The 50,208-nt window shown below is 58.0% G+C and carries 38 protein-coding genes; 27 read left to right on the forward strand and 11 right to left on the reverse strand.

The annotated features are described in order from the left end of the window. The first annotated feature begins 174 nt into the window (after nucleotides 1–174). From QZ534_RS15155 to QZ534_RS15220, 14 genes are all read left to right on the forward strand, one after another. The gene (locus QZ534_RS15155) at nucleotides 175–1,746 is read left to right on the forward strand and encodes a sigma 54-interacting transcriptional regulator (protein ID WP_296935601.1); all 1,572 of its coding nucleotides are present in this window, start codon (nucleotides 175–177) and stop codon (nucleotides 1,744–1,746) included. Beyond that, entirely contained in the window at nucleotides 1,743–2,390 is a 648-nt protein-coding gene (gene vasI / locus QZ534_RS15160) for a type VI secretion system-associated protein VasI (RefSeq protein ID WP_296935532.1), read from the forward strand. Before QZ534_RS15155 ends, vasI begins: the two co-directional genes overlap by 4 nt. Before the next feature lie 34 nt (nucleotides 2,391–2,424). Then, nucleotides 2,425–3,864: a type VI secretion system protein TssA gene (gene tssA / locus QZ534_RS15165; protein ID WP_296935533.1), complete on the forward strand. Its 1,440-nt coding sequence runs from the start codon at nucleotides 2,425–2,427 to the stop codon at nucleotides 3,862–3,864. Between the two features lie 32 nt (nucleotides 3,865–3,896). Next, entirely contained in the window at nucleotides 3,897–7,490 is a 3,594-nt protein-coding gene (tssM, locus tag QZ534_RS15170; RefSeq protein ID WP_296935534.1) for a type VI secretion system membrane subunit TssM, read from the forward strand. Nucleotides 7,491–7,606: 116 nt separating this feature from the next. Further along, on the forward strand, nucleotides 7,607–9,685 hold the full coding sequence (tssI, locus tag QZ534_RS15175) for a type VI secretion system Vgr family protein (RefSeq protein WP_296935535.1): 2,079 nt from the start codon (nucleotides 7,607–7,609) through the stop codon (nucleotides 9,683–9,685). Further along, nucleotides 9,685–10,551: a DUF4123 domain-containing protein gene (locus tag QZ534_RS15180; protein ID WP_296935536.1), complete on the forward strand. Its 867-nt coding sequence runs from the start codon at nucleotides 9,685–9,687 to the stop codon at nucleotides 10,549–10,551. Before tssI ends, QZ534_RS15180 begins: the two co-directional genes overlap by 1 nt. Further along, nucleotides 10,544–13,411 (forward strand): toxin VasX, encoded by a 2,868-nt coding sequence (locus QZ534_RS15185; RefSeq protein ID WP_296935537.1) that lies wholly within the window; start codon nucleotides 10,544–10,546, stop codon nucleotides 13,409–13,411. Before QZ534_RS15180 ends, QZ534_RS15185 begins: the two co-directional genes overlap by 8 nt. Then, a complete protein-coding gene (locus QZ534_RS15190; protein WP_296935538.1) occupies nucleotides 13,386–14,258 on the forward strand; it encodes a DUF6708 domain-containing protein in 873 nt (290 codons plus the stop codon). The genes QZ534_RS15185 and QZ534_RS15190 overlap by 26 nt, the downstream gene beginning before the upstream one ends. 20 nt (nucleotides 14,259–14,278) lie before the next feature. Further along, the gene (locus tag QZ534_RS15195) at nucleotides 14,279–14,728 is read left to right on the forward strand and encodes a DUF4124 domain-containing protein (protein WP_296935540.1); all 450 of its coding nucleotides are present in this window, start codon (nucleotides 14,279–14,281) and stop codon (nucleotides 14,726–14,728) included. A 76-nt stretch (nucleotides 14,729–14,804) separates the two neighbouring features. After that, complete coding sequence (locus QZ534_RS15200) at nucleotides 14,805–15,659, forward strand: DNA ligase (RefSeq protein WP_296935542.1); 855 nt, start codon at nucleotides 14,805–14,807, stop codon at nucleotides 15,657–15,659. 115 nt (nucleotides 15,660–15,774) lie between these two features. Next, on the forward strand, nucleotides 15,775–16,032 hold the full coding sequence (locus tag QZ534_RS15205; RefSeq protein ID WP_296935544.1) for a YdcH family protein: 258 nt from the start codon (nucleotides 15,775–15,777) through the stop codon (nucleotides 16,030–16,032). Between the two features lie 100 nt (nucleotides 16,033–16,132). Then, nucleotides 16,133–17,416 carry a glycerophosphodiester phosphodiesterase family protein gene (locus tag QZ534_RS15210; RefSeq protein ID WP_296935546.1) on the forward strand — a complete coding sequence of 428 codons (1,284 nt, stop codon included), beginning with the start codon at nucleotides 16,133–16,135 and terminating at the stop codon, nucleotides 17,414–17,416. Nucleotides 17,417–17,553: 137 nt separating this feature from the next. Continuing rightward, entirely contained in the window at nucleotides 17,554–17,847 is a 294-nt protein-coding gene (locus QZ534_RS15215) for a hypothetical protein (RefSeq protein WP_296935548.1), read from the forward strand. Nucleotides 17,848–17,849: 2 nt separating this feature from the next. Continuing rightward, nucleotides 17,850–18,362, forward strand: a complete 513-nt coding sequence (locus QZ534_RS15220) for a hypothetical protein (protein ID WP_296935550.1) — start codon at nucleotides 17,850–17,852, stop codon at nucleotides 18,360–18,362. Nucleotides 18,363–18,367: 5 nt separating this feature from the next. Here the strand turns inward: QZ534_RS15220 and cysK are convergent, their stop codons facing one another. The 3 genes from cysK to QZ534_RS15235 form a co-directional block, all read right to left on the reverse strand. Further along, nucleotides 18,368–19,339 (reverse strand): cysteine synthase A, encoded by a 972-nt coding sequence (cysK, locus tag QZ534_RS15225; RefSeq protein ID WP_296935552.1) that lies wholly within the window; start codon nucleotides 19,337–19,339, stop codon nucleotides 18,368–18,370. A gap of 49 nt (nucleotides 19,340–19,388) precedes the next feature. Continuing rightward, nucleotides 19,389–22,298: a transporter substrate-binding domain-containing protein gene (locus QZ534_RS15230; RefSeq protein ID WP_296935553.1), complete on the reverse strand. Its 2,910-nt coding sequence runs from the start codon at nucleotides 22,296–22,298 to the stop codon at nucleotides 19,389–19,391. Between the two features lie 68 nt (nucleotides 22,299–22,366). Then, the gene (locus tag QZ534_RS15235) at nucleotides 22,367–22,810 is read right to left on the reverse strand and encodes a methylglyoxal synthase (RefSeq protein ID WP_296935554.1); all 444 of its coding nucleotides are present in this window, start codon (nucleotides 22,808–22,810) and stop codon (nucleotides 22,367–22,369) included. An 84-nt stretch (nucleotides 22,811–22,894) separates the two neighbouring features. Here QZ534_RS15235 and QZ534_RS15240 point away from each other — a divergent pair, with 84 nt between their 5' ends. Further along, the gene (locus QZ534_RS15240; RefSeq protein WP_296935556.1) at nucleotides 22,895–23,686 is read left to right on the forward strand and encodes an ATP-binding protein; all 792 of its coding nucleotides are present in this window, start codon (nucleotides 22,895–22,897) and stop codon (nucleotides 23,684–23,686) included. Here the strand turns inward: QZ534_RS15240 and QZ534_RS15245 are convergent, their stop codons facing one another. Genes QZ534_RS15245 through pdsR form a run of 3 tightly spaced genes read right to left on the reverse strand, consistent with a single transcriptional unit; the run spans nucleotide 23,687 to nucleotide 27,748 of the window. Then, on the reverse strand, nucleotides 23,687–24,994 hold the full coding sequence (locus tag QZ534_RS15245) for a DUF3422 family protein (RefSeq protein WP_296935558.1): 1,308 nt from the start codon (nucleotides 24,992–24,994) through the stop codon (nucleotides 23,687–23,689). Between the two features lie 18 nt (nucleotides 24,995–25,012). Next, on the reverse strand, nucleotides 25,013–27,043 hold the full coding sequence (locus tag QZ534_RS15250; RefSeq protein WP_296935560.1) for an ATP-binding protein: 2,031 nt from the start codon (nucleotides 27,041–27,043) through the stop codon (nucleotides 25,013–25,015). Nucleotides 27,044–27,046: 3 nt separating this feature from the next. Then, the gene (gene pdsR, locus QZ534_RS15255; protein WP_296935562.1) at nucleotides 27,047–27,748 is read right to left on the reverse strand and encodes a proteobacterial dedicated sortase system response regulator; all 702 of its coding nucleotides are present in this window, start codon (nucleotides 27,746–27,748) and stop codon (nucleotides 27,047–27,049) included. A 193-nt stretch (nucleotides 27,749–27,941) separates the two neighbouring features. Here pdsR and QZ534_RS15260 point away from each other — a divergent pair, with 193 nt between their 5' ends. The 5 genes from QZ534_RS15260 (at nucleotide 27,942) to QZ534_RS15280 (ending at nucleotide 32,132) form a co-directional block, all read left to right on the forward strand. Further along, nucleotides 27,942–30,056 (forward strand): marine proteobacterial sortase target protein, encoded by a 2,115-nt coding sequence (locus tag QZ534_RS15260; RefSeq protein ID WP_296935564.1) that lies wholly within the window; start codon nucleotides 27,942–27,944, stop codon nucleotides 30,054–30,056. Beyond that, nucleotides 30,053–30,643: a class GN sortase gene (locus QZ534_RS15265; protein WP_296935567.1), complete on the forward strand. Its 591-nt coding sequence runs from the start codon at nucleotides 30,053–30,055 to the stop codon at nucleotides 30,641–30,643. Before QZ534_RS15260 ends, QZ534_RS15265 begins: the two co-directional genes overlap by 4 nt. A gap of 48 nt (nucleotides 30,644–30,691) precedes the next feature. After that, on the forward strand, nucleotides 30,692–31,390 hold the full coding sequence (locus QZ534_RS15270) for a 1-acyl-sn-glycerol-3-phosphate acyltransferase (RefSeq protein ID WP_296935569.1): 699 nt from the start codon (nucleotides 30,692–30,694) through the stop codon (nucleotides 31,388–31,390). A 95-nt stretch (nucleotides 31,391–31,485) separates the two neighbouring features. Then, complete coding sequence (locus QZ534_RS15275; RefSeq protein WP_127334016.1) at nucleotides 31,486–31,728, forward strand: GlsB/YeaQ/YmgE family stress response membrane protein; 243 nt, start codon at nucleotides 31,486–31,488, stop codon at nucleotides 31,726–31,728. 2 nt (nucleotides 31,729–31,730) lie between these two features. Continuing rightward, nucleotides 31,731–32,132 carry an MAPEG family protein gene (locus QZ534_RS15280; RefSeq protein WP_296935573.1) on the forward strand — a complete coding sequence of 134 codons (402 nt, stop codon included), beginning with the start codon at nucleotides 31,731–31,733 and terminating at the stop codon, nucleotides 32,130–32,132. Nucleotides 32,133–32,200: 68 nt separating this feature from the next. On the opposite strand, the gene QZ534_RS15285 is transcribed toward QZ534_RS15280, so the two are convergent. Continuing rightward, the gene (locus tag QZ534_RS15285) at nucleotides 32,201–32,854 is read right to left on the reverse strand and encodes a DUF2202 domain-containing protein (protein ID WP_296935575.1); all 654 of its coding nucleotides are present in this window, start codon (nucleotides 32,852–32,854) and stop codon (nucleotides 32,201–32,203) included. Nucleotides 32,855–33,159: 305 nt separating this feature from the next. Continuing rightward, nucleotides 33,160–33,600 carry an OmpA family protein gene (locus QZ534_RS15290; protein WP_296935577.1) on the reverse strand — a complete coding sequence of 147 codons (441 nt, stop codon included), beginning with the start codon at nucleotides 33,598–33,600 and terminating at the stop codon, nucleotides 33,160–33,162. Between the two features lie 322 nt (nucleotides 33,601–33,922). Here QZ534_RS15290 and QZ534_RS15295 point away from each other — a divergent pair, with 322 nt between their 5' ends. Then, nucleotides 33,923–35,371 (forward strand): rhomboid family intramembrane serine protease, encoded by a 1,449-nt coding sequence (locus QZ534_RS15295; protein WP_296935579.1) that lies wholly within the window; start codon nucleotides 33,923–33,925, stop codon nucleotides 35,369–35,371. A gap of 123 nt (nucleotides 35,372–35,494) precedes the next feature. On the opposite strand, the gene QZ534_RS15300 is transcribed toward QZ534_RS15295, so the two are convergent. After that, nucleotides 35,495–36,949, reverse strand: coding sequence for a hypothetical protein (locus QZ534_RS15300; protein WP_296935581.1), 1,455 nt, complete (start codon nucleotides 36,947–36,949; stop codon nucleotides 35,495–35,497). Between the two features lie 144 nt (nucleotides 36,950–37,093). Here QZ534_RS15300 and QZ534_RS15305 point away from each other — a divergent pair, with 144 nt between their 5' ends. From QZ534_RS15305 to QZ534_RS15325, 5 genes are all read left to right on the forward strand, one after another. After that, a complete protein-coding gene (locus QZ534_RS15305) occupies nucleotides 37,094–38,920 on the forward strand; it encodes an ABC transporter ATP-binding protein (protein ID WP_296935583.1) in 1,827 nt (608 codons plus the stop codon). 275 nt (nucleotides 38,921–39,195) lie between these two features. Further along, a complete protein-coding gene (locus QZ534_RS15310) occupies nucleotides 39,196–39,678 on the forward strand; it encodes an SCO family protein (RefSeq protein WP_296935585.1) in 483 nt (160 codons plus the stop codon). Further along, entirely contained in the window at nucleotides 39,675–41,195 is a 1,521-nt protein-coding gene (locus QZ534_RS15315; RefSeq protein WP_296935588.1) for a methyl-accepting chemotaxis protein, read from the forward strand. The genes QZ534_RS15310 and QZ534_RS15315 overlap by 4 nt, the downstream gene beginning before the upstream one ends. A gap of 260 nt (nucleotides 41,196–41,455) precedes the next feature. Further along, entirely contained in the window at nucleotides 41,456–44,218 is a 2,763-nt protein-coding gene (acnA, locus tag QZ534_RS15320) for an aconitate hydratase AcnA (protein ID WP_296935590.1), read from the forward strand. Between the two features lie 122 nt (nucleotides 44,219–44,340). Beyond that, entirely contained in the window at nucleotides 44,341–44,880 is a 540-nt protein-coding gene (locus QZ534_RS15325; protein WP_104321193.1) for a ferritin-like domain-containing protein, read from the forward strand. Between the two features lie 45 nt (nucleotides 44,881–44,925). On the opposite strand, the gene QZ534_RS15330 is transcribed toward QZ534_RS15325, so the two are convergent. After that, the gene (locus tag QZ534_RS15330; RefSeq protein WP_296935595.1) at nucleotides 44,926–46,995 is read right to left on the reverse strand and encodes a GAF domain-containing protein; all 2,070 of its coding nucleotides are present in this window, start codon (nucleotides 46,993–46,995) and stop codon (nucleotides 44,926–44,928) included. Next, the gene (locus QZ534_RS15335; protein WP_296935597.1) at nucleotides 46,982–48,775 is read right to left on the reverse strand and encodes an ATP-binding protein; all 1,794 of its coding nucleotides are present in this window, start codon (nucleotides 48,773–48,775) and stop codon (nucleotides 46,982–46,984) included. Before QZ534_RS15335 ends, QZ534_RS15330 begins: the two co-directional genes overlap by 14 nt. A gap of 106 nt (nucleotides 48,776–48,881) precedes the next feature. Here QZ534_RS15335 and QZ534_RS15340 point away from each other — a divergent pair. Then, nucleotides 48,882–50,208 (forward strand): response regulator (locus QZ534_RS15340; RefSeq protein ID WP_296935599.1); only part of this gene is annotated, 1,327 nt, incomplete at its 3' end.

Here is a 50,208-nt window from a genome sequence, read left to right on the forward strand (position 1 = left end):
CTTCACGGGTTGGCCAGGGATGGCCAAGCCAGGACCCTCACTGCGACGCAGGAGCAGTAAGCAGTGAGGGGCGGAGCGGAGCGTACAAGGATGTATTCACAGCGTGTTTTGGAAAGCCGAACCACAGGGTGCGCGGTCGGCGAGAACTCAATAAAGGGAACAAGAATGGGACGGATGCAGATGGAACTGCACACCGGCATTGACCTGGCGGTAGCCCTGATCCAGCAGGACAACCTGCCGGACCTGCTGAAAACCGCCACAAGGCAGCTGGAAAACGCCTTCGGCCTGACCCGCTGCTGGGCACTCGAACTCGACCTCAGTGGCCGAACCCTGCACTGCAGCGACTTGGGCGAGGGGGGCGAATTCGACTGCGGCGACTTCAGCCACCCCTTTGCCCACGTGCTGCAGACCGGCAAAGCCCGGGAACTCACCCGTGCCGCCAGCTACCGCCTGGACCATGCCGGCTTCCAGGCCCTGTTCGAGGCCAGCGACCGGCCGCGCTCCCTGTGGCTCGAGCCTCTCACCGGTAATGATGGCCGAACCCTCGGCATGCTCGTACTCTGCCGGGACGAACCCGACTGGGACGGCATTACCGGCCAGCCTCTGTATTGTGGCCTGAAGCAACTGCTGGTTCATCAATGGATTACCCAGTTACAGAGCCGCGACCAGGTCTGGCAGCGCCGCCTGCTCAAGCGGTCACTGGATCATCTGCACGACGCCGAAAGCGTTCGCAACCGCTGCGAACAACTGGCCCGAACCCTGGTGGGCAACTCCCGGGCCATGACCAGTCTCCGGGCCCAGATCGTCCGGGCAGCCGGCAGCCAGCTCTCCGTTTTGGTGCAGGGGGAAACCGGCTGTGGCAAGGATGTCGTCGCGCGCGGTATCCATGAACTGTCCGACCGGGCCGAAGGCCCAATGGTGGTGGTCAACTGCGCTGCCATTCCCGATACCCTTCTGGAAAGCGAACTGTTCGGGCATGCCCGAGGCGCGTTTTCCGGTGCCGACCAGGACAAGCAGGGGCTTCTGGCGCAGGCCAACGGCGGCACCCTGTTCCTGGACGAAATCGGTGACATGCCCATGGCCCTGCAGTCCAAGCTGCTCCGGGTTCTGGAGAGCCGTCAGTTTCGCCCACTGGGGGCCCGCGAGGAACAGCATTCGGATTTTCGCCTGGTAGCGGCCACCCACCAGCCGCTGCAGGCCGGTATCGAAGACGGCAGCTTCCGGCGGGACCTGTTTTACCGCCTGAGCCAGTTTCCGCTGCGGGTGACGCCCTTGCGGGAGCGTCCCGACGACCTCGAAGCTCTCTGCCGTCACTTTATCCGGCTGTATACCGAACGAGAGGGTAGCGGACCCATGGGCATTTCCAGCCACGCCCTGCACCTGCTGGCTGGATACGACTTCCCGGGCAATGTCCGCGAGCTGCGCAACATCATTGAACTGGCCTGCCTGCAGACCCCGGGCGGCGACGATATCCAGCCGGAGGTTCTGAGGATTAATGACCTGTTCGAAGAGTCCGAGGGCTGGACCAGCACACCCTGGGATGCAAGAGAGAGACATCCGGTTGATCTGCCCGCTGTGGAAGAGATCCGGGATCTTAAAGCCGCGGCACAGGCCTTTGAGGCGGCAATTATTCGTGAGCGTTTGCGCCAGTATGGTGGCAACCGGGCCCAGGCGGCGGAAAGCCTCGGTCTGCCAAAGCGGACCCTTGCCCATAAGTGTCTGAAGTATCAGGTGGCAGAGTCATGAGTCACCGCAACCTGCGAATAACCGGTCGAGTTGTCGGGGCATGGGCTCTGGCTTTTCTGGTCTCCCATGCCTGCGCTGGCCAGCTTGAAGATGCCCGGGCCTGTACCAGTGAGCCCCAGCGACTTGAACGGTTGGCCTGCTTTGACGAGGTCTTTGGCACTCCCCTGGCGGCAGCCGTCGCGGAATTCAACGCTCCGGATGCCCGCCGATCCGCGCGATGGCGGCAGGCTTACGCCAGCCTTGATGGCAAAAATGCCGGTGCTGGCGTGCTTTACCGGGATACCGGAAAAGCCGCTGGCCAGTTGGTGACGGTTCCGGCTTTGGGGGTTCAACCTCCCAGACCTTTGCTGGCCCTTCAGTGCCACAACAACATCACCGAACTCACTCTGATGCTGCCCGAGGCAATGGACGAGGAGCGGGTTCAACTGGGGTTCGGCCGGGAACAGACCGTCTGGCGGGTGCGGGACAACGGTTTCGTGCTCAGTGGGGGTCGGGGACTGCCAGCCATTCGTACCGTGAAAGCCATGATCGACGGAACAGAGGCCCGCATTGACTCGCCTAACAGCCGCATTGATGGCCTTCTGTTTGATCTCTCGGAATACCGCCGGGCAATCGAACCGCTTCGCGAGACTTGTGGCTGGTAAATGCCGGGTGAATACAGTGATTCAGGACAGCAACATGCAGATCATTGAGGAACATCCCTACGTTGAACAGGTTGTCTCACCATTGCCCGGCGATTCCGGTGTCGGCGAGGCACTCGGAGACGATGCAACGCTCGAGTTTCTGGAAAACGAGATCATGAAGGTGGGCTCGCTGGCCCACACCGATATCGATTGGAGCAAGGTGGAAAGCGATGCCCTGACGATTCTCTCGGATCGCAGCAAAGACCTGAAAGTGCTCGGTTTTTTGCTGATCGCTCTGCAACGCGGCGGCGACGGAGAAAGGTTCGCCCTGTCCCTGTACCTGCTGCACCGGGTACTCGACGAGTGGTGGGAGCAGGCCTGGCCATATCCCGGGGACAAGGGCAAGCGGGCCCGCAAGATGATGTTTACCCAGATGCTCCAGCGCGCCGGCAAAGGCGTAGACGCCCTGGCGTTCGATGGCAGTGTTGGCGACGGTCGGGCGTTCTGCCTGGAACTGCTGTCCAGACTGATGGACCAGGCGGCTGACCGGGAATTGCCAGAAGAGTCACTGCAGGATCTCAAACGGGCGGTTGGAAAGCTGCCCATGGTCAATGATGCCACGGTAGCGCCCGAGTCCCGACCGTTGGCAGGGCAGCAGGTCAGCGAGGCTTCGGATACTGAAAGGCCTGAGCAGAAATCCGCACCGGCGAAACCTTCCCTGGGGGCAGTCACCCTGGACCCGGGCGATGAGCGAGCAACCCGACAGAGTCTTCTGAAAGTTGCGGACATGCTCACCGAAACCGGGCCGGACCAGCCTCTGGGGTACCAGATTCGCCGCTACGCCATCTGGCAGAACATCACCACGGTACCGCCGACGCGGGACGGAAAGCGCACCGATCTTGCCGCCGTCAGCGCCGATCGTGTCGCCGATTATCGGGAAGCCCTGGAAAAATCCGCGGACCTGGCATTGTGGCAGAAGATTGAGCAGAGCCTGTCGGTCAGTCCATTCTGGCTGGATGGCCATTGGCTAAGTGCCCGGGTAGCAACGGCCCTGGGCCACCACGCCTGCGCAGAGGCAATCCGCGTGTCTGCAAAGGAGTTTGTTGAGCGCCTTGCCCAGTTGCCGGAGCTCACCTTCAACGACGGCACCCCGTTCCTCACCCGGGACGCTGAAGAGTGGCTCTGGTCCGCGCCGGCTACCGGTGGTTCCGCCGGCAACGCCAACGCCTGGGAGCAGGCATACGATCAGGCCCGGGACCTGATTGCACAAAAGGGACTGGCTGCCGCGATGCAACTCCTGGAAGACGGACTGGCGGAAGCAAGGGAGCCCAGAGACCGCTTTTATTGGCGTCTTGCCAGCGCCCGATTAATGAAAGACGCGGGCCTGAAATCACTGGCCACGCAGCAGATTCAGGATCTGCAAACGCAGGTTCGCGGGCTGGCTCTCGAGGACTGGGAGCCCGCCCTGATCAGGCAGCTTGAAAAGCTGGGCTGATCCCCGGAACACACCAAGGAATCACAGCAGGAATGGACACCATGTGGAGAAAAGCTTTACTCATCGGTCGCTGGCTTCTGCCATACCTTAAAAACGCAGCCCCGGTCACCCTGACACTGGGCGTTATTGCCTTGCTGGTGGCCACCTGGTGGCTGGGGCCGCGCTGGGAGCTGAATGGTGAGTTTCCATTGGCGGCCTGGCAGATGCGGGCCCTGGTGACCCTGGGTATTGTCCTTGTGGTCGCGATGGTGTGGGGCATGGTGCTGGCGCGCCGCCTGCGCAAGGTGAATGGCCAGCAGGCCGAAGTGCAAAAGGAACAGGAAGATCCGATTCTGCCCATGGAGCGCAAGCAGCAGCGCCTGCTGGATCGTCAGCTGGCGGCCCTGAAAAGCAACCTCCCCGGCCGCAAAGGCATTTACCGGTTGCCCTGGTATCTGGTGATGGGCCTGGAGGATGCTGGCAAGACCAGCCTGATTCAACGCTCCGGGCAGACCTACACGCTCACCAACGTAACTCGCAACGATCGGGTGGATCGCAATGCCTTCGGTTTCGACTGGTGGATCGGCGATGAGGGTGTACTTATCGATCCGGATGGTGAACTGTTGAGCCAGAGTCAGGGTGAGGGAGCCGGTGCGGAGATCCAGCAACGTCTTTGGAATCATTTTATTGCCTGGCTTGAGCGAAATCGCCCGCAACGCCCCCTCAATGGTGTGGTGCTGGCCATTGACCTAGCCGGTCTCAGCGTGGCAGACCCCGGCCAGAGGCGGGACTGTGCCATCCTGTTGCGGACGCGCCTGCGGGAGCTGATGGAGCAGATTGGCTCCCGCCTGCCTGTTTATGTCACCTTCACCAAGATGGACCTGCTCTACGGTTTTGGCCCGCTCGTGCGGACCCTGAGCAAGCAGGAGAAGGAACAGGCCCTTGGCTTTACCTTCAGCCTCGAAGGCCAGATGGATAACGACGATTGGCTGCACCAGTTCGCGGACCGGTACACCGCCATGGTTGAGCGGCTTACCGGTCGCTTGCCGGATGTTCTGGCCAATACCCGGGACGCCGAGGAGCGGGCAGCGGCCTATTCTTTTACTCGCCAGCTTGCCGGCCTGAAGCCCGTTCTGGAGCATTTCCTGACCGACCTGCTGTCTGCGGATGTGTTCTCGACACCGGCGATGGTGCGTGGCACCTACTTCACCTCGGTGTTGCAGGAGGGCGTGCCGGAAGATGCCTTTGTCTCAGCAGCTGCCGCCAACTACCAGATTGCGGGGCCCATTCAGCCTGCTCAACGGGTTGGGCAGTCCGCTGACCTGTTTACCCGGGCGCTGTTCCCACAGATCATCTATCCGGAGGCCGGCCTTGCTGGTGATAACCGACGGGTGATTCAGTCCCGGCAACGCCGGCTGGCTGTGGCTGCCGTGGTTGCTGTTTGTGCCGGTGCGGGTATGACCGCCGGATGGCAGCATTTCTTTATCAAGAATGCAGAGGCTGCTGCCGCCGTGGAATCCCGTGTTCAGGGCTTTATTGATAATTGGCAGCCCGTAGGTTTTGAACCGGACAACACCGGCCGGAATCTGCTCGGTCCGCTGGATGAGCTTCGTGAGGCTACTCTGGCTTTTGGCGACCATCGCCGGGACTGGCCGTTGCTTAGTGATATGGGTCTATACCGCGGCGATGAGGTGGGTCCTAAAGTGGAGGAATCCTATCTGGACATGCTGGCATACCAGTATTTGCCAGCCCTGATGTTCGGCGTGATGGCTGAGATGGGCCGGGCGCCGGACAACAGCACTGAGCGCCTGGAACATCTGCGGGTGTTGCGCATGCTGTATGACGCCAGCGGTCGTCGGGACGATATTGTGACCCGCTACATGCAGAACTACTGGCAGCAGGCGTTTCCCGGCCAGAGTGGCCTGCAGGAGCGGCTCACGGGTCATCTGGACTATGCCATGGCACATACCGATCTGGCGCGCCTCACCCAAGAGGGAGATGCGGTTGCCGATATGACCCTGGCCCCGTTCCGCAGCAGTGTCCAATGGGCGCAGCATGAGCTTGGACGGGTTGCCACGCCAGACCGGGTCTATCGGGATTTGGAAATAGAAGCAGAACAGGAGTTCCGGGCACCGTTGGAACTGGCCCGGGCATCCGGGCCGGCATTCAGCACGGTGTTTGCCCGGGTAGATGGCTATGGTGAGCCGGCCGCATCTGACGTAGCAGGGGTTGAAGACCCATTGACCATCCCCGCGTTGCTGACTCGCGAGGGACTGGAAAACTGGTTCCTGCGTACATCCGGCTCGGTTACGGAGCTGGCCCTGGTGGACGCCTGGGTGCTGGGCCGCAGGGACAACGTCGATTTCAGCAAGGCGGATGAAGCCAGGCTGCTGGCCAGTTTGGAGACCCTCTATGCCGAGCACTATGCCGAGGCCTGGCGTACTGCCTTGAGCCGCATCGATATTCAGCGGTTTGAGGACTTGAACCACGGCGTACGTATTCTGGAGAGCCTGACCAGCGGTCACGAGCCCCTGGCAAGCCTGCTCGGGCAGGTTCGCCATAACACGCGTCTTGTGCCTTCCGCCGAAGGGGAGAGTGCCGCAGCCCGGGAGCTTCTAGAGCAGTCACCCCATTTCCGTATGCTGCAGGATATTGAACGCCAGTTTGCGGAGCTCAACCAGTTGACCCGGAAAAATGACGATCAGCCAACCGGGCTTGAACAGATCATGCTGGTAGTCGGAGAGCTTCACGAGTACATGCGCAACATCCAGGAAGCACCAGACAAGGGCAAGGCAGCGCTTGCTGCTGCCCGGGCCCGTATGGGCCTGCAGGGTGCCGATCCGATCTTTACCCTGCAGCGCATGGCCGATAATCAGCCTGAGCCTCTAAACCGGCTGCTGACCCGGTTGGCCACGGAAAGCTGGCGAGTAGTTCTGGACCAGGCAGTGGCGCAGCTGGAGCGTGAGTGGTACCGCGAGGTGTACCAACCCTTCCAGCAGAATCTGGCCCGCCATTATCCGTTTAATCCGGACTCCGGGCGGGATGTTGCACTGCAGGACTTTGAACGGTTCTTTGCCCCGGGCGGCGTATTGGACGCCTTCTATCAGGACAACCTGAAACTGTTCCTCGAGGATCACCCGGAACAGGTGGGCGATGCCCGACGTGCCGGCCTGGTGCGTGGTGCGGTCCTGACTTCCCTCGAGAATGCCGACCGAATCCGCAGGGCCTACTTTACCCGGGGTGGTTCCCTGGATGTGGAGTTCGCGCTGGAACCGCTCAATCTCTCAGCCAACAAGCGTCGTAGTGTGGTGAATGTCGACGGACAGCTGGTGGAATTCAGCCATGGCCCGCGCCAGAGTATTCCGCTGGTCTGGCCCAATACCCTGAGGGACTCGGTTGAGAGCCGTATTACTCTGGTGCCGGTCCAGGTGAATCGTTCGCCACGCAGCCTCTCGGAAAGCGGCCCCTGGGCGCTGTTCCGACTGCTCGATAGCGCCGACATTACCGGTGTGAGCAGCAGCGCGGTGGATGTGCGGTTCCGGGTCGACGACGGGGAGATGCGTTATCGCCTCCATGCGGCCAGCAATACCAACCCGTTCACACAGCAACTACTGGCGGGGTACCGCATACCCCGTAGCTTGTATTAAACTCTCGCATTAAATCAGGACCGCCCTGATGAGAGCAGGACGTTTTCATCAGGGCTGGGCCTTCGCACAGGATGGTGCGAAAGCCTGGACTTTTTTCTTCTTCAGGGACCGAAGACATGCCCCAGGCACGCGGACTGCAATTCACCGCCACCATTGGCGAATTCCCCTCTGATCACTTTTCCGTTGTTGGCTTTGCCCTGACAGAACGGCTGTCCGAGCTGTTCCAGGGACGTGTTGACCTGGCCAGTACTGATCCGTCTGTTGGCGCCTCGAATGTGCTGGAGCAACCGGTGGACCTGGTGGTCTGGCAGGATGGTGTACCACTGCGTCGTTTTACCGGTGTGGTCAGCGAATTCGCCCGTGGAGATTCCGGCCAAAGGCGTACCCGCTACGAGCTGGTTTTCCGGCCACCGCCGTGGCGCCTGGCGCTGATGCACAACAGCCGTATTTTCCAGAACAGGGGCACGGATGAGATTGTGCGTACCCTGCTGGAAGAGCGAGGGATTGTCGATACCGTCTTCGACCTTGAACGCCGGCCCGAGGAGCGGGAATACTGCGTCCAGCACCGGGAAAGCGATCTGGCCTTTGTCGAGCGTCTGGCTGCCGAGGAGGGCTGGCACTACCGCTACCAGCATGGAAGCCTCGATGGTCAGGCGCCACCGGCCCTGATTTTTGCCGATCATCATCGCGATTCGCCACGGCTTGAGGCCGTCCCATACAACGGCAAAGCAGGGGGTAGTACCCGAACGCCCTGTGTGTTCCGGTTTGCGTACCGGGAGCGGGTGCGTCCCGCTTCGGTCGCCATGAAGGATTACACCTTCAAAAACCCGGCTTACGCCCTGATGCATGAAAAGACTGGCGATCAGCTCCTCCACCGGGAGGATTACCAGCACTACGACTACCCCGGCCGATTCAAACAGGACGCCAGTGGTCAGCCGTTCACTGAAACCAGGCTTGCGGCACTGCGCAGCGACGCCAGCACAGCCTTTGGCGAGAGCAATCGCCCGGATTTCGCACCTGGTGCCCGGGTGGCGTTGACTGACCACGACAATGAAACCCTGAACCGAGACTGGCTGCTTACGGCGCTCACACACACCGGCTCTCAACCCCAGGCCCTGGAAGAAGAGGGTGGCAGCGAACCGACACGCTATGGCAACCATTTTACTGCCATCCCGGCAGACCGGAGCTGGCGACCCCTGTGTGAGCACAAACCCCTGATGGACGGGCCGCAGATGGCTGTAGTTACCGGCCCGGAAGGTGAGGAAATTCATTGCGACCAATACGGCCGCGTGAAAGTGCGATTTCCCTGGGATCGATATGCGGCAAATGATGAACACAGCAGTGCCTGGCTTCGGGTCAGCCAGGGTTGGGCCGGCGGCCAGTATGGTTTCACCGCACTGCCGAGGATTGGCCATGAAGTGATCATATCCTTCCTGGACGGCGACCCGGACCAGCCCATCGTCACTGGCCGGACCTGGCACGCCACCAACACGCCGCCGTACGCGCTGCCGGAGCATAAAACCCGCACCACCCTGAAAACCAAAACCCACAAGGGCGAAGGCAGCAACGAGCTGCGGTTTGAAGACGAAGCCGGCGAAGAACAGATCTACGTTCACGCCCAGAAAGACCTGGCCCTGCTCACGGAAAACAACCGCACTGAAGTCATCAGGAACGATAGCCACCTGACCGTGGCAAACGATCAAAGGGCCCACATCAAAGGCAATGGTCACGCCACGGTGAACGGTGAAAAACGGGAAAAAACCGGCAAAGACCGTAGTTTCATCGTTACTGGTACCTTGCACCTGAAAGCCGGAACCGCCTGGCTTACCGACTCTGGTACCGAACTGCACATCAAGGCCGGGCAGAAAGCCGTTATCGAAGCGGGTGCAGAAATCACCCTCAAGGCCGGTGGCAGCTTTGTGAAGATCGACCCCAGCGGTGTGGTTATGGGCGGCGCGGCGATCAAGCTGAATGCTGGAGGGGCTCCGGGCAAGGGTAGTGGGCAGAAGGTGCAGGTGCCGGAGATGCCGGGGTTGGTGGAGAAGAATGGGGGGGCTGTGGCGCCGATGGCCCTGCCGGAGACACCCCAAAGACCGATGGCCAAGCCCGACCAGATACGCGCCATCAAGAATGCCGCGAATCAGGGTAAGGGGATTTGCCAGGTCTGCTCACCAGAATCACAAGGTGCGATCTGATGGGGCATCTGGCTGGACTTCCCGGTAAGGGGAAGACGTTCATTCTTATCGATGGCGCCAAAGTAAATAATCTGCCCCAAGTTATTTATCGTGAGATCGAAACACCTCATTGTGATGCGCTCTACAGGCAAACGGAGCTTGCCGACCTATTGGAAATTTCACCGTGGCTGGTTGAAACGGGAATAGATAGCTCCCTGGCACTTAAATGCTTCGACGATTGGAAACATCAGGGTGTCGCCATCGTATTGCGGGCTGACTGCCACTTCGAAGAGGTCATGCACCACTTGCGTGGATTGCTTATGGCGAGGTTGGCCACGGGAGATGAGGTTGTTTTCCGGTTTTATGATCCTGAAATCGCGCGGCACCTGTTGAAGCTGGATTCATCAGGTGAAAGTGTGAGGCGATTGATGGGGCCTTGTAGCCTGTTCGCCATTCAGGATCGCCGCACTGGTGGGTGGGACTATTTTCATAATGATCAGCCCAGTAGTGAGCGGCAGGCTGAGAGGTTAAGCATTCGTGAGGAACACCAGGTTGCCATGGAAAGAGCGGCGGAACGGACGGCCCTCAGGAAACTCGAACTTCACGTTGCAAAGTACTTTCCCCATTTGCTTCAGAAAACGGATACAGATGGGAAGGATTGGGGGATGGTCACTGCTTTAGTCGATGCGGCGAAAGCGCGGGGACTCTGTAGTACCCGAGATATTGCGCTGTTTATCAATACGATTGGCTGGCTTGGACACCAGGCATTCGACGACAGTGAAGTACAGCTTCTGTGGAAAGAGAATTCCGCAGCGCCAGGCAAAGCCATAGCGCGAATTGCAGAATTCGCCGAGAAAAAGTCAACGGAGGGACTGGTTCATGGGTAGCGCTAACAGCTCAGCGTTTTTGCAGGGTGCTGATGACATAGACTCAGCGGCACAGATGTGCCCGCTCCAGTTCAAAACCGTTGCGTTGTATCCGGTACGCTGGGCGATCAGTCAGGAAGAGGTTGCTTTACCCTCCAACTTCCGTCCACCTTCCGTGGCGCTTGGAACTACTCATTACTGTGTTCGAAAACTGACACCTGGTTGGGTCTACATGTTCTCCGAAGTTTTCGGAGCGCTGCATGAATACCGGGTCAATGAGCAGGGCCTGATAACCGAAGTACAGCCCGGTGTGAACTCGGTACTGCTTCCAGGTGCCGACGCACAAAGGGCTTTGCCCGCCATACACCACCCTGCAGAAGGCAAGGTGCTTCTGAAATTCGTGCAGCATCGGTGGACTGTGCGTTTGCAGGAACTAGTACGAACGGACGCACAAGTTCGTGAAGAGCACATGCAGTCGTTCGACCTGAGCGGGCTTCCGGAAAATCGTGAAGACATAAATATCAGTGAAACCGAAGCCATAAACGAAGTGGTTGAAGATTTTCGGCCAGAGCCAGTGGATTTCGAGTGGAGCTTGACGGATTTTGCACAAGGAATCAGTGAGTCGGATTTGCAGGGTCAGTGTAGAAAAGAAACTGAATTATCTTACTGCGTCGCCCTTGCCGATGAAATAGGTATCGCCTCTGAGCTGGGCCAACTCCATGCCCTTCATGTAAACCTGATTACGAATTACGCGGAGGAGAACGCCTACGCCTACACCACCTCCCAGATGGTGGATGCGCTCATCGCCCGTGAGGCCAGCAAGAAGGAAGCGGAAGACGACCGGCAAGCAGTGACCGAGGAACTGAAAGAACGAATTCGTTCAGGGGAAAAAGACGCGTTCGTTGAAAGCTACCACACACAGATTGAAGAGTATGACCAGGCCCGTGCACTGGTGTTCGATGACTGGAAGCGGTGGATCGACTCCGACCAGTTGGCCGGGAAGCTGGAGTTCAACGACTGTTATTGCGCGGAAGGGTTCGAGGCGGTTGAGCAGGAACTGGCGGATATACTGGACGGATATGTCGGTGCGGAAAAGGGCAAGGAAGACGCCGAGCGGTGGTTGGAAGCAGACGAAGGCGAAGCCGGCACTGTCGGTAACATGCTCAACACCGTGTTGTTCCTGGCATCTGCCACCAACGGTATTGCCCAGAAACTGAAAGACCTCCCCGGTTTTGATTATGGTCGCCTGAAGATTGTGAACAATATCTTCGACATGCCAGCGTATGTGCGCGTGAGCACCGCCACCGACGTCTTGATGCTGGAATTTGCCGCCCCCGCCGCAAAGATGGGAACCTGGGCGAAAGACCCTCAAACCTGGCCGCAGTGGAAAAAGTGGACCAAGGCCGTCCAGAAGCGCTATGGCATAGATGTTCATCGGCAGGGAATAACTCTGAATACCGCGACGGACCTGCTCACGGCGGTCCACCGCAACTCACTGGAAGCCGCTGGCCATAACCTGTCTGAGCTGACAATGACGCCGCTGGCTGCCGGCATGGCGGATGCCAGGATCAGGAATTACCTGCGAGGCACCATGATCGACGTTTTCCACCTGACTCCGGACTTCAAGGACAATCCCTTTGGCTGGCTTCATACCCGGTTGGACCCGGTGGTTGAAAGCATTAAACAGAACCGGGGCAAGTTCATTGGGGCTGTGACCTTCTTTCAGGCGATCAATTTGGCAAGCCTCTTCTCCGGCCTGGACAAGACCCAGCAGGATGTAATGCTGGGCGATCGATCCGTCATCGACCGGTGGGGGTATTTTGTATCTGGCCTGTGGAGCATCGGCGAAGGTGTGGTTAACCTCAGCGGGTTGCTGGTCAAGGAGGAGTACGCGAAAGCTCTCGGGGCAAATCTGTCGGCAGCTGGGGCGAGGGTGTCGGTGGCTCTACGTATCTTAAAGGATGTGAAGATTTTGTCTGTTGCTGCAAAGAGCTTCGTGACAATCACCACAAAGACCCTTCCCTACGTGGGTGTTTTACTGTCGATAGGTCTGGAAGGAAGGCGGGGCCTCAAGGCCTTGGACACAGGCCATCACGCTATGGTGGCCCTGTCCGGGGGCCAGATAGGGCTGAGCATCGGTATCACCTACCTGGCTACTCTGGCGGTGGCGGGTGCGGTTACAACCGGGGTAGGCGTGGCCGTTGTGCTCGTGGTAGGCGCGGTTCTGATTGCCATCTCCTTCGTTATCAGCATGGTACAGCTATACATCGCCCGGTCCCGGATCGAGGATTTCCTTTCTATGTCATTCTGGGGCAATGCGCCCACGTTGCGTTACTGGGATGAGCAGTCTAGGCCATCGAGCGCGGAACTGCTGGAGGAAAGCCGAACCGTTATTTCTCAGGATGAAGGCGTCGATGTCAGGCGTTATTTTGAAGCGGAATTGGATGCGTTTTATTACATGCTGTTTTCTCCCATTGTTCGGATAACCGAGCATATCGGTCGACATTGGGATATAAACCGGGGTGAGCATCAGGTCATGTCGGAAATGACCTCATTTGTGGTGTATTTGCCGGGTTACAGTGATGGGAGCTGCACGTATTCCATCAGGCTGTTTGAGGTGGACACCAACTGGTTTGAGAAAGATGAACCGAAGGATATCTCAGACTTGTTTCATAGGAGGAAGCAGTTAGACGCTTCTACTGGGGGTGTTTTATTTCGGTTTGACCACTACAACCACAACAAGTGTGATCAGCTTGAAATGCTGATTGAGTACGAGAAGGATGGCCGGAAAGTCACGGGTGAAAACGGGCTTCGTATCATCCTGGACGGTAACGATGTGGAGGAATTGGGTGTCGATGAAAGACTCGCCTATGAAGTGTGATTTTCCGGAGACGGGCCTGGAGCAACAGTTGGAAAAGAAGCTGTACCGTACTCATGGTGCGCGGCTTGCCAGCCCGCCGGCCAGGAAGGTGTCGGGAGTGTCCGATTCCTCGGAAGATATGGATCAGGGCGTTGCTTACATTAGTGAACGGTTCATAGACATTAGAACGGCCTTCTTGTCTCTTCGAAGGGCCATGCCAGTCATCGTAAGTATGTTCATGATAATTGTCCTGGCGTTGGGTTGGGTTGTTAGCTTGTTCTACCCAAAGGCATTGCTTGGAGTATTGATCGCTTTTGGTCCTGTATGGGTAGCCGTCTACCTGTTCGAGATCTTCTTTCCGTACACGCTGCCGGTCCGGATCGACCGTAAGGAGGGGGGCGTCTACGTAGGGCACCGCGGTACCTTCTACCGGATTCCCTGGGACGAGCTGGAAGTGACCTTTTCCTACAACTGGCAGTATCTGGGCTCTGGTGTAGTGTGGGAGCGGCAGTACTACGCCCACCTGTTCATGCGGGAGAAGCATTACTTTTGCGGGAAACCCCCTAAGATGCCCCTGCAGCGCAAGAAGATCTATTCTGGGTTTAAAGAAGAGAATATGTATCGGAAATGGAATTTTATTGTCAGGTATTACAACGAGGGAGTTATTGAAGAGGATAAGGAGAATCTCTACGGAGCAAATTATGACTCATATAATCAGCACGTGGCTGGCCAAATGGGTCGTCGTATTTTTGGGAATGTATTATTTTTCTTCTTTATGCCGACCATAATATGGTCGAAGTATACACCCTTAAAGTACAAATGGCCGAAGGAAATTGAAGCCATTTTCGGTAAAGCCAACTACTACTAGCCTTTGAAAAGGAATTCGCAGTGTCTGTAAAAATAGCCCTAACGCTCCTCTGCCTTATCCCCCTCTCCGCAAACGCCGGCGTCTACAAATGGGTCGACGCCAACGGCCAGACCCATTTTGGAGACCGTCCACCGGCCAAGACGGCATCAAGTGAAGTTACGGTAAAGGCCGCTCCGGCCAGCGTGGATGCAGGTGCCCGGGAACGGCATCAGAAGATGACCGAGTTTCTGGAGCAGCAGCAGGAAGAGCGTGAGACGCGGCAGGCTGCCAATGCCAAAGCCGAGGAAAAGGCGGAGAAGCAAGCCGAGCTGTGCAGACAGCTTCGGGCGCGCCTCAAGTTTCTTGCCAGCGTTTCGACCTTTTACAACATCAACGATCAGGGCGAGCGGGTCTATGTGAATGAGGCCGAAAATACTCGTATTCGTGAGGATTTCCGGGAAAAGGTGAGGAACACCTGCGGAAACGACTAATCCGCTGTTGATGACCAGGGGCGGAAGGGAAGTCTGGCCTCTGTAGGAAAAAGCAACTGAGAGCAAAGGAATTGCCATGCCGTTTCGATTGTTCAGTGCCGTGCTGTCGGTGCTGATTTCCCTTCTGTTTTCCCCCGCGGCGGTAGCGAAACCGCCCGAGCTGTCACTTGCCAACGTGTATCAAAAGGGCATGCCGCTGGATGGGTACTGGGTCAGTGAAAAGCTCGACGGGGTGCGCGCATTCTGGACTGGCGAGCGGTTTCTGTCCCGTGGCGGTCATGAATACCGCGCGCCTGATTGGTTCACCGAAGGGTTTCCAGCGCATCCTCTCGACGGTGAGCTCTGGATGGGGCGCGGCCGTTTTGCGGAATTGTCAGGGGCGGTGCGTCAGGTAGTGCCCGATGACGACGCTTGGCAGCGGATTCGGTTCATGGTGTTTGATTTTCCCGACAAGGAGGCAAACTTCGATCAACGCCTGGCACGGCTCAGGGTATTAATCGAAGAGGTTGAATCACCCTACATGGCGCTTGTCGATCAGCAACGGGCGAGCACCCATGAGAAACTGATGCAGCGTTTGGATAAGGTGGTCGGCGGCGGGGCAGAGGGTTTGATGTTGAGGCTGGGGTCCAGTCATTACCGAAGTGGGCGCTCCGATGATCTGCTGAAAGTAAAACAGTATCAGGATGCCGAAGCGGTGGTGGTTCATCACGTGCCGGGCAAGGGCAAATACGAGGGGTTGATGGGGTCACTGCTGGTGCAGTTGGAAGATGGCAGGCAATTCCGGATTGGTTCAGGATTCAGCGATTCCGAGCGAGCGTCTCCTCCCAGACCGGGAACCACGATCACATTCAAACACTATGGCCTCACCGCCACCGGCCTGCCTCGCTTTGCCAGTTTTCTCCGTATCCGGAACGATGAGCCTGTGCGTTAATTGGGTGTGAAGGCACACTGACGCTTGACGGGGATCAAGACCGACCAGCGCAGCGAGTCATACACTGGGATGAGTCAACTACATCTCATCCCCCACAGTCATGGAGACTGCGCGAATGTCCCTGGAAAAACACGATCTTATTCACGAACTGCCTGAATCCAAAGAAGCCATTCATCTTCTCAAGACCAACAGCACGCACTTTGCCAAGCTGTTTGATGAATATCATGAAGTGGACCATGAGGTGCATCGCATCGAAACCGGCGCTGAGAACACGTCTGATGAGTACCTGGAAACCCTGAAGAAGAAACGGCTGAATCTGAAAGACCAGTTGTTTTCCATGATTCGCGAGTATGAGGCTTCCGCGGCGAGCTGAAGGCAAGCTGCCAGAAAATCCTGCATCGGCCGTCAATTGGCCGTAATCCTCCTTGGGGAGACTGTTGATACGGTATCATCCGTTTCACAAGGAGGAGATTATGACGTTACGGATCCTTTCGGGGCTGGCGCTGTGCATGGCGCTCTCCCCGGCGCAAGCAGCTACTGTTGAAGACAACACCACGCCTTCAATGGTTTCGGCTACTGGGCCGTCGGAGTCCACTGTCCATTTGGGGCCGCGACCTTTCTGGCTGGTTGATGCCATGGATGAGGGGCCGCTCAAAAAGCGCCTTCAAGCCTGTAATACCGACACTGTCGAAAAAACGGACTTCTCTATCGGCCACCGGGGCGCACCCCTGCAGTTTCCCGAACACACCCGTGAATCCTACATCGCGGCAGCTCGCATGGGCGCGGGTATTCTGGAATGTGATGTCGCCTTTACCAGTGATCGGGAACTGGTTTGCCGACATGCCCAGGACGACCTTCATACCACCACTAATATTGTTGCCGTTCCAGCGCTGAATGCCAAGTGTACCCAACCTTTTGTGCCCGCCGATCCTGCCACGGGCACGCCGGCACAGGCCGAGTGTCGCACCAGCGATATTACCCTGGCCGAGTTCAAGTCCCTGACGGGGAAGATGGATGCCTACAACCCCATGGCAACCACGCCGGAGGAATACCTGGCTGGCACCGCAGACTGGCGAACCGATCTCTACGCCAGCCGGGGCACCTTGATGACTCATCGGGAGAGCATCGAGTTGTTCAAGGCTATGGGTGCGAAGTTCACTCCGGAATTGAAAACACCGGTGGTGGATATGCCCTTCGAGGGTAATTACAGCCAGCAGGATTATGCCCGTCAGATGATCCAGGATTACATTGATGCCGGTGTGCAGCCCGAAGACGTCTGGCCCCAGTCCTTCAATTTGAAGGACGTCCTGTTCTGGGTAGATGAGATGCCGGAATTTGGCCAGCAGGCGGTGTTACTGGATCAGTCTGAGTCGACGCAGGAAAACACCTCACTGGCTCACTTGCAAAGGCTTAAGGCTCAAGGCGTGAATATTCTGGCGCCGGCGCTCTGGAAGCTCCTGACTCTGGACAGCGAGGGACAGATCGTTCCGTCCCCGTACGCAGGGAATGCGCGTGAAGCCGGCCTGGACCTGATTGCCTGGACCGTTGAGCGCAGCGGCACGCTGAAAGATGGCGGCGGCTGGTACTATCAGACAGTGACCGATGCCATTAACAACGATGGTGATGTGCTAACAGTGATTGATGTTCTGGCCCGCGAGGTGGGCGTGATTGGAGTTTTCTCGGACTGGCCGGCTACCACTACGTTCTACGCCAACTGCGTGGGATTGGCAGGAGAACCTTTGAAGGCTAATCGTTGAGTTAACTGCCGGTAACTTGTGCCTGAATTCCATGTGCTACGCTGGGAGTGACTCCGCCAAAATCGATGTCTGGTGGAGGAGTGTTTTTTATGGCAACGCCAAATTAGCAGTAAATTTATTGTTTAAGGAGGCAGAACATGGAAGCCAAATCGACTACTCAGGACGACTACAATCAGGTCAAGCGTGATTTACAGGAGCTGCGCGAGGACCTGGCCAAGCTGACCCGGACCGTTTCGGAAAGCCAGAAAAGCAATATCAGCAGTCTGCGGGATGAAATCCGGCGGGAGAGTCGCGAGGCCCTGCACCGCGCCAAGGATGCCGGGGACAAAGCCTTCCACGATGTTGAACACAAAATCGAGGAGCGACCTTTCCTCAGCATCATCGTAATGTTTCTGGCGGGCATCCTGGTCGGCAAGATGCTTGATCGCTGATCATGCTCGATTCCCCTCAGGTACAGGGTGCGATGCGCAAGGCTGCCGCGGCCGTCATCGGCTTCGTATTGGCGATGGTCTTGCTCACCGCCCTCCTGCTTTTCGGATTTTACCTGCTTGTTCAGGCAGCCGTGCTTGGGCTGTCCCCCTGGCTCGGTGAGGCCGGCGCCATGGCGCTATCGGGTTCCGTTTGCATTCTCTTGCTTGCGCTCGTGTTCTACCGCCTGACGCGTCCGGTTTCCGCCAGCAAGCGTCACCAAGGATTCGAGACGCAATCAGGCTCAGGCATCGATGCCATTCGCAATCTGATCAAAGCTAATCCCCTGGAGGCAGCGTTGATGGCTTTCGCGGTGGGTATCGCAGAGCAGAAGGATCCCAGGCTCAAATCATTGCTGATGGAAGGCGGCATGGTACTGATGAAACGGGCGGAATCCGCAGACCCTGATCAATCCGGTGCCGGTGAGGTTCCTGAACAAGATGACCAACCCCCTTCAGGTCCCGGATCCGGCCACTAGTCTGACTACTGAACGTTCTCCTGTTCGCCAAACCGGTCCGCGAACAATGCCGACGAGAGATACCGCTCTGCAGTATCCGGCAGGACCACCACAATATTCTTACCCTGGTATTCCGGCTGCTTGCCGATCCGAACCGCAGCCACCACTGCGGCGCCGCAGGAGATGCCGCAGAGAATGCCTTCTTCCTGCATCAGTCGATGGGCCATGTCCATGGCGTCTTCATTGGATACCGCTTCCACCCGGTCGACCAGCTCCAGATCCAGGTTCTTGGGCACGAATCCGGCGCCGATGCCCTGAATCTTGTGCGGCGCGGGTTTGGGATCTTCTCCGTTCATCACCTGACTTATCACCGGGGAATCCGTCGGCTCCACGGCGACGGTGGTAATCTGTTTGCCTTTGGTGCCCTTGATGTAACGGGATACGCCGGTCAGTGTGCCTCCGGTTCCCACGCCCGCCACGAAGATGTCGATATCACCGTCGGTGTCGTTCCAGATTTCTGGCCCTGTAGTGTCCTCGTGAATTCGGGGGTTGGCCGGATTCTGGAACTGTTGAGGTAGAAAATGGTTATCCGGATCGCTGGCAAAGATTTCTTCGGCTTTGGCGATGGCACCGGGCATGCCTTTGGCAGGTTCAGTCAGTACCAGTTCTGCACCAAGTGCTTTCAGAACCTTGCGGCGCTCCAGGCTCATGGAAGCCGGCATGGTCAGCACCAGTTTATAGCCCCGGGCTGCTGCAACAAACGCCAGCGCGATACCCGTGTTGCCACTGGTGGGCTCCACAATGGTCATGCCGGGTTTCAGGGTGCCGCGTTTTTCCGCGTCCCAGATCATTGCTGAGCCGATCCGGCATTTGACCGAATAGGCCGGGTTGCGGCCTTCAATCTTGGCCCAGATAGTCGCGCCTTCGTTGACCCGGTTCAGTTTCACTAGCGGGGTATTGCCAATGGAGAGAGAGTTGTCCTCGTAGATGCGTGCCATGGCGTTCTCCTTGTCCTTTTGTTTTCCCGCAGTTTAGCACCACTTTTGTTTAGACCGCTCGTACCTCAAGGCGGTTCCTGCCATTCTGTTTGGCCTGGTACAGGGCCTGATCGGCCTGTCTCAGAAATTCTGCCGGGGAGTCCTCTGGGCCCGGAATCCCGGTTGCCAGACCAATGCTGATGGTCAGCCGGATATCATCATGGCCGCATATGGTGCAGGCACTTGCGACTGCCTCCCGGAATGTCTCCAGGCGGTTGCGAATTTCTTCGCTGTCCTCGTAGCTGGCAAACACTACGAATTCCTCGCCGCCAAACCGCGACAACCGATCGGTTTCCCGGCGGAAGTGTTTGCGCATGGTATCGGCCAGCGCCTGCAGGCAAAGGTCGCCGGCCTCATGGCCGAAGGTGTCGTTGATCTTCTTGAAGTGATCGGCGTCGACCATGGCTACGGCAAAGCCAGAGCCGTGCCGCTGACACCACTGGAAGCTTTTCCGGAACTCCTGGTCGAAGTAGCTGCGGTTGCCCAGTTGGGTCAGGTCATCGGTCACGCTCAGCCGGCCCAGAGTCTCATTGGCAACCGCCAGTTCCTTGTTCAGACGGCCCAGTTTCCGGTTCCAGTAGATCAGCAGGGCTGTCACCAGGGCACCAGCAATCAGAAGCTGCCAGATAAGCGTGTAGTCCACCGTTTGTTTCAACTGGATGTTACGCCAGTGGCTCTCCAGGCTCCGCCGCTCCTCGGTGGTCAGACTGGATACCAGTTTTTGCATGATACCGAGGAGAACTGGTTCATCGTCCCGGATGGCAACGGCCAGAGACCAGTCGGCGGGGATTCTTCCAATCACTTTCAGATCCGCCAAACCAAGCTCCTGCATGTAATAGCTGGCGGTGGCCAGGGTTGTGATGTAGCCGTCCAGCTCGTGATTCTGAAGGCGATGAAGCCCTTCCTGTTCGTTGCTGACTTCTATCAGTTCCATGGACGGGTAGCGGGTTTGCAGAAGTTCGGCAAAGGCATAGCCTTCGACAACACCGACTTTCTGGCCGCGAAGATCTCCAATCCGTTCGATGAATGGCGCTTCGATCCGGCCAAGGACGACGTTGGGAACTTCCAGATAGGGCTCGGTGAAATTCAGGAATTCAGAGCGTTCCGGCGTTTTCATGGCCATCGCCAGCAGATCGCATCTGCGCTCCCGCGCAGCCTGCATGGACTCCTGCCAATTGTCGGTGGGTACCACGTTGAAATGGATTGGCGTGCTCTCGGCGAACAGTCGGAACACTTCTGCAGAAAGCCCTGTGTGCTTGCCGTTGGCATCCCTACCCTCCAGGGGTAGCCAATCGGGGTCAATGCACATGGACACCCGGTTGCCGCGGCTATCCAGCCACGCCAGTTCCGTTTCGGTCAGGTTTGCTTCGCCAGTGCCGGGCTGCCGGGTTCCACCGCTGGCGCCAAGCCAGCGGTCTTCAATTGTGCGAATTTCTTCGGCACTGATAGTGGCGAGGGCCTGATCGAGAATGCCGGCTAAAGGCGCAAGGCCCGGGCGTACGCCGAATCGGAGATCTTCACCTGGCAGACCTTCCAGGATCAGTTCCCCGGCGATCCGGACTCCCGGAATTCCCAGTTCACGAACCCAGAAATTACCGTTGGGCAGTGCCGCAAGAACCACATCCACCTGGCCCCTGGCGAGGGCTTCGAACATGGCATCCTGGGCGGTGAAAATACGGGCGTCGTCCCCCAGCGCTTCCTGCAATGGTTGTTCGTAATAGATGCCGGAGCCCAGCGCCACTCGCATACCCTTCAGGTCCTCGAGGGTGTTGAGTGATAGATCCTGATCCCGGGTGAAAGCCACATTGGGTATGGTGTGGTATGGCTCGGTGAAGCGGGTGAAAGCGGTGCGTTCTGGGCTGAACGACATGTTGGCCAGTATGTCGATCTCGCCGTTACGAAACAGCGGCAGCAGTTCGATCCATTGGCCGCCCACGGGGATTACCTGTAGTCCGGTCAGATCTGACAGCCGGTTCAGAATATCGACTGTCAGGCCCTGGATGCGCGTACCACTCTCAAAGCTGTAGGGGGCATAGTCCCGCATCAGCCCGACGCGGACCGGGCCGGTTTCCGCAATGAACTGGCGCTGTTCGGGGCTGAGAACAAAATTTCCCGAGCCGGTGAGACTGGCACCGCCAAATTCCTGCCAACGCTCCAACAGTTCCCGCTTGCGCTGATCCGGAATCTCCGCAAGGCCCTGACTGATCTGATTGAACAGGGCCTCATTGGCTTTCAGAACGCCGATACGGAAGTCCTCGCGGGCAAGATCACCCAGCGGTGCCTTGCCGGCAATGGCAAGAAAACGAAAGCCCGCCTCGTTGGCGTAATACTGGAGAGTAAGTTGCGGCCCGATAATCACATCCACCCAACCGAAAGCCAGTGCCCGGATCAGGCTGTGCAGCGAGTCGTACGTGTTGAGCGTGATGTCTTTTGCGGTAAGCGCATCGCGGTAATAGATGTCCCGCACAACACCCACTCTCAGGCCTCGGAGGTCTTCAATGCTATCGACATTCCCGACAGGATTCTGGGTGTCATGCATCAGGTAAGTCTGTCGAATGTGGTAAGGCTCGGTAAACAGGATCTGCTCGGCGCGGTCCTGGCGAAACGAGATGCCATCAATGACGTCAAGTTCGCCCCGCATGAAGGCACCGTAGACTTCTGGCCAGCTGCCGGCCCTGAAGTTGAACTGCAGATCAGCCTGTTCGGCGACTTCCCGCAGAATATCGACCGAGAAACCGGAGGCGCCGCGCCCCTCATTAAAGGAATAGGGTTTGTTGTCAGCGACGATGCCGACGGTAACGGTATCCGACGCTTCCCGGGCGCCGGACGAAGTTGGGACGATCAGGTAGACCAGTGCAAAAAGAACAGCAGCGGCCACTCTCTTGAACGGGTATTGGCAGGGGGTGGCTAGGGTGTTCATCGGCGTGCCGGCGGTCCTTTACAGCTACGTTAACAGTGTAGTCATAACCACCGGTCTTGCCTACCGCCTCAGGCGCTGACCGAACGACCGGTGTAATCGGAAAAGTCCGGTTTTCTCGGCTGATGCTGGTCGTCTGTCATGTAGGCCGAGGTCAGAATGAATTCGGCGGTGGCCCGGTTGCAGGCCACGGGAATGTTCCAGAGTGCCGCAATTCGCAACAGCGCCTTGATGTCCGGGTCATGGGGTTGTGGTTCGAGGGGGTCCCAGAAGAACACCAGCAGGTCGATTTCGCCCTCGGCGATCTTGGCGCCGATTTGCTGGTCGCCGCCCAGGGGGCCGCTGAGCAGGCAGTGAATGTCATCCCGTTCAAGGTTATCCCGGAGCAGCCGCCCGGTGGTGCCGGTGGCGTAGAGTTTCAGCGGGGCGAAGCGGGTGCGGTTTTCGGCAACCCAGTCCACCAGTTCCTTTTTCTTGTTGTCGTGTGCCACCAAAGCGACGGATTTTACGGCCATTTGGGGTAAAGTCTCCTGTTATCACGGTTTTTACAGGGATCAGTGTTTCACAGCCTGACCCGCGACGGAATAGGAAAGAGGTTTATGTCCGCGACTGCAGCCTTTGACTGGCAATCCACCCCGGCCGCCGTCTGGCGTCGCCATCGCTCTGGGCTTCGTGCCATCCGCCGGCTTGATCCGGTGCAATGGCAGGATCTGAAGGGTATTGACCGACAGCAGCAGGCCCTGGCCCGCAACACCGAGCGCTTTCTGGCAGGGGAGCCGTCCAACAACGCGTTGCTCTGGGGCTCCCGGGGCACGGGTAAGTCATCTTTGATCAAGGCGCTGCTGAATCGCTATCAGGAGCGCGGGCTGCGGATGATCGAGGTGGATAAGGATGATCTGGTCAACCTGCCGGAAATTGTCGATGACATCTGCGATCTGCCGTTCCGGTTCGTGATTTTCTGCGACGACCTGTCGTTTGATGTGGGAGAGTCCAGCTACAAGGCCCTGAAAAGTGTGCTTGAGGGCTCCCTGGAGCTGCCGCCGGAGAATGTGCGGGTGTATGCAACCTCCAACCGCCGACACCTGATGCCGGAGTTCATGTCCGACAACCTCAAGAGCGAAATGCGGGACGGGGAGCTGCATCCGGCGGAGGCGATCGAAGAACAGGTATCTCTGGCCGACCGCTTCGGTCTGCAGCTATCCTTCTATGCCTTTTCGCAGGACGTATACCTGCAGGCCGTGGACGCGCTTTTTCCGAAGTTTGATGACCGTGAAGGCCTGCACCGCGAGGCGATTCGCTTCGCCACTGCCAAGGGCGTGCGCAACGGCCGAACGGCCCAACAGTTCTACCGCCAGTTTGCCGGCGAGCAGGAGCTGGGAAAACTGAAGTAGCTACTGCCGTTTGGCCATCCTGATGAAATGGTGGTGAACCACCCGGACACCCAGAAACACGAGGGTCATCACCACAGGAATGGCGATGCCGAGCACCAACGTCTTGTTGAAGGCAACGCCGGCTTCATAAACCGAATCCAGCCCGAATTTGAGCAGGCCAATCAGGTAATAGGTGATGGCCACCACCGAGAAACCCTCCACGGTGTGCTGCATCATCAGCTGGATCTTGGAGCGCCGGTCCATGGAACTGAGCAGTTGCTGGTTCTGGCTCTGAATGGCCAGTTCCACCCGGGTGCGCATCATGTCCGAGGCCCGGTCGACCCGGCGCGACAGGTCTTCCAGGCGCTCACTCACCGCTTCGCAGGTTTTCACCGCCGGTGTCAGCCGGCGGGTCATGAATTCGGTCAGGGTCAGGTGGCCGGAGAGTTCGTCCTCCCGCAGTTCCTCCAGGCGGGTCAGAACCAGCTGGTGATAGGCCCGGGTGGCTGAGAAACGGAACGTGGAGTGGGCCCGGAAGGCCTCGATACGGGCGGCAATGTTGGTCAGCTGGGCCAACAACTTTTCTTCATCCACATCTTCATTCTCCGCCAGTGACCGGGTGATGACCGCCAGTTTTTCGTCCATATCGTTCAGGGACGGCGTGATTTCCCGGGCAACCGGCAGCGCCAGCAGCGACATCAGGCGGTAGGTTTCAATCTCCATCAGGCGCTGGGTCAGCCGGCCCAGCTGGCTGTCTGACATGTGGTGGTTCATCACCATGAACCGGCCAAAGCCGTCACTGTGCAGACGGAAGGTGCCCCATACCCGGGCGGCGCCTTCCTGTGGGCTGGAGCCAACCAGTCGCATGCCTTCGAAGTGTTTGCGCACATAACTCAAGTCGCCTTCGGTGCCATCAACAGCGGGCCTTACTTCCAGATGGAAGGCCGCGATCACCGTGCCGGTCAACTGCTCCAGCCATCCATTGGGCAGCGGGGTGATACCGGTCTCGGTAAAGGGCGTTTCATCGCCGGCTTCCAGATTGATGAACGTGTAGGACGCGAATTCCATGTGCATTTCGCGACGCACCCGCAGAGAACCAAACGTGTGCTCGAAACAGCCCACTTCCTTTTCCGGCACCGGATGCCCCATCAACCGGTGGAGTTCCTGAAGGTGCCGGAATTGCTGCTCCCGCTGCTCGGGCGTGGTCAGCACTGCCATCTGGGTGACCCGCGCGGGTGTTGGTAGCACCTGGAACGGCCGCGAATGCAGCTCGTTGTATAGCTCGTTCCGAAGCGGATGAATATCGAGGGAGTCCAGGCGTGCACTCACGGCGGGAAGTTCCTGTTTTCAAGAATGGATGGCAGGGATAATAACCCGGAAGCTTACGCCGTCAATGCCACCTTGGGTGCGGTTTCGGGCTTCCACCCGGGCACCATGGTAGTCGGCAATCAGGCTGACGATCAGCAAGCCCTGCCCCAGATGGCCTTGTTCCTGACCATCCCGCATCGACACAAACGGGCTGAAAATGTCAGTGGTGGTGTCTTCCGGCAGCGTCGAGCCCTGGTTGAAAACCGATAGGCACAGGCCTTCTGGCGTGGTTTCCAGACCCACTTCAATCAGGCCATCCTGTGGTGTGAAATCCCGGGCGTTGTCCACCAGCTTGTCGAGCAACTGCACCATCAGTTCTGGAGAGCCGGTGATCATGCAGCCCGCATCGGGCCCCGAATAGCGAATCTGATGGCTGGGATCGAGGGCCTGGTAGGCGGCGGTGGCTTCGGCAGCCACTTCGGCGAGATCAAACGGTTCCTTATCCGCATGGTCCAGGCTCTGTTCAAGCCGGGCTGCTTCGCTCATGCCGTGGAGTATTTGCCGAAGGCGCTCGGTGGCTGAGGCCGCCCGTTCAATGTACTGCCTTCGTTCTTCTTCCGAGTCGCTGTGGTTCAGGTTTTCCAGCGAGGAACGCACCACTGCGACGGGCGTTTTCAGCTCATGGGACAGTCGCCGGGAGAAACTTTCCAGGTAGCGGTTGTAGCCGTGGAGTCGGTCCACCATCAGGCTGAAGTGCCGCTGCAACTGGCCCAGTTCATCCTTGCTTCGGGCATCCGGCACTCTGCCGGTAATCCGGCCGTCTTCGTCAATGCTGGCACTGACAGCGCGCTGCAGGCGGGTAATTCGCCATGACAGCCAGCTGGCGTAGCCGAGCAGAACCAGGGTGAGAGCAACAATGATGAGTGTACTGCGGGCAATGACCGAGCCCAGGGCAGAGCCGGAGAGGGTCAGGAGCTGGTCCAGTGACTGCTCCAGTATCAGCGTGCGACCACCGAAAACTTCCCGGGTGGTCAGCAGCCAGATGCTGTCGTCTTCATGACGGACCAGGCCCGAATCCGGTAGCGCTTTAATCTCCACACGGTTAGTGCCGGTTTCAATAGTTGTGGGTTCCGGCTGGTAGAGGCGAACCAGGCCCCGGAGCGCGTTGAGACTGATCTGTTCGATGACCTGAACCGGGCTGAGACTGTCGAACTCGGGCGCTGTTTCGGCAGAGTCAGACCGCTGTCGTGCGATTACCCAGCCGGCCGGTTCCACAAGGCGGACTTGCTGTCCCTGGTTCAGCTCTGGCTCCAACTGGCGCTCCAGGGCCAGGTTGCGACTGACCAGAACCGGCAGCGGATCAACGGGCGTGGAGATGCCGGTTACCTGGTCAGTGCCCCATAAGGCCGCAAAACCCAAACGGCTGCGATCCGCCGGCATGGGCAGTTTCAGTTCCAGTTGCCAGGCCCCGGTGATCTGGTGCATGAAGGCGGAAATGCGGTAATCCGTCTTTTGGCTGGCCTCGTCGAAACCATAAAGCTGGCCCGGAGCCGGCGTGCGTAATAGCCAGGATGTCCGGGTACCCTCGGGAGCAAGGTTTCCGGGGGGCGGTTCCAGCCAGAGCCTGAGCCGGTCATAGGGCTGAGTCGGATTGCCTGGATTAAAGAACACGGGTTGCCGATGGTTGACGCGGATCAGCAGATACAGGTTTCGCCGGTCGGTCGCAGCCTGCCACTGCAGGACTGGCTCGCCGGTTTCTGTGCTGGTCTGGCCTTGCCAGTTTCTTGCCTCGTCGTCTTCGTCATACCCCGGCCAATCGTGGCCATAACCATCCAGGTTCAGGTTGCCGGCCAGTGGTTCGACGTAGATGGCTGGCTCATCAGGCCTGATAACGGAGCTGCCGATTATCTGGTCGCCGGCAGTCTCGGCCAGTCTTCCGGCCTGGGCCTGCAATTGCAGCCGGGCCTGTTGGCGGAGGGCGTCGTCCAGTTCCAGGACAAACTGCAGACCCGCCCAGGGGATCAGCAGCATCAGCAGGCTGGCGACGAACAGCTGGCGCTTGAGGCTCAAGGTTCAGACCTCACGGGCGTTCCAGCGGTAGCCCATCCCGTAGGCGGTCTGGATACCATCAAAGGCCTCATCCAGTTGCAGGAACTTGCGGCGGATGCGTTTGATGTGGGAAGTGACCGTGTTGTCGTCCAGCACGGTGCTGGCAGCTTCCATCAGTTGTTCGCGACTGCGCACATGGCCGGGGTGCTGCACCAGGGAATGCAGCATCCAGAATTCTGTCACGGTCAGGTCAATGGGCGTTCCGTTCCAGGCGACGGTCATGCGATCGACATTCAGGGTGAGCTTGCCCCGCTGAAGCACTTCATCCGGCTTCTGGAGGGCTTCGGCCCAGGCATCGGCCCGTCTGAGCAGGGCGGTCACACGGGCCAGCAGGTGGTCCAGGCTCATGTCTTTGGTGACATAGTCATCGGCGCCCAGGCGCAGGCCGTGGACGGAATCGATGTCGCTGTCACGGGCAGTCAGAAAGATGATTGGCAGGGTCTGGGACAGTGATCTCAGGTCCTGGCACAGGGCGAAGCCACCCTCCGGCTCATCGCCCAGGCCAACGTCGATGATGGCCAGGTCCGGCAGTGACTGACGCAGCACCTGCCAGGCAGACGAGCGGTCGCCGTGAGAGCTTACGCGATAGCCTCGGCGCTCGAACGCGGCGCGGTAGTTGTCGCGGATGGCGGGTTCGTCTTCGATCAGTACAACGTGTTTCTTCATGATGGCGGCTGCTTCCCATTGCCGGTGTCGGTCTATTTAACCATGGCAGATGGCGATAACAAGGGCGCAGGCCGTTGTTGCCATAATTCATCATTTTTTGAGGGCGGTTTGTCGCAATCTGCCATGGGAGTTCCTTTCCGGATTGCTGAAATGGCGGTGTTTCGCACAGTCATGCAGCCATAAGGATTCTCTCATGATTATTTCCAGTTCTCCTCTCAGGCTCTACTCAAAAGCCGCCGTTTCAAAACGCCAGCGGTTCCGGCTAAAACGTTTTATGGAAGGAGTGAGTCTCTGGCTGGCAGTTATGCTGATGCTGTTTGTCCATCCACTCTATGCCGAGGCGAATGAGGTAGAAAACGTCGGCCAATTGCATTTTGTCGACGGCCAGGGGCAATGGCAGGAACCGGCGCTCGTGCTGGATAGTGAATTCGACATACGGGTCAGCGGACTGATTGCCGACTCCCGGCTGCTGAGGAGTTTCCGCAATACCAGTGACGAGTGGAGGGAAGGGGTTTTTGTTTTTCCGTTGCCGGAGAAGGCCAGTGTTTACGGCCTGACCATGAAAGTGGGCGAGCGGACCATCGAGGGTAAGGTGCAGCCGAAGGAGACGGCGCGCCGGACCTATGAGAAAGCAAAACAGGCCGGGCAGCATGCGGCGAATGTGGAGCAGCAGCGTCCGAACCTGTTTACCGCCCGGGTTGCCAATATCCCGCCAGGGGAGACGGTCTCGGTGGAGCTGAAGTACCAGCAGCCGGTGCAGTATCAGGCCGGGGTGTTCGAACTCACGGTTCCGACCACGTTGACGCCCCGCTACATGCCAGGAGCGCCGGTCAGCACCGCACCGGATCAGTGGCAAGGCGGCTGGGCAATGCCGACGACCGAGGTGCCGGATGCCGGTGCCATCAGTCCGTTTACGGTGAACCCGGCTGATGTAGCCGCAGACAGCCACCGGGCGTCGATCAATCTGGTGATTGATTCCGGGTTGGCACTCGAGAGTGTCTCCAGCCCGTCACATCGGCTCGTTACCGGTCAGGATGGCCAGACGTTCAGGGTCCGCCCCGATGGCGGCAAGATACTGATGAACCGCGATTTCGTGGTGCGCTGGCGTCCGGTTGCGGGGCTGGAACCCTCGGCGGCGATTTTTCATCAGTCCTGGGAAGTGGAGGACTACCTCATGGCCATGCTGGTGCCCGGCGAAAGCGGCACCATGGCGTTGCCCCGGGATCTGGTGTTTGTGATCGACACCTCCGGCTCCATGGCGGGCGAATCGATCCGCCAGGCCCGGAGTGCGCTTCAGGCCGGTCTCGACACGCTGACACCGAGGGACCGGTTCAATGTCATCCAGTTCAACAGCCAGACCCATTCCCTGTTCATGCAGCCGGAAGTCGCCACCGGAAACAACCTTGCAAGGGCCCGGCAGTATGTGGACCGGCTTCGGGCGGACGGCGGTACGGAGATGGCGCCGGCCCTGTCCAGGGCCCTGGAGACGGCAAGTGAAAATGAAGACGGGGCCAGGGTGCGACAGGTGATTTTCATCACCGATGGTGCCGTGGGTAATGAGGCAGCGCTGTTCCGGCAGATTCGTCGGCAACTGGGCAATCAGCGGTTGTTCACGGTGGGCATTGGTTCGGCGCCGAACAGGCATTTCATGCGTGAGGCCGCCCGCTGGGGTCGGGGAACCTACACGGCGATTCATTCCCCTTCTGATGTAGACGGCCCTCTTAAGGCCTTGTTTTCTGCCATGGAGTCGCCGGTTCTGACGGATGTCCGGGTCAAATGGCCCGGCCAGCATGCAGGCAAGGAATCTTTTCCGGGGCGGCCAGGCGATCTGTTTCAGGGCGAGCCGCTGATGCATGTGGTTCGGGGTATTCCTCCCATGGGTGAGTTGGTGGTGTCGGGCCGCCTGCCGGGTGGCGAGCAATGGAGCAGAACGCTGGACCTGCAGCAGGCCGCCCCGGCAACCGGGCTTAATCGGCACTGGGCGAGAGAGAAGATCGACAGCATGGAAGATGAGGCGAGGGTAACGGACCGGGAGCCGGATCAGGCAGGCATTACCGAGCTGGCAGTAAGGCACGGATTGATGTCGGCCTACACCAGCTTTGTGGCCGTGGATTCCACGCTGGTGCGCAATGCAGAAGCGCCTGTGGAATCGGATAACTTGCCCACGCTTCTGCCGGCAGGCAGCCAGGCCGGCATGCTGCGCTATCCACAGACGGCAACATCAGCGCCCTTGCTGATCGCACTCGGTCTGGTAGGGCTGATGTTCTCCATTGCGATTTTGCTGCTGCAGAGGAGGACAATCGCATGACCAGGCTACTGCTCCTGTTGTTGACCAGCTCTGCTACCTTGTTGGTATTCGGGTTATGGATTCCGCTCAAGGCGGCCATTGCCCAGGAACTATTGGAGATGGCCTGGGCAGAAAGCCAGGCCCGGCAGACGGAATCGCGGCCCTGGCCCTGGGCGGATACCTGGCCGGTGGCCCGCCTGGCCATACCGGAGTTGAACGATTCCATGATTGTTCTGGCCGGTACCCATGGCGAGAGTCTGGCCTTTGGTCCGGGTTGGTTAACAGGTAACGATGATCATGCCGGAGCGGTGATCATTGCCGGGCACCGGGATACCCATTTCCGGAGCCTGAAAACACTGGAAACCGGAAACGAAATTCGCCTGCAGGACCTGGATGGCCGTTGGCAAAGTTACCGAGTGCAAGGTGCCCGGGTGGTGGACAGCCGTGTGGAGCTGATCGATACCCAGCGTTTGCCGGCGGGGACGCTGCTGCTGGTGACCTGTTACCCGTTCGACAGTGTCGATGCCAACGGGCCGCTGAGATATGTAGTGAGGGCCTCCGTGGAGGGCAAACAACGGGAACAAATTGAAACTGTTGCCGGAATATAAAGTTGGCGTACACTTGTGCGCCAAAATTTGGTTGCAGAGTGTGTTTGCATGGGTGTTATCAGAAAACTGCTGGCGTGGCTGAGCGTGCCGATCATCTGCCTGTTCGCGTTGGTGTTCTACGCGGCACGGCCGTTCAATCCGGATAACAATCGTTTCCTGGCGCGTGCTGTGGCCCGTTTCGGGCGGGCAGTCCTTGGTATGGAGCGGCCGCTGGAAGGCTGGGAGAACATGCCGCAGGACCGGCCAACCGTCGTCATTGCCAACCATCAGCATAATGACGATCTTTTTGTTTTGGGCGACCTGTTGCCGCCGCGAACCGTAACGGTCGGTAAATCGTCACTGGTGTGGGTGCCTTTCTTTGGTCAGGTGTTCTGGCTGGGCGGCAACGTTATCCTCAATCGCGCGCGCTCCCACAAGGCCATTGCGGTTATGAAGGCCACGAGCAGTGCCATCGCCCGCGACCGGAAAAGTCTCTGGGTTTTCCCTGAAGGCACGCGCAGCAGGGGGCGAGGATTGCAAAAATTCAAGAAAGGCGCCTTTCACGCTGCGGTGGCATCGGGTGCTCCGCTCACCATGGTCTGCGTTCAGGAGTACGCCGACGAGGCGGTCGGCTGCACTGGCCGACGTGAGTCCGTGGCTATTCGGATTCTTCCGCCTATCGAAACCGAGGGCCTCACGGCTGACGATATTCCGGAACTGATCGAGCGTTGCCACAAGAAAATGTCGGAGACGATTGCCGCACTGTGATCGGCTCGTCTGGAAGTGCTTGAAGCACCAATGGAAACAGGGCAGTCTTTCGGAACTGATCGTTTCGTTCAACGACCCTCAGGGAGAGGCAAGAGATGAATCTGATTCTGTTTCTGATTATTGGTGGTGTTGCCGGGTGGCTGGCTGGGCTGATCATGAAAGGCCGTGGCTTTGGCGTTCTGGCCAACATTGGTATTGGTATTGTCGGCTCGTTTATCGGCGGTTTTGTTTTCCGCCTGTTGGGTCTGGCGGCACAGGGTGCTGTTGGTGAGCTGGTGACGGCAACCGTGGGCGCGGTGTTGCTTCTCGCTATCGTTAGCGCAATCAAGAAGGCCTGAGCATGATCGTACCCGTAACCGGAGTGTTTGCCGCAGTCATTGGCATTCTTTTGCTGGTTTTGTCGGCTCAGGTCGTCAAATTTCGTTTGAAGTATAAAAAGGGGCTGGGCATCACCGACGACCGCGACTTCGAAGCGGCGGTCCGGGCCCACGCCAACCTGGTAGAGTATGCGCCTATTGGGCTGATCATGCTGGCCATCGCCGAGCTCAACGGCGTCGCCAGCGGCCTGATCTACTGGACAGGTATGGCATTGGTGGTTGGCCGTATTCTGCACGCTTTTGGCATGATCAACGGGCGTGGTGGCACCCACTGGGCCCGGATGATCGGCATACTGCTGACCTGGCTGGCAATCCTGGTGGCCGCATTGTTGCTGCTGTGGAACGTCTGGCAGGTTTACGGTTAGGGCAATAAAAGAACGGGGCGGCTTGTGGCCGCCCCGTTCAGGCTTCGATAAGCCAGTTTCACCACAGATTATTCCTCAATCTGGCTCTCGTCGTGGAGAATCAGCTCCACTTCTTCAGGATCCAGAACCTGTGCCTCGTATGTCAGTCCCTGGGCCTCAATCACGCTTACAAAGCCTTTCAGGTGGCTTTTCGAGCCATCAAGCAGGTTGGAGTAGGCAAGAATAATGGCGCGCTCATCAGTCTGGTTGATAGCGGCCAGAATATCTCTCATATCCTTCTCTTCGATCAGGCCCCCCACGAACAGGCCATCAATAAACGAGTTCTTGCCCTTGGCAACCAGCTCATCATAGAGCGCCTGAAGTTCCGGATTGGTGAACACGCCGATTGTGTCATTCACTACAGGATCTTCAACGTCAAACTTGTTTAACAGGTAATCCACTGTGCTGGTATGGCTCTCTTCCGAAAGCGCGATTTGAGCGAAAACCTGTGTCCTGTCACCCCAGTACTGGTCCATGGTGAGATAGACGTCCCGGGCAAGCTTTTCCTCTTCCCGCATGAACTGCAGATCGCTGATTTCGATGTTGGTCAGGTCTTCCGAGTTGGCTGTTTCGGTCGACCGGCCACCGCCGTCGCTATTGCGGGATCCGCCTGCGGCGAATGCGGCACTGGTAAGAAGCATCGAACTTATGAGTGCGGCAGTGATGAAGGGTTTTGCGTTCATAGTGACCTCTCTAGTCAGGTAATAGGTAAACCCTGGATACATGACTAAGACGAGCATATCGGGCAAAAGGTTCGTTAAATAAATGTAAGTTTGCTTTCTTTTTTGTAATTAACCATCTGATTTAACTGAAAAAATAACTTTTTGCGTTAATGCAGTTAATGCTTTTAATGCCTTAAAGATGAGAAAGATTGGCATTCCGGAAGTGCGAGGATGGCCTCGATTTTGTTTCCTCGCCATTGAATTACGTCATGCCACCCCCGGATCTGCAGAAAGTTCCGGGGGCAGTCGGTGGGGTATGTCTATGCTCAGAGCGCCTGAGCTACATCCAACGTCAGATATTCCAGTTCAACACGTCGGTTGGCAGCCCGATCTTCCGGGGTTGCCAGAGGGCGGGCCGAGCCCCAGTGACTCACCAGAATCCGGGATTCCGCAATGCCTTCCTGCGTGAGAATCCGGGCCACCGCATTGGCCCGCAACCGGGAGAGAAACCGGTTATAGTCTTCCGAACCGAAGTTGTCGGAGTGGCCATGAATTCTGACGCTGATCGAAGGGTATTTCTGCAGGTATGCGGCATGCTGTTTCAGGAAGGCAATGTCATCACCGTTCAGTGAATGCTTGTTGAAGCCGTAATGAAACTTCATGCGGTGCGGCCGCCTGATTCCGGCTTCGAAGTTGGCCATGGTAAGGCCGGCGGCTATCGCGGCATTGGCAATCAGCTCCGGGTTGTCCAGTACGAGTACGGTCATCTGAAAATCCTTGGTTCGATATCCGGTTTTTCTTGTTATTCCTGTTCACTATTGGCTGGAGCAGGAACAACGGCAATTGGCGAAAGGTCGATAGGTGGCCCGGTACAGTCCGTCGATGGAACCAATTGAATGTCATTTCTGTGACATCCCAATGACAACCGGGCCAGGGTTTAGGGCTTTCCCGACTCTGTGGGGTGTGCCACATTTCCGGGATTGACCCAGTGCGACCTATGCACTGGATTCCATTTGAGCGCGAAAAGAAGGCGCGGCTGTGGTAAAAAGCAGACTTTCAGGGACAGATTGTGATGAATTGTGACCGCCCATGCTGATTATCCCCGCCGAAAACGCCATTAACTGGAAACGCCCGCCCTGGGTGACCCTTGGCCTGATCATGGCCTGCCTGCTGGTTTTTCTGTTCTATCAGGGGGGCGATAGCCGCAAACTTGAGCAAGCGGTCGAACAATACCTGGCTGCCGACCTTCACAAGCTTGAGGCTCCGGCCTACGAGGATTACCTGCAGCGGCAGATCCAGTTTCAGGGCGAAGAGAGCCGGGTCTACGAACTCCAGCAGTTTCAACAACTGCGGGAAGAGAACGAAAACTTCTGGCTGGCCATCAACCTGATGATGGACCGTGAGTTCTACCAGTACCTGCTGCAAAACCGCGATGTCATTTGGGCACCGGCAGAACGGGCGCACTGGCAGGAAGAGCGCGGCGCCATTGAGCAGGAATACCTGCAGAAACTCAGCGCCAACCAGCTCGGTCTGGTGCCTGCCGATTTGTCGCTGTATACCCTCATTACCTACCAGTTTCTCCATGGCGGCTGGGGCCACATTATCGGTAACCTGATCTTCCTGTTCCTGCTCGGATTTACCGTTGAGAAAGCGTTGGGGCCTGGCCGTTACCTGATTGCCTATCTGGTGTGCGGGGCCCTCTCTGGTCTGATGTTTACTGCGGTTTCGGCGGGTAGCTACGTGCCATTGGTCGGTGCTTCCGGTTCAATCTCGGGGCTGATGGGCATGTACGTGGCCATTTACGGGCTGCAGAAAATCCGTTTCTTCTACTTCCTCGGTGTCTATTTCAACTACTTCCGGGCGCCCGCCATCGCCCTGCTGCCAGTGTGGATCGGCAAGGAAATCTACGATTACTGGTATGCCGGTGCCACCGGTATCGCTTATATGGCTCACGCTGGCGGCCTGATCGCAGGCGCCGGTCTGGTCTGGCTGCTTGGGAAAAGCTGGCTGCAGGTGCGCGAGGAATTCTTCGAGCCGGACGAGGAAGAGCAGGATGCCCGCTTTACCACCGGCTACGCCCAGGCCATGGCCAGCCTCGGCCGGATGGAGTTCGATCTCGCCCGGCGGCAGTTCGAGGCCCTGCGCGAGCATTACCCCGAACGCCATATTCTGTTGGAACATCTCTACCAGCTGGCCAAACTCCGGCCAGATCTGCCCGAGTACCGGGATCGGGCCAAGGAGCTGATGAACGATGCCCTCAGCCGACGCCAGCCAGAGCAGATGATTGCCATCTGGCAGGAATACCTGGGCAAGGGAGAAAGCTATCAGCCGTTATCGGCGCAGGACCATAACCGGGTGTTGTTTACCAGCCTGAAACAGCATGATCTGAAAGCTGCAGAGAAAGCCTTCGAGCGGCTGAAAAGCACCGGTGATGACATGTTGACCACCGAGGCCTGTCGGATACTGGCGGAAGAGTTCGAAAAACGGCAGATGGCCCCCAAGGCCCGTCATTATCGCCAATTATTGCAGGCCAACTGACACAGCTCGGGGCAGGGTAACGGGGACGGCTTTCCAAAACTGTGCGGAGCCATGGATGGCGGAGCCAAGCGTACATGGATGTATTCACAGCGTGTTTTGGAAAGCCGTCCCCGTTACCCTGCCTTACTCCTGAACCGAAAAAGACGCCCTGGGTCCCTTCAAAGGCTCTTTATTCCGCGCCTGCTCCATATAAACCGCGATCTGCTCATGAAGCGGATGATTCACGCATTTCTTCTGGATAAACGTCAGGAAGGCCGTCGCCTTTTCCCACTGGGATAATCCGTTGGCCAGGGTCTGCGCCACCAGTAGATAGGCCGGGGCCAGTTGTTCGCTGTCCGGGAAGCGCTTGTGGAAATCCTGCAGCACTCGCAAGGCAGGCTTGAACTGGCCCCGATGGTACAGGGCCCGGGCGCAGCGTACCGAAAGGTCGGGATCCTCCAGTTTGAAGCCGGGTTCTGCTTGCTGGAGCGTGTTCAGCACGCCAGCGATACCTTCGCCGTCGTTGCGATCGGCGAGCCAGCCCAGGATGCGCGGGTGGTAGCGGTAGAGTTCGTCGGTGTCCTGGCGGGCCGTCAGTAGCTGGTACAACTGGCCGATTCTCAGGGCGTTGTCCCGATCCCGCTTCAGCGCTTCCTTCAACATGCTCTGCACACGATCATAGTTGCCATCTTTCAGGTTCATGTCGATGTCGGCATCGAAACGGGCACTGCGGTCGCGCTGGTGGGTGTCCTGGCCGGCGGTTTCGTCCTGAATGTCCGAGGCAAATCCCAGCTCCTCCTGATACTGGAACAACAGGTAGCCCAGCATGTGGAACAGGATCAGTGTGAAGGTACTGTTCAGGAAGCCGGCCAGGGGCTGGGCCACCCAGAATGGAAAGTGATTGACGGCAAAGTCCTGGGCCGCACCAGAGGCGAGGGTAAGCAAGATTAGGTAGCCGTAGAGCAGGAAATAGGGGGTTCCGATTCGCGAGATCAGCACTGCCAGATTCATCGGGTTCACCGCCGCACCCACTGAGCGCTCCATGGCCAGCACCATAATGCTGGCCGGTAATGCCAGGATGACAAACGCCAGCGCCAACAGCATCAGGATCGGGCCGCCGAGCATGGCGGAAGCGCCAACCAGACCGCCCATCAGCACGAAGACCAGCAACTGCAGAATGACAATATCAAAGCCGCTGCCAGTGAAGGCCACGGACACGGCCGGCGGTTTCAGGTGACCTTCGGCGGTGTGGTTGATCACCGCATAGGTGTACTTGAACAGGGCAAGCGCCAGTACCAGCCAGATCAGGATGCCGATCAGGTTGGCAGGAGCCACCACCGGCACAAGGGTACAGATGGCGATAACGATTAGCGGATCGGTATGGAACGGATAGCGGAAGAACGCGCCGAGTCGCTGCCAGAACGGGACCACTTCGGTGGCCGCGCCCAGGTATCGCATGGCCTTGCTGCAGTGCGGGCACAGGGCTCTGCGCTGGCGGGTGTCGGCATCGGGCATGCAGCGGCTGCAATAGTGAATCTGGCACTCTCCGCAGTGCCATTTGGCAGGGTCGCCGGGGTGATAGTGGCAATCGTGTTTCACAGGTGCTTGGGTCCTGGTCCATCAGAAAATCGTTGGCTCATGATGACAGATGTCGGTTTTGAGCGCAGCAAACCAGTTAACAGGTAGACTAATGTCAGTTCCCGGGCGTATCCAACCGGGCACATTTGCTTATCCGGAGGTTGCTTGGAACACCCGCAAAACAGCGTAACCGGTATCGATACCCGTGAAACCCGGCAGTCGTACACCTGGCGGGATATCTTCGCGCTTGCGCTCAAGCACAAGCCCCGGCTGGTGCGCGCAAATCTGCTGGCCATCATGGCCACCGTCATGAGTGTGCCGGTGCCCCTGCTGCTTCCGGTTCTGGTGGATGAAGTGCTGCTGGACGAGCCTGGTCCGGTATTGCCGGTTATGAATTCGTTATTGCCGGGGAGCTGGGAAACGCCGGTGGTTTATATCGGGCTGATGGTTGTGGCGGCTTTTCTGCTCCGGGTGGCGGCATTGTCGTTCAATGTCTTACAGTCCAGGGAGTTCTCCAAGGTTTCCAAGGATGTGGTGTTCCGCATTCGTTCCCGTTTGCTGGGTCGCCTGCAGCGCGTGGCCATGTCCGAATACGAGACTCGGGGCTCCGGCGGGATCAGCAGTCATTTCATTACTGATCTGGATACCGTTGACCAGTTTCTGGGTACGACCATCAGCCGGTTTCTGGTGGCCAGTCTCACGGTATTCGGTACCGCCCTGGTGCTGCTCTGGGTGCACTGGCAGTTGGCCCTGCTGATTTTGCTGTTCAACCCGCTGGTGATCTTCGCCACGATTCTGATTGGCAAGCGGGTCAAGGAACTGAAGCGTCGGGAGAACAGCGCTTACGAGGAGTTCCAGGGCGACCTCACCGAAACCCTGGATGCCATTCACCAGTTGCGGGCGGCCAACCGGGAAAAGCATTACCTCCGCCAACTGATCGACCGCGCCCGAAACGTGCGTGATCACGCCATACAGTTCGAATGGCGCAGCGATGCCGCCAGCCGGGCCAGCTTCGCACTGTTCCAGTTTGGGGTTGATGCCTTCCGGGCCGCGGCCATGGTAACCGTGCTGTTCAGCGACCTGAGCATCGGCATGATGTTCGCCATTTTCGGCTATCTCTGGTTCATGCTGACGCCGGTTCAGGAAATGCTCAACATGCAGTACGCCTGGTTCGCAGCCAATGCGGCGCTCGGGCGGATCAACCGATTGCTGAAACTGGAGGAAGAGCCTCGCTATCCTGCGCTGGAGAACCCTTTCCGGGACCGGCATACCGTCGGGCTTTCTCTCAGGAATATCCACTTTGCCTACGGCGAGGAGGAGGAGGTTCTTCGAGGCATCAATCTGGAGTTGGCGCCGGGCGAAAAGGTCGCGCTGGTGGGCGCCAGTGGCGGCGGCAAGTCGACCCTGATCCAGGTGATCCTCGGCATGTATACGCCGCAACAAGGTGAGGTGCTGATTGATGGCGTGCCGGTTCAGCGTATCGGCTTGCCGTGTCTTCGTGAGCACGTGGCGACGGTGCTCCAGCACCCGGCCCTGTTCAACGATACCGTTCGCCAGAATCTGACGCTTGGTCGGGACAAGCCCGACGCCGATCTCTGGGATGCTCTGCGAATTGCCCAGCTGGATACCACGGTCGCTGCCATGCATGACCAGCTCGATACTGTGATTGGCCGCCAGGGTGTCCGTCTCTCTGGTGGGCAGCGCCAACGCCTGGCCATTGCCCGGATGATCCTGTCTGACCCCTCGGTGGTGATCCTGGATGAAGCCACCTCAGCGCTGGATGCGGAAACCGAGTTCCAGCTCCATCGAGACCTGGAAGCGTTCCTGAAACAGCGCACCACCCTCATCATTGCCCACCGCCTAAGTGCCGTTAAACAGGCAGATCGTGCCTGTGTTTTCGAAGACGGCCGGATCATCGAGGAAGGGCATCACGATGAACTGATTGCCAGAGAGGGTCTCTACGCCCAGCTCTATGGCGAGCGCCAGATGTAATCCGGCCCATAAAGTTTACTTCCCCTTACAACAAAAACTGATCTGTCGCTTTTTGCGTCCGTAAAAGATTGCAAATGCAAGTTCTTCGCGCCAGAGGCTGCGCAATGCACCTATAGCTCGATTTCAAATTTCTCTGCAAACTCGCGAGCGATCTTTCACGGACAGGAAAAGTGAACAGAAAAACCACAAGCATTCTGCTTTTTGCCACAGCTTTCCTGCTGGCACTGGCACTCCCGGTGATGCCGTCGCTACTCAACAACAGCGGGTTTTACGGGATGGCGATTGATGAGCCCGGAGAGAGCCTGAAAGGGTACCAGCCACCGCAGGACGGGTTGGTCGTTATTTTCTTTGGTTATCGCCAGTGCGGAACTGTTTGCCCGGCTCAACTGGTTAACCTGTTGGATCTGAGCCAGCGGTTGGACGACGCCAAAGTCGAGTTTCTGTTTGTCACTCTCGATCCGGAAAACGACACCGCTCAGGATTTACAACAGACAATGGCAAGCCTCGGTGAAGCATTCAGATCCTACAGGCCTGAAACCCACCAGTCTGCTCAAAAGCTGGCTTCAGCTTACAACGATTTTGCCGTTAAACAGGGGGGCGCCCCAAGTGACTATATTGCCCACAGTGCAAATTTGCATGTGGTGACCTCAGACTTTCGGAGAAGGCTGGTTTACGCCACACCGGATCTGAAACTTGGATTGGTTGAACAGGATATTCGCCGCTTTCTGAAAGAATACGACAGCGAGAGTGCTACATGATGACAGCGGTAAACAGTCAGTCTTATGAAGTTGAAATCCGGGAGCGCACCGATCGCCAGGTGCTTCTCATTCTTCTGGCTCACATCCCGGTGGTCGGACTGTTGGTTCCAATGGGCTACGGTACAACCATGTTTGCTCTGGTGGCATCTATTCTGGTGGGCGGCCTGGCGGTGGCCGGCTATTTCACCATGCGGGGAACCCGGGCGCTGTCCTCCCTGTTTGCTGTCTGTCTCATGCTCTTTTCGGCCATCATGATCCAGGCCCAGATGGGGCGGATCGAAATGCACTTCCATATTTTTGCCGCCCTCGCTCTGGTGATTATTTATCGGGACTGGCTACCGGTAGTGGTCGCGGGCGGTACCATCGCCGTCCATCATCTGGCACTGACCGGGCTGCAACTGAGCGGGGCATCCCTGGGCGACATGTCGGTAATGATCTTCAACTACGACTGCAGTTGGTCAATTGCATTTCTGCACGCGGCCTTCGTGGTGTTTGAAGCAGCAATTCTAGTGTTCTTCGCCATTCGCATGGGCGCGGAGCAAAAACAGTCGATCCAGATCATCGAGATTATCCGCGGATTCGATGCCAACAACGATCTGACGGCCCGCCTGGATGATGCAGACAAGAGTGTCACCGCCGGTTCGTTCAATAACATGCTGGAGCGATTTGTCGAATTGATTGCCAAGCTCCGGGAGTTGTCGGAGCAATTGCGCGCAAATGCTGATGACATGACCAGTGTCAGTGACACGACCACGCAGATTGCCAACGAGCAGCAGGTTCAGACCGATCAGGCGGCCACGGCAACCAACGAAATGTCCGCCAGTATCCAGGAAGTTGCAAGCAACGCCCAGCTGGCGTCCGATGCGGCCGGTAATGCGTCTGGCGCCGCCAGACGGGGTGGTGAAGCCATGGCTAACGCCACGAAACTGACTGAAGCAACCGATGAGGCACTGGGGAGCAGTGCCACAAGGGTCGATGAGCTGGGCGAAAAAATCGAATCCATTTCTTCGGTTGTCGGCTCGATCAATGCGATCTCCGAACAGACCAACCTGCTGGCCCTGAACGCTGCCATCGAAGCCGCACGGGCCGGAGAGCATGGCCGTGGTTTTTCCGTGGTGGCGGATGAGGTCAGGGCACTTTCCCTGAGAACCCAGGAGTTTACCGACCAGATTCGGGCGACTGTCGGCGAATTGAGCGACATTTCCGAGGCCACCAGGGCTTCCATGGAGATGGGGCGGACCCGATCTGCGGAATCAATACGGGCAATGAGGGAAACCGGCGAGGCCATTCGCGAAGTGGAAACCTCCATCAGCGAGGTGTCCAGAATGAACTACCAGATCGCATCGGCCTCGGAAGAGCAGGCGGCCACGTCGCTCCAGATCAACGAGAACATTCATTCCATCGCCAATCGGAACAACGATGTGGTGTCCGAGGCCGAGCGGGTTAGAGCCATGGCAGCGGACCTCGAGGCGGTTACCGAAAAACTGAATGAACTCGTGAAACTCTATCGCATCTAACCCTTCCAGAGCAGGAGGTTGGAGGGTCAACTAACTCTCCGACCTTGGTCTGACATTCACCGTACTGATGCCGAACATTCACTGGCCCGCGGTTGAACTCTCGTTAATTGCTGCAATAGTTAAAGGTGACTTCACGCTGTGGAGTCCTTTCATCAGGCTATTGTCCGTTATGGGATTGCTTTCCCGGTCGATGCGTTGCTGAAAGGGCTTCGAGAGAGCCTTCCGGAATACGCGGATAACGACGAAAAAGGAGGCACCACATGTCGAACGAAAGTCTCAGCAAAGACAGTCTGAATACCCTTTCCAGCCTGGATGCTGGCGGTAAAACCTTCCATTACTACAGCCTGCCGAAGGCCGCAGATACCCTCGGCGACCTCAATCGCCTGCCTTTCTCTCTCAAGGTGTTGATGGAGAACCTGCTGCGCAATGAAGACGACTCCACGGTTGATCGTAGCCACATCGATGCCATGGTGCAGTGGCTGAAAGATCGTCACTCCGATACCGAAATCCAGTTCCGGCCAGCACGGGTGCTGATGCAGGATTTTACCGGTGTGCCCGGGGTGGTCGATCTTGCCGCGATGCGTGAGGCGGTGAAGGCCGCCGGCAAGGATCCGGCAATGATCAACCCGTTGTCACCGGTGGATCTGGTGATCGACCATTCGGTAATGGTGGACAAGTTTGGTGATCCGTCGGCGTTCAAGGACAACGTGGCCATCGAAATGGAACGCAACCAGGAGCGCTACGAATTCCTGCGCTGGGGCCAGCAAGCCTTCGACAATTTCCGCGTGGTACCGCCCGGCACCGGTATCTGCCACCAGGTGAACCTGGAGTATCTGGGCAAGACCGTCTGGCAGAAGGATCAGGGTGGCAAGACCATTGCCTATCCGGACACCCTGGTAGGTACAGATTCCCACACCACCATGATCAACGGTCTGGGTATCCTTGGCTGGGGTGTTGGCGGTATCGAAGCGGAAGCCGCCATGCTGGGCCAGCCGGTATCCATGTTGATCCCCGAAGTGGTGGGCTTCAAGATTACCGGCAAGCTCCGTGAGGGCATTACAGCCACAGATCTGGTGCTGACCGTCACCGAAATGCTGCGCAAGAAAGGCGTTGTCGGCAAATTCGTGGAATTCTACGGCGACGGCCTGAAGGATATGCCCGTGGCCGACCGGGCCACCATCGCCAACATGGCGCCGGAATACGGCGCGACTTGTGGCTTCTTCCCGGTGGATGAGCAGACCATCAACTACATGCGACTGACCGGCCGTGAGGAAGAGCAACTGGAACTGGTGGAAGCCTACGCCAAGGCCCAGGGGCTTTGGCGGGAACCCGGCCATGAGCCGGTGTACACCGACAACCTGGAGCTCGATATGGGCGATGTCGAGGCCAGCCTCGCCGGGCCCAAGCGGCCGCAGGACCGGGTTGCACTGAAGAACATGAAGTCGTCTTTTGAGCTGTTGATGGAAACGGCCGAAGGACCCGCCGAAAACCGGAAAGCCAATCTGGAGTCCGAGGGTGGCGGCACTGCCGTTGGGGCTCAGGACGCTTATTTTGAACACCCTTCCAGCCAGCCGCTGCACATGAACGGCGAGAAGTCCCGGCTGGATCCGGGCGCGGTAGTGATTGCTGCAATAACCTCCTGCACCAACACCTCTAACCCGAGCGTGATGATGGCCGCCGGCCTGATTGCCCAGAAAGCCGTCGAGAAGGGGCTGAACACCAAGCCCTGGGTCAAGACCTCGCTGGCGCCGGGTTCCAAGGTGGTCACGGATTATCTGCGGGTCGGCGGTTTCCAGGACGATCTCGACAAGCTTGGCTTCAACCTGGTGGGTTATGGTTGCACCACCTGCATCGGTAACTCGGGGCCGCTGCCCGACGAGGTAGAGCAGGCCATTACCGATGGTGATCTGACCGTCGCCTCGGTGCTGTCCGGGAACCGGAACTTTGAAGGCCGGGTGCACCCGCTGGTGAAGACCAACTGGCTGGCTTCGCCGCCCCTGGTAGTGGCGTATGCGCTGGCGGGCAACGTTCGTCTTGATCTGGAAAAAGAGGCCCTCGGTACCGACAAGGATGGCAATCCGGTGTATCTGAAAGACCTCTGGCCCAGCCAGCAGGAGATTGCTGAAGCCGTGGAGAAAGTGAAAACCGACATGTTCCGCAAGGAATATGCAGAGGTCTTCGACGGCGATGCCACCTGGAAGTCCATCAAGGTGCCGGAAAGCAAGGTGTACGAGTGGTCCGACAAGTCCACCTACATCCAGCATCCGCCCTTCTTTGAAGGTCTCAAGGAGGAGCCGGACGCCATTGATGACATCAAGGACGCCAACATCCTGGCGATGCTGGGTGACTCGGTGACCACCGACCATATCTCACCCGCCGGTTCCTTCAAGCCGGACACCCCTGCCGGTAAATACCTGCAGGAGCACGGCGTTGATCCCAAGGATTTCAACTCCTATGGTTCCCGGCGGGGTAACCACGAGGTGATGATGCGAGGCACCTTCGCCAACGTGCGTATCAAGAACGAGATGCTCGATGGCGTGGAAGGTGGCTTCACCAGGTTTGTGCCCACCGGCGAGCAAATGGCCATTTATGATGCCGCCATGAAGTACCAGGAGCAGGGCACGCCGCTCGTGGTTATTGCCGGCAAGGAGTACGGTACCGGTTCAAGCCGGGATTGGGCGGCCAAGGGTACCCGTCTGCTCGGTGTGAAAGCCGTGGTGGCCGAATCCTATGAACGCATTCACCGCTCAAACCTGATCGGTATGGGCGTGATGCCACTGCAGTTCCCGGAAGGTACGGATCGCAAGAGCCTTAAACTTACCGGTGAGGAAACCATCAGCATTGAAGGCCTGTCCGGAGAAATCAAACCGGGTCAGACCCTCACGATGACGGTGAAATACAAGGATGGTTCTACAGAAAGCTGTGAGTTGAAATCGCGGATCGATACCGCGAACGAGGCTGTTTACTTCAAGCATGGCGGCATCCTCCATTACGTCGTACGGGAGATGCTGCGCACTGCCTGATTGGGCGCTGCTGATGAGGCATAGCGGTTCGCCGCTATGCCAGAACCATCTGAAACGCCCATTTCAGGCGAAATTTCAGCCAAATTTCAGCCAAATTCCAGAGAGAAACGAGAGAGACCCTTATGACCGATCAACCGTTTCTGACGGACGTCAAAACCCTTCGCGAAAGGGCCCGTAAACACATTGAAGAAGGGGCTCTGACCGAGGGCTATGGTGCCAACCGCGACAATGTGGTGAAGATTCTCAACGAGGCGCTGGCGACCGAAATCGTCTGCACGCTACGCTACAAAAGCCATTATTTCCGTGCCGATGGCATCAACGCCAATGTCGCTGCCCAGGAATTCCTGGAGCATGCGGACCAGGAACAACAGCACGCAGACTGGCTGGCCGAACGTATCGTGCAACTGGGAGGCAAGCCCAACTTTTCCCCGGAAGGCCTGTTGACCCGCTCACATGCGGAGTTTGTCGAAGGCGAAACGCTTCGGGAAATGGTGGTCGAGGATCTGGTTGCAGAACGGATCGCGATCGACAGCTATCGCGAGATTGCCCGTTACCTGGGTGACCAGGATCCGACCTCTCGGCGGATTATCGAGGAAATCCTGGCCCAGGAAGAAGAGCACGCGGACGATATGGCCGGTCTGCTTGAAGGGCTGGATAGCTGAATATCGCGGGCCCGTGGCGTAATTGACGAGTGTGGGTGCCGCCTGTCAGGTGGCGCCTTTCTCGTCTGCGTCGGCCAGGGGCAGACTTAGCCAGAAGCACGCGCCTTTGCCCTCTTCGGAGTCGAAGCCGACCTCTCCCTCCATGGCATGCATCAGCTCCCGGGTGATGGCCAGACCCAGTCCGGTGCCTTCTTTGCTGCGTGACGATGATGCGTTGGCCTGGGCAAACTTCTGAAAAATCCTGTCCCGAAAACTTGCGGGCACACCTGGCCCCTGGTCTCTCACCTCCAGCCTTATCAGGTTTCCGGATTGCTGGATCTCGACATTCACTGCGCCGCCCTCCGGCGAGAACTTGATGGCATTGGACAGCAGGTTGGAGAGGGCCTGTGTCAGCCGGTTGGCATCGAAACTGGCTCGGACCCCGGGGTTGGCATTGCTCAGTTTGATCTTGATATCGTGCTGGTTTGCGATCGGTTGGATTTCCTCCAGTGCCACCCGTACTGCGCTTTCCAGGTCCTGTACTGAGGCATCGATTGCCATGTTGCCAGTGACCAGTTTCTCGATATCCAGGAGGTCGTCAATCAGGCGCCTGAGCTGATCGGTATTGCGTCTGGCAATGTCCAGCATTTGCGTGGTTTTCTGGGTGAGTGGCCCGGTTGCGCCACCGAGAATCAACCCCAGAGAACCCGAGATAGAGGTCAGGGGTGTTCTCAGCTCATGGCTCACCGTGGAAATAAACTGGTTTTTCATTTCGTCGATCTTGTGGCGCTCGTGGACGTCGGCGATATAGCCATGCCACAGGATACTGCCATCAGGCAGTGGTTCAGGCCGGGCGAGCCCCTCCACCCAGTGCCAGCCACCGGTCTTCCAGCGTATGCGATACTGGTGCTGCCATTGCTCAAGTGACTCTGCAGATCGCTGGATGGATTCCGCCACTCCTGCCAGATCGTCCGGGTGAATACGATCGAACACGGGGGAGGCGTCAGCCGCTACTTCTTCCCCACAGACACCATAAATGTCCTGAATGCCGGGGCTTGTATATGGAAAGCTGGAGTGCCCATCGGGCCAGAGGCGATACTGGTAGAGCATGCCGGGGGTCTGGGTCACCAGCTTGTGGAGGGTTTCCGTATGCTGCTGTTGGTAGATGGTGTCTGCGACCCAGCCTGCCAGCAACGTAACGAACATGCGTTCGGTGGCGCTGAACGGTGTCAGTCTTGGATGTCTTGAAGAAAAATTGATGGTTCCGAATATCTCGCCGTCAATCCAGATCGGGGCTGCCAGGTAGCTTTCCAGCCCGAAAACCTCGTAGCAGATGTGGTTGCGATACGTTGACTGCCCCATATGATCAATGGCCAGCACCTGTCCGGTCGCCACCATTAACGAGCAATAGGTGCGCTCCAGGGGGATGGTAGTGCCGTTGCTCAGAGTGTCCTGCAGGTGCGTAAAATGCCAGTGCACCGTATAGGCACCACCGGTTATCCGGCTGACAATGCCGGTCTCAAGGCCCAGGTAGTTGCAGGCCATTTCCAGGGCCCTGGTCACTCTCTGGCTGGCGTCGCCCTCGGTGTCCAGGGCAATCTCCGTCAGTAGATTCAGCGCCCGGTTACGCTCGTCATAAAAATCGCCGAGCTCTCCCAGCCCGAACTCCCGCTCTACCAGATCGGCGAGATCCCGTAGAGTGGCTTTGTCGTCGTCAGAGAAGGACCGGGGTTTACGGTCAATCACACAGAGAGTGCCAACGCGATGGCCGTGACGGTCGTGGAGCGGAGCGCCGGCGTAAAAGCGGATGTTGGGCTCGCCGGTTACCAGAGGATTGTCCACAAATCGCTCATCGTTCAGGGCATTCTCGATGATGAAGGGTTCTTCCCGCAGGATGGCATGACCGCAGAAAGAAATATCCCTGGCTGTCTCCGGAGTCTCCAGTCCGTGTCTTGATTTGAACCATTGACGGTTGCTGTCAATAAGCGATACCAGGGCAATCGGAATATCGAAGCTGCGGGCGGCGAGCCGGGTAAGCCGGTCGAATCGTTCTTCTGGCGGCGTGTCCAGAAGCTTCAACTCGTCCAGGGCGCATAGCCGAAATGCTTCATCCGGCGGCAGATCAGGGGTTTTCATGGCGCTCTCCAGTTTCCGGCACTTCGGCATCAGCCGCTGGCAATTCCACCCAGAAATGGGCTCCGCTGTCGTAATAATAGCCGACTTCCCCGCCCATCATGCTTGCAAGCTCCCGGCTTATGGCCAGCCCAAGGCCGGTGCCAGCCTTTGCCCGGGTGGAGCCGGCTTCCGCCTGCGCAAAACGATGGAACAGCCGGGGCAGAAAATGTTCCGGAACGCCCTTGCCCTGGTCCGACACGGTGATCCTCACACGGTCGGATGCGGCGACTTCGGTTCGGACCCTGACCGTGCCTTCAAGCGGAGAGAACTTGATGGCGTTGCTGATAAAGTTATCGAGGATTTGCCTCAAACGCACCGGGTCCGCGATAACGAGTTGTGCCCCGGATGGCTCGGCGTTGAGAGGGATCCGGTAGTGCCGGGCCATGGCCGCGTTGCCCTCGCAAGCATCCTCAATGGCTGAGCCCACTTCGATGGTTTCAGGATTGATGGGCATCTGTCCCGCCAGAGTCTTGTTGAAGTCGAGCAGGTCTGAAATCAACCGTTGCAGCTGTTCGCTGTTGCGAAGCGCAACATCTACCATGGCCCGGGCTTTTACCGGCAGGTCCCCGGCAGCACCGGAGTGAAGAAGCCTCAGGGAACCGTTGATGGATGTCAGCGGGGTGCGCAACTCATGGCTGACGGTAGATACAAACTGGTCTTTGAGCACATCCAGAGCTTCCCTCTCCTCCATCAGCTGATTGAAGGCGATGGCGACACTCCGGATTTCCGGGGGTCCGGCAGGTTTAAGTCTTGCAGCAACGAAACCATCCCGGGTCATGGCACGTATTTTTGACGACATTTTCTCCAGTGGCCGGGTTGCGGCGCGGGCGAGGGCCCAGGCAGTGGCCGCCAGGATCAGCATGGCAAGGATACTGATGCCCAGGAAGGCTCGGAATGAGGCCCAGGCCGGCTGTTTCACATGCTCGTACGGCACTGCACGCAGGAACATCCAGCCCACCCGTTCAAGATGCCGGGTGGCGTAGATCCATTTTTTGCCTTCCAGGTCTGTGACAACTCCGGAGGTGACCCCGGACAGGGCCGCGTCGATGATCAGGTTCTCACCGGGCTCCGGAAGATCCGGCATGATGTTGGTTCCGGAAAGGGCATCCACCTGAATAAAGTGTTCGGTATCGAGAACCTTGAATAGCGTATCCGAACGTTCTGCCGCCTGCCTTGGAATGATGCTGGCTTTGGCAAGATTGATGATGCCGCCGGCAAAGCCCAGCAGGTCGCCTTCATCAGTTTCAATGGGGGCCAGAAACGACAACAGTGGGAGACCAGTAGTCCGTCCAATGATGGGGCGGCTTATGACCGGGGCCCGTGAGGCAAGTGCTTTTCGGAAATGCTGCCGGTCGGCATAGGAGGTACCAAGGCGCCCGGGAACATGCACATTCTCGGCAATAGCGACGCCCCGCTCATCGAATATCACCAGACCTTCCTGAAAATAGGCCTGGAGAGACGTCTGGCGACCCAGAAGGTTTCTGATCCGCGGTAGTGGTAGTCGGTTTTGGCCGTCGGTAAGCAGTGTGGAAAATGCCTCGAGGGCCTGCAGCCGGATCTGCAGGTCCTGGTTCACCCGACTGGCGCTGTTTTCGGTTTCGAGTAGCTGCCGCTGGGTCAGCACATCTTCGAAGTCGCGCACCAGCTCGTTGTAGGCAATCGCCAACAGGACTGCGACCGTAACAATGCTGCTGAAGATGGCAATCAGGGCGACGCGACTGCCTAGGGACAGATTTCGCAATATACTTCCTTAAGGTTATGGCCGGGCGAGCCTAAACGTGATTTTATTGGGGCGAGAATAGTGGATTTTGCGAGAGCGGCAAAACACATTCATTGGGGGAATTGATTTGGCTTCGCAAGAAAGCAGCGATGTCGCGGCAAAACTGGCAGCGCTGAGGCAGAAGTTCCTTGTTCGCGCGAATGAGGACATTCAGGTCCTGCGTCACTATGCGGAGCAGACCCGCCGTGGTGAACTATCTGCCGAGGGGCTTATTCAGTGCTATCAACAGCTGCATCGGCTTGCTGGTTCCGCCGGTACCTTTGGTTTGCCGGAGCTGGGCGTTGCCGCCCGAACCCTGGAAAAAAAGCTGAAAAGCCAGGCCGAGGATCTCGCCGAGGGTGGCGCTGGCCGAAGCCAGTCTGTTGATGTAGATACGGATTTTGCAGAGGGCGTTGATGCCCTGGCGAGGCTTGTTGAAGTCAGGAGTGAATATCAGGAGCCGGCAAGCACGCCAGTCCAGCGGAGTGATGTTTTTGAGGGTAGTCACGGCATGCAGGTCAGCGTGATCGTCATGGAGAACGGTGACGATGGGCTGACGGCGCTGTCTGCCGAGATGGCCCGGTATGGCTTCAACTGCCGTAACGTTGACCGGAGGGAGCCGGAAGCTGTGCATCAGGTGCTCGCGGATACGTCCGGCGCGGCCGCGATACTTTGTCAAGATTCCGATTTGGCGGATGTCATGGCGCTGCGCAACCGTGCCCAGGCAAAAGGGTTACGGCGGAGACTGCCGGTAATCTGCATCGGCCGGGACGGATCCTTCGAGAACAAGTACCACCTGGCCAAGCTGGGGGCATTTGCGTTTTTCCCGGAACCCCTTGATATCCCCGAGCTCGCCGAACGGATCGAATCCCTGGCCATCGAGCGCAGCGCCGGGGTTCAGGGGCGTGTGTTGATTGTCGAGGATGACACTGAGCTGGCCGAACACTATTGCCTGGTTCTGCAGTCGGCTGGTATCGAGGCGCGAACGGTTGCCGCCCCGCTGGACCTGATGTCGACCCTGTCGGCCTTTCAGCCGGATATTGTCCTGATGGATGTTCAGATTGGTGGTTATTCCGGGGTGACCCTGGCCCGGCTGATCCGGTTTGAACCGCGCTGGCTGAGTCTGCCGATTATCTACCTGTCTTCCGAGGATGATCCTGACAACCAGCTGGAAGCGCTTTCCAAGGGAGCGGATGAGTTCCTGATGAAGCCGGTTTCTGACGATTACCTCGTGCGCTCGGTCAGGATCCGGTGCTATCGGGCCCGGCAGTTGTCAGAGCTTATGAACCGGGACAGCCTGACCGGTCTGCTCAAGCATTCGCTGATCAAGCAGGAAGTGGAGAAGGAACTGGCCCGGTGTCGCCGGGACGGGCATCCGTCCAGTGTGGTCATGCTTGATCTGGACCATTTCAAAC

The organism is uncultured Marinobacter sp., from assembly GCF_913055835.1.
GTDB lineage: Bacteria > Pseudomonadota > Gammaproteobacteria > Pseudomonadales > Oleiphilaceae > Marinobacter.

Excerpts from the sequence above, each read along its gene's own strand:
- QZ534_RS15155 (WP_296935601.1), top strand. The coding sequence starts at position 175 with ATGCAGATGGAACTGCACACCGGCATTGACCTGGCGGTAGCCCTGATC.
- vasI (WP_296935532.1), top strand. The coding sequence starts at position 1,743 with ATGAGTCACCGCAACCTGCGAATAACCGGTCGAGTTGTCGGGGCATGG.
- tssA (WP_296935533.1), top strand. The coding sequence starts at position 2,425 with ATGCAGATCATTGAGGAACATCCCTACGTTGAACAGGTTGTCTCACCA.
- tssM (WP_296935534.1), top strand. The coding sequence starts at position 3,897 with ATGGACACCATGTGGAGAAAAGCTTTACTCATCGGTCGCTGGCTTCTG.
- tssI (WP_296935535.1), top strand. The coding sequence starts at position 7,607 with ATGCCCCAGGCACGCGGACTGCAATTCACCGCCACCATTGGCGAATTC.
- QZ534_RS15180 (WP_296935536.1), top strand. The coding sequence starts at position 9,685 with ATGGGGCATCTGGCTGGACTTCCCGGTAAGGGGAAGACGTTCATTCTT.
- QZ534_RS15185 (WP_296935537.1), top strand. The coding sequence starts at position 10,544 with ATGGGTAGCGCTAACAGCTCAGCGTTTTTGCAGGGTGCTGATGACATA.
- QZ534_RS15190 (WP_296935538.1), top strand. The coding sequence starts at position 13,386 with ATGAAAGACTCGCCTATGAAGTGTGATTTTCCGGAGACGGGCCTGGAG.
- QZ534_RS15200 (WP_296935542.1), top strand. The coding sequence starts at position 14,805 with ATGCCGTTTCGATTGTTCAGTGCCGTGCTGTCGGTGCTGATTTCCCTT.
- QZ534_RS15205 (WP_296935544.1), top strand. The coding sequence starts at position 15,775 with ATGTCCCTGGAAAAACACGATCTTATTCACGAACTGCCTGAATCCAAA.
- QZ534_RS15210 (WP_296935546.1), top strand. The coding sequence starts at position 16,133 with ATGACGTTACGGATCCTTTCGGGGCTGGCGCTGTGCATGGCGCTCTCC.
- QZ534_RS15215 (WP_296935548.1), top strand. The coding sequence starts at position 17,554 with ATGGAAGCCAAATCGACTACTCAGGACGACTACAATCAGGTCAAGCGT.
- QZ534_RS15220 (WP_296935550.1), top strand. The coding sequence starts at position 17,850 with ATGCTCGATTCCCCTCAGGTACAGGGTGCGATGCGCAAGGCTGCCGCG.
- cysK (WP_296935552.1), bottom strand. The coding sequence starts at position 19,339 with ATGGCACGCATCTACGAGGACAACTCTCTCTCCATTGGCAATACCCCG.
- QZ534_RS15230 (WP_296935553.1), bottom strand. The coding sequence starts at position 22,298 with ATGAACACCCTAGCCACCCCCTGCCAATACCCGTTCAAGAGAGTGGCC.
- QZ534_RS15235 (WP_296935554.1), bottom strand. The coding sequence starts at position 22,810 with ATGGCCGTAAAATCCGTCGCTTTGGTGGCACACGACAACAAGAAAAAG.
- QZ534_RS15240 (WP_296935556.1), top strand. The coding sequence starts at position 22,895 with ATGTCCGCGACTGCAGCCTTTGACTGGCAATCCACCCCGGCCGCCGTC.
- pdsR (WP_296935562.1), bottom strand. The coding sequence starts at position 27,748 with ATGAAGAAACACGTTGTACTGATCGAAGACGAACCCGCCATCCGCGAC.
- QZ534_RS15260 (WP_296935564.1), top strand. The coding sequence starts at position 27,942 with ATGATTATTTCCAGTTCTCCTCTCAGGCTCTACTCAAAAGCCGCCGTT.
- QZ534_RS15265 (WP_296935567.1), top strand. The coding sequence starts at position 30,053 with ATGACCAGGCTACTGCTCCTGTTGTTGACCAGCTCTGCTACCTTGTTG.
- QZ534_RS15270 (WP_296935569.1), top strand. The coding sequence starts at position 30,692 with ATGGGTGTTATCAGAAAACTGCTGGCGTGGCTGAGCGTGCCGATCATC.
- QZ534_RS15275 (WP_127334016.1), top strand. The coding sequence starts at position 31,486 with ATGAATCTGATTCTGTTTCTGATTATTGGTGGTGTTGCCGGGTGGCTG.
- QZ534_RS15280 (WP_296935573.1), top strand. The coding sequence starts at position 31,731 with ATGATCGTACCCGTAACCGGAGTGTTTGCCGCAGTCATTGGCATTCTT.
- QZ534_RS15285 (WP_296935575.1), bottom strand. The coding sequence starts at position 32,854 with ATGAACGCAAAACCCTTCATCACTGCCGCACTCATAAGTTCGATGCTT.
- QZ534_RS15290 (WP_296935577.1), bottom strand. The coding sequence starts at position 33,600 with ATGACCGTACTCGTACTGGACAACCCGGAGCTGATTGCCAATGCCGCG.
- QZ534_RS15295 (WP_296935579.1), top strand. The coding sequence starts at position 33,923 with ATGCTGATTATCCCCGCCGAAAACGCCATTAACTGGAAACGCCCGCCC.
- QZ534_RS15310 (WP_296935585.1), top strand. The coding sequence starts at position 39,196 with ATGGCGATTGATGAGCCCGGAGAGAGCCTGAAAGGGTACCAGCCACCG.
- QZ534_RS15315 (WP_296935588.1), top strand. The coding sequence starts at position 39,675 with ATGATGACAGCGGTAAACAGTCAGTCTTATGAAGTTGAAATCCGGGAG.
- acnA (WP_296935590.1), top strand. The coding sequence starts at position 41,456 with ATGTCGAACGAAAGTCTCAGCAAAGACAGTCTGAATACCCTTTCCAGC.
- QZ534_RS15325 (WP_104321193.1), top strand. The coding sequence starts at position 44,341 with ATGACCGATCAACCGTTTCTGACGGACGTCAAAACCCTTCGCGAAAGG.
- QZ534_RS15330 (WP_296935595.1), bottom strand. The coding sequence starts at position 46,995 with ATGAAAACCCCTGATCTGCCGCCGGATGAAGCATTTCGGCTATGCGCC.